The organism is Mycolicibacterium sp. XJ879 (assembly GCF_053483935.1).
Map to the genome: position 1 here is coordinate 167,457 of NZ_JBEFTH010000007.1, position 55,914 is coordinate 223,370.

Genomic DNA, 55,914 nt, shown 5'->3' on the forward strand with positions numbered 1-55,914 from the left:
GTGTTGGGCGGTCCGACCGCCAGGATGACGTACGGGCTGACGATCGGCTGATTGTCCACCAGGATGCCGCCCCCGGCCTGCCGGACAGTGACGTTGGGCCCGACCCGCACGCCGCCCACCGACACCGCCTCCGCGCCGCTGGCCCACAGCGAGTTGACCAGCAGCTGCAGATCGCGGTCCAGGATCACCTGCTGGCTTCCGGGCAGCCGTTGTTTGGAAACGTCGGTGAGGTTCTGCGAGACGCCCGGATCGGTGACCGTGATCGTCAGGCCAGGGCCGATCACCCCGGTGGCGGCCGCGGCGAAGTCCGCGTCGTCGAGCTCGTCCAACAGCTGTTGGCCGTGGGCGTCGCCTTCGAGGCGGCTGCGGCGTTCGGCGCCGACCTGCGCGGCCAACGCGTCGCGGCGCGCGGCCAGATCGGAAGTCGCGGACTCCGCCGAGCGCACGCTGCCCGCCAGCGCGTGTTGAGTTTCGCGGACGCCGGTGGCGGTGCTGCGGGCCTGGGCCATCGCGGTGGCGAACACGACGGCGATCAGCAGCGCCCCGCACAGCTGCCAGGCCCAGTTCTGCCAGCGCGGTCGGCGCTTACCCGTCGCCTTGGCCTGCGCGGCGGCGGCGTAACCGGGGTCGAGATGTTCGGTCAGCAACGACCGCAGCAGCGACGGCACCGGGATCAACGTCGGCTTGTCGGCCGCGTGCGCGCTGCGGCCGGCGTTCGGGTCGTATCCGCCCAGCGAGTTGCGGAAGCTCTGGGTCATCGCGACACCTTGGGCATGCGGCGGATCACCAGGCCCACCTGCAACAGATACAGCACACCCGACCACACATACATGGCCAGCCCCCAGATCAGAAACCCCCATCCGCAGGCCAGGATCACGCGGCTCCACAACGCATCCCACTGCCCCAACAGGATCAGCGGCAGCCCCGACATCAACGCGAACGTGGCTGCCTTGCCGATGTAGGTCACCGGCAGGGCCGTGAGCCCGCGGGCGCGCAGCGACGGCAGCGTCGCGGACAGCGCGGCGTCTCGGACGAGCAAGGTCGCCACGATCCACCACGCCAGCGAGCCGTGAAACGCCATCGCCACCGGGACCACCAGCATGTAGATGCGGTCGACCGTCGGATCGAGCAACTCCCCCAGCCGCGACGACTGGTTGTCGACGAGCCGGGCGATCTTGCCGTCGGCCCAGTCGGAGAACCCGCTGAACATCAGCACGCCCACCGCCCAGGCGGTGGCGTCGGCGGCCAGCAACAGCCAGAGAAACACCGGCACCAGCGCCAAGCGCACCGCGCTCAGCACGTTGGGAACGGTCAGCACCCGGTCGCGGGCGGTACCTGTGGCATCCGGCGGCGAAGGCGCCTGGCCATGCGCCTCGGTCATGGGCTAAACCTAGCGGAACACCCCGGGCAGGCTAAGCGCAGAGAGCGAGTCGTCGGCGAGCGGATTGTCGTGGACCATGTAGGTCCACGTCGAGGTGGGCCGCGCCAGTTTGGACAAGTCCACGCCGGGTTCGTCTTCGATGGACTGCGCGGTCTCGAATGTCTGCTGGGCGGCCTCGATCGCGTCGGCGGCCAGCGAGGCGAACGCGTCGACGGCCATCCGGTGAAACTCGTCGATCGGCGTCTGGTTACCCAGGGCGCGCAGGTGGATGCTCTCGCGGATATCGGACAGGTACGCCAGGTGGTCGGCCCAGCCCCGGTCCAGGTGATACAGCATGATCAACCGGCAGATCTTCTCCAGTTTCTCCGCACCGAGGTTCTCGACCAGTTCGGCGTAGCGCTTCGGTGACCGTTCCTCGAGCTCCTCACGAGCAACCGCGGTGCGCAGCAACGTGTTTCGACGTTCGACGATAATGCCGCGCTGCTGCGCGATCAGCTGGTTGTAGCGCCAGTTGTTCGCGTGGATGTCGAGCATCCGACCCTCGGCGATGCGCTGCGCGTTGTCCAGCAGGGTGGCGGCCTTGGGGCTGACGACGCGCCCGGTGTCGTCGGTGTCCATCGGGAGCTTGTTGGGCTCGAGATGGGCGACGACGACGTCGTCTTCCCAGCTGGAGAAGAACACCGACGATCCGGGGTCGCCCTGGCGGCCCGCGCGGCCGCGCAGCTGGTTGTCCAGCCGCTCGGTGTGGTGGCGGCCGGTGCCGACGACGTGCAGCCCGCCGAGTTCGGCGACCTCTTTCTTCTTGTCCGATTGGTCGTCGGCGTCGGATCCGCCGAGCCGGATGTCGGTGCCGCGGCCGGCCATTTGGGTGGACACCGTGACGCTGCCGAGCTTGCCGGCCTCGGCGATCACTGCGGCCTCCTCGGCGTCGTTCTTGGCGTTGAGGACCACGGCGGCGACGCCGGCCTTGACCAGCTGCCGGTGCAGATCCTCGGATTCGGCGACGTCGTGGGTGCCAACCAGCACGGGTTGGCGGGTTTTGTGCACTTCTGAGATGTGCTCGACGATGGCGTCGTTCTTGGCGGCCTGGGTGGCGTACACCCGGTCGGGCTCGTCCTGGCGAATGTTGGGGGTGTTAGGCGCAATTGGGGAGACGGCCAGCTTGTAGAACTGGCGCAGCTGCTCACCGGCCGCGAGCGCGGTGCCGGTCATTCCGCACACCCTCGGGTACCGGTTGATCAGCGCCTGCACGGTGATGGTGTCGAGCACCTCACCGGTCTCGGTGGTTTCGATGCCCTCCTTGGCCTCGACGGCGGCCTGCAGACCGTCGGGCCAGCGTTGCAGCTGGGCGATGCGGCCGCGGGAGGCGTTGATCAGGCGCACGGCGCCGTCGCGGACGATGTAGTGCACGTCGCGCTGCAGCAGCACGTGCGCGTGCAGCGCCACGTTGATCTCGGTGAGCGTGCTGCCGACGTGCTCCTCCGAGTACAGGTCGATGCCGCCGAGCTTGGCCTCCAGCTTTCTGGCGCCGACGTCGGTGAGGTGCACGTTGCGGTTGTCGTCGTCGGTGTCGAAGTCCAGGCCGGCGGTGAGGTCGCCCACCATCTGGATGATTTCGACCTTCGGCGTCTCCCGGTGGGTGGTTCCGGCCAGCACCAGCGGCACCAGCGCCTCGTCGACCAGCACCGAGTCGGCCTCGTCGATCAGCGCCACATCGGGGTTCGGCGACACCAGGTCGGCGACATCGGTGGCCAGCTGGTCGCGCAGCACGTCGAAGCCGACCTCGTTCACCGAGGCGTAGGTGACGTCGCAGCGGTAGGCCGCGCGGCGCTCCTCGGCGGTGGACTTCTCCGTGATCCAGCCGACCGTCAGCCCGAGCGCCTCCAGCAGCGGGCCCATCCACTCGGCGTCGCGGCGGGCGAGGTAGTCGTTGATCGTGATGACGTGCACGCGCCTGCCGCCGAGCGCATAGCCGGCCGCGGCGATCGCACCGGAGAGCGTCTTGCCTTCGCCGGTGGCCATCTCGACCACGTCGCCTGCCAGCATCCGCAGCGCACCGAGCAGCTGGACGTCGAAGGGGCGAAGCGCGGTCGTGCGCTCGGCGGCTTCGCGGGTGATCGCCAGAAACTGCGGGATGTCGGTCGAGTCGGCCAGGTCCTCGAGGTTCAGCAACTTGGCGGCCTTGCGCAGTTGTTCGGCGTCGAGGTCGGCTGCTCGCTCATCGAATTCGGTCGATTTGCGCACCTGCGCCAACGACTGCGCCTGGTCCCGGTCGGTGCTCGCGCCGAGCAGTTTCCAGAACCGGTTGCTGACACGACCTGTCGTGCGGGTCTTGGTCTTAGCCACACAGATACGGTACGCGTCCCTGCTCACCGGCCGGTGAGCCTGCGGCCTCAGGCCAGGTTCGAGCGGCGCGGGTAGGCCACTGCCGGATCGGTCAGCGCATTGACCACCGCGGGAACCCCCACCGAGAACGCGCGCTGCAGGGCCGGGCGCAGCTCGGCCGGCGTCGACACCAACTCACCGTGCCCGCCCAGCGCCGCGACTACCTCGTCATAGCGGGTGCCCGGCCGCAGATCGGCCACCACCGAGTACCCGTACAGCATCTCCATCGGATGCTTCTCCAGCGCCCAGATGCCGTTGTTGCCGATGACCGACACCACCTGGACACCGTGGCGGATCAGCGTGTCCCACTCCATACCGGAGAACCCGAACGCGCCGTCGCCCTGCAGCAGCACCACCTGCCTGTCGGGCCGGGCCAGCTTGGCGGCCAGCGCGTACCCGGGGCCGGAGCCCAGACAGCCGAACGGCCCGCTGTCCAGCCAGGCGCCCGGCACGTAGCTGTCGATCACCCGACCCGCATACGAGCCAAAATCGCCTGCGTCGATGACGACGATGGCGTCGCGATCCAGCAGCGCCTTCAATTCGGCGTAGATCCGCATCGGGTGAAGTGGTGCGCGGTCGTCGGCGAGGTCGGCGGTCTCGGCCTGCCGCGCGGCGCTCTCCACCGTGCGCAACTGTTCGATCCAGTCCGCATGTCCGGCCGGGGTGGCCGCCGCCAACGCGGCCAGGATCTGGCCCAGATCGCCGTACAGGCCGGCCGCCACCTCGCGCGGATGCGGGCGCTGCGGTGCGACGCGGTCGGCGACCACAAGTTTGGTCTCGGCGCCGAACACGCCGCCGAAGCCCAGTCGAAAGTCCAGCGGTACGCCGATCACCAACGCAACATCGGCCTCCCCCAACGCTTTTGAGCGGGCCCTGGAGAACGCGAGCTCGTGGTCGGCGGGCACGCTCCCGCGGGCCATACCGTTCATCAGGACCGGGACCCGCAGCGTCTCGGCGAGGTCGCGCAGTGCGGTCTCGGCGTGCCCCCACCAGACGTTGGTGCCTGCCATGATGACGGGCCGTTGCGCCTGCGACAGCAGACGCACGGCGGTGTCGACGGCATCGCCGTCGGGCGCGGCGCCCGCAGGCGCACCGGTCAGCGCGCCGGGTGCGCCGTGGTCGCGGGCCTCGCTGAACACGTGATCCATCGGGAAGTCGACGAACGCCACGCCCGAGGGGGCGCCGACGGCGGCGCGCAGCGCCTTATCGATCAGCGGCGCGACGGCGTCGGGGCAATCCGCGGTCGCGGCGAACCGGGCCAGCGGCGCCACGAACGGGACGTGGTCGATCTCCTGCAGCGAACCCTGGCCCCACCGCAACGCCGGAGCCCGTCCGCCCAGCACCACCAGCGGCGACTGATTCTGCTGGGCGGCGGCCATCGCGCTCATGCCGTTGGTGACGCCCGGCCCGGCGGTCAGCGCCGCGACACCGGGCACGCGGGTGACCTTGGACCAGCCTTCCGCGGCGAACGCCGCGGTCTGCTCGTGGCGAGTGTCGATCAGCCGGATGTTCTCGGCGCGGCAGCCGTCGTAGATCGAGAACAGATGGCCACCGGAGAGCGTGAAGATCGTGTCGATACCGCTGGCCCGCAGCCGCCGGGCGATCAGGTGGCCCGCGTTCACCGTGGCGGGCTCCGCAGCGTCGGTGCTCATACCGGGAGCATAATCACCGGGTGCCGAGGCCCAGGAAAACCCAAGTGCTCATCGCCGGAGCGGGGCCTGTCGGTCTCACCGCCGCGATCGAGTTGACCCGCCGCGGTGTGGACTGTCGCATCGTCGATCCACTGTCCGAACCACCGCAATACGCGAAAGCCGTTGGGGTGCAACCACATACACTCGAAGTATTCGAGAGTATGGGTGTGCTTGACCGCATCCTGGACGCGGCGATCCCGATGCACGGCCAGATCGTCTACGTCAACGGCGAGAAAGCCGCGCAGCTCGACCTGACATTGCCCCTCGACGTGCCGTTCGGTTTCATCGCGATTCCGCAGTACGCCACCGAGCGGGTGCTGGCCGCCGAACTCACCGCCTGCGGTGGGCGGATTGAGCGCGGGGTCCGGCTGACCGGGTTCGACCAAGACGCCGACGGCGTGTCCGCGACGCTGGCTGGTGACAGCGGCGAAGAGACGTTGCGTGCGGGCTTTCTCGTCGGCGCCGACGGCGCCCACAGCACGGTGCGCAAGGGCCTGGGCCTGACGTTTGAGGGTGCGGCATTCGACGAGCAGTACATGCTCGGCGACGTCGAGGTGGACTGGTCGATGCCGCGCGGCTACGGCGTGCGGTCGATGCGCCAGACCGACGGAAACACCGACGACCTGCTGGTGTGCATCCCACTGCCGGGCCGCAACCGCTACCGGATGTCCATGCTGGTGCCCGCTGAGCTCAGCGCCGCTGCTCCCGACGGCGTGGCGCACGGCTTCGAAGGTGGCCGCAAGCCCGAACTGCACCACATCCAGGCCGTGCTCGATCGGCTGTCTCCCGAGCCAACGACTGCGCGAAACCTGCGCTGGTCCTCGGTGTTTCGCATCAGTCACCGCATCGTGGACTCCTATGGCCGCGATCGAGTGTTCGTCGCGGGCGACGCGGCCCACATCCACCCGCCCACCGGTGCGCAGGGCATGAACACCGGCATCCAGGACGCGCACAACCTGGCGTGGAAGTTGGCGCTCGCCGCCGCCGGGCAGGCCTCGCCGGAGTTGCTCGGCAGCTACGACGCGGAGCGACGGCCCGTCGGCGAGGAGGTGGTGGGGCGAACCGTGCGAAGCGCACGCGACGGTATCGGCGCCGATTCCACCGATGTCGGGTTCGTCATCCGCCGCGAGGCGCAACTGCTCATCGACTACGCCGACAGCCCGATCGTGTCGCCCGGAGCCGCCGGGCCCGCGACATCTGGGCCCCGCGCGGGCACCCGGGCACCGGATGTCGCCGGGTTGACCCGCGCCGCGGTTACCGCCCCTGTGCGGCTGTACACCCTGTTCGGACGTGGCCACACCGTGCTGCTCTACGCCGGCGAGCAGCACGGGGCCGGCGACCTCGAGCGTTTCGAGCGCGTCGTCGACCAGGCGGTCCGGGCCGCCCATGGTCAGGCCAGGGGGTATCTGATCGCCGCGCCCGGAGCCGCCGTCGCCGCCACCACGTTGCCGCTGATCCGCGACACCGGCGGAGACTTCGCCCGCGCCTACGCAACCGGCGCAGAAGCGGCGTTCGTCGTGCGGCCCGATGGCTACCTCGGTCTTGCCGCGCCGCGCGTCGACGCCGACGGTGTGGTCAACCACTTGCAGGCGACATTCGCCGCGCTGCGGTAGCTTCGCCGGCGAACGCCGCAGCGAGCAGTTGAGCTCTCTGCAGCGCTGACGGCGTTTCGGAAAGGTACTTTGCCCGAATGGAAAGTTTTGTCCCGACGCTGGACTGGGGACACGAGCTGTGGACTTCGCTGGTCTGGGTCGCGCGCGCCTGGGTGATGGCGGCGATCGCCACGCTGATCGTCGTGGTGCTCATCGCGAAATTCACCACGTGGGGGCGCCAGTTCTGGCGCATCACCGGCGGCTACTTCAAGGGCCCCGAAAGCGTCAAGGTCTGGCTCTGGCTGGCCGCCCTGCTGCTGTCGGTGATCGTGGGTGTTCGGCTCTCGGTGCTGTTCACCTATCAGGGCAACGACATGATGACCAGCTTCCAGGTGGTGGCGTCCGGCCTGGGCACCGGCGACGCCGCCGTCCGGGACTCCGGCGAGGCCGGCTTCTGGATGTCGATGCTGGTCTTCGCGCTCCTGGCGGTGCTGCACGTCGCGCGGATCATGCTCGACCTGTTCATGACCCAGCGGTTCATGCTGGCCTGGCGGGTGTGGCTCACCGACCGCCTCACCACCGACTGGCTCGACGACAAGGCCTACTACCGCACCCGGTTCATCGACGACACGATCGACAACCCGGATCAGCGCATCCAGCAGGACATCGACATCTTCACCGCCGGCGTGGGCGGACTGCCGAACACCCCCAACAACACCTCGACGGCCACCCTGCTGTTCGGTGCGGTCAACGCCGTCGCCTCGATGATCTCGTTCACCGCCATTCTGTGGAACCTGTCCGGCACGCTCACGCTGCCGGTGGTCGGGATCGCCGTGCCCAAGGCCATGTTCTGGATCCTGCTGGCCTACGTGCTGTTGGCGTCGGTCTTCGCGTTCTGGATCGGCAGGCCCATCATCTGGTTGTCGTTTCGCAACGAGAAGTACAACGCCGCGTTCCGGTACGCGCTGGTGCGGTTGCGCGACGCAGCTGAGGCTGTCGCGTTCTACCGCGGCGAACTCGCCGAACGCGCGGGCCTGCGGCGGCTCTTCGCGCCCGTGGTGTCGAACTACAAGCGCTACATCAACCGCATGATGGGCTTCTACGGGTGGAACCTCTCGATGGACCAGATCATCGTGGTGCCGCCCTACCTGCTGCAGTTTCCGCGGTTTCTGTCCGGCGAGATCACCCTCGGCGCGATGACACAGACCGCCGCGGCGTTCGGCAATATCGAGCAGGGCCTGTCGTTCTTCCGCAACGCCTACGACCAGTTCGCCGGATACCGGGCGGCGATCATCCGGCTGCACGGCCTGGTGCTGGCCAACGACGAGGGCCGGGCGCTGCCGGAGCTGATCACCAACCCGTGCGTCGACGGCACCGTGGAACTCGCCGACGTGGAGGTCCGCACGCCCGACGGCAAGCAACTGGTCAAACCGCTCGACATGCGGCTGGAAGTCGGCGACACGTTGGTAATCACCGGGCCGTCCGGCAGCGGCAAGACCACCCTGCTGCGCAGCCTGGCCCAGTTGTGGCCGTTCACCTCAGGGGCGCTGACGCGCCCGTGCGGACCCAACGAGACGATGTTCCTCTCGCAGTTGCCCTACGTGCCGCTCGGTGACCTGCGCACGGTGGTGAGCTACCCGAGCGAAGTGGGCAGCATCGACGACGAGATGTTGCGGCACACGCTGACCAAGGTCGCGCTGTCGCATCTCGGGGACCGCCTCGACGAGGTCGACGACTGGGCCAAGGTGCTCTCCCCCGGCGAACAGCAGCGGATCGCGTTCGCCCGCATCCTGTTGACCAAACCCAAGGCAGTCTTCCTCGATGAGTCCACGTCCGCGCTCGACGAGGGCCTGGAGTTCCTGCTCTATGACCTCGTGCGCACCGAACTGCCCGACACCATCCTGGTTTCCGTCAGCCACCGCAGCAGCGTGGAACAGCACCACACCCACGAGCTCAAGCTGCTCGGCGACGGTGAGTGGCGGCTCGGCCGCATCCAGGACGAGCCGGTACCCGTCTAGCCGCGGGCGGCGTGCCCACCCGCGCGCCGGGCTGCGTGTCCACCCGCCCGCCGCCCGAAGAACGACCCCTCGCCCAACTGCGTGCCGCTGGCGTAGCCCTTGCCGTCTTGGGCGATGTTGGACGCGCACGCGCCTGCCGCGTACAACCCCGGCACGACGCTGCCGTCCTCGCGCAGCACCTCGCCGTCGATCGACACCGCCAGACCGCCCATCGTGAAGCCCGAGTACATCGCCACGCCCAGCGACAGGTCGAACGCGGCCCACGGCCCCGTGTCTTGGGCCGCAAGGTATTCGGGCTGTTTGTGGAAGTCGGGGTCCTCACCGCGGGCGGCGTCGGCGTTGTAGCGCTCGAGGGTGGCCGCCAGGTTGCCTTCCGGAATGCCAAGCGCGGCTTCCATTTCGGCGATCGTCTCCCAGCCGTCGATAAACTTGATCAGCGGCATCTCGGGCATCTGCATGTGCGCTTCGTCGACGACCAGGTAGGCCTTCTGCTCGGGCTGCTCCAGCACGAATGCCGATGTCCGTGAGTGGTAGGAGTCCTCGGCGACGAACCGCTTACCGTCCTTGTTGACGATGACGCCGGTCAGCAGGATCTCCGGCGGATAGGCCGCTGCGGTGATGAACAGCTGGTCCAGGTTCTTGGCGACGCCGCCCGCCGAGACGCCCATCCGGATGCCCAGGCCATCGTCGTGCGGGTTGCCCAGGATGTAGGGCTCCACCACACCGTGGTGTTTGGTTTTTCGCTGCTGGCCCAACGCCGGGGTGTGGCGCGCGACCATCTCGGGGTTCATCGCGAACCCGCCCGCGGCGATGATCACCGACTTGGCCCTGACCGCGCCGGTGTCGCGGAAGTGCTTCCAGGCCACCCCGACCACCGACCCGTCGTCGACGACGAGGTTGGTCACCCCGGTCTCGTAGCGGATGTGCACGCCCAGGTCGGTGGCGCGCTTGAGCAGCAGGTCGATGACCATGGCGGCGCCGCCCAGCTCACCCGGTACGGGCACGGAGTGGCCACGCGGCGCCGGTTTGGCTTGTTCGCAGAACGGCCACACCTTCTCGTTGCCGGTGTAGGACAGGCCTTCGGTGCCCGGCGGGACGACGACCTTGCCAGGGTAGTAGCTGCGCTCGAACTGAAACCCCAAGTCCTCCAACCAGTTGAAGTGTTCGACGGAGCCTTCGCAGTACGCGCGGATCTTGTCGTGCTCGGGCTCGCGCGACATCGCGACGAGGTACTTGTACATCTCCTCGGCGCTGTCGCCGTGCCCGGTGGCCTGCTGCACGGCGGTGCCGCCGCCGAGATAGAAGTGCCCGCCGGCCATCGAGGTCGTCCCGCCCGCTGCGGCCGCACGTTCCAGCACCAGCACCGACGCGCCCGCGGCCGCCGCGCTGACCGCCGCGCAGCCGCCGGCGATACCGAAACCGATGACGACGACGTCGACCTCGTCGGACCACGCCGCCACCTCGGCCGCGTCGACGGTGTCGGGAATGTCCAGTTCGCTCACTGTTGCTCCTGTTTGATGTAGTCGAAGTAGGCGCGAATCTCGTCGGGCACGTAGGCGATCTCGAGGTAGGGCACGCCGGGGGCTTCGATGTAGGCGAAGTCCATACCGCCCGGCATCACGCCGCGCTGCACCGCCTCGGCGCCCCGTTCGGTCAGTGCCGCGTCCACGTCGTCGACCTCCACGCAGATGTGATGCAAGCCCGGCCCGACGCGGTCGAGGAACTCCGTATAGATGCTGTCCCCGCGAACCGGCGCGATGATCTCCAGCTGGGTGTCCCCGGCGTAGCTCAGCGAGATGGCGGCGACGAAATCCGCGGGACGGCCGCGGTAGGTGCAGGCATCGGGGGCGAAGTGCACGCTGGGCATGCGGATCCACTTCTTGGCGCCGAGCAGCGTGGTCAGCGCCGCTTCGGTGGCGTCGAGATCCCGGGTCACCCACGCGACTTGGACAGGTGTCTGGGCAAGCATCGCGTCGAGGATATCGCCGCCCCGCACCGTTGGCTAGAACGTGTTCTAGTTCAGCCTTCGCCGAGGTAGGCCGCGAGACAGCGATCGGCCATCTCCCGCGCGGCGACGGGGTCTTCGCCCTGAGCTACGTTCGCGTCGTACCACCGCTCGCTGGACAGCGTCAGAAAGCGCCGGCCGTCGTCGGTGCCCAGCCACTGCTGTCCAGCGGCCGGGTCGACGGATTCGCCCGTGCGCAGATGGATCGCCAGCCCCAGCACCATGGAATCCCACCCCATGCCGACGGCGCCCGGCCCGTACATACGGGAGATGTCGTCGTCCACGTGGGCGATGTGCTCGATCACCAACCGCGCCCGGTGCGGTCCCTCGCTGCTGACCGTGACGTCGATCCAGCTGGTGCCGCCGCCGTACTCCCAGGTGGCGGTGAAGTTGCGCGGCGGGTCACACGTCAGGATGGTGCCTCCGGCCTGCCCCTCCAGCTGGTAGGACCCGCCGAGCCGCAGGTCACCCGAGATCGGCATCAGCCACCGCGGTATGCGTTCGATGTCGGTGACCGCATTCCAGAGGTCGTCGGCCTCGGTGTCGTAGGTCTGGCTGATGGTGGCGACGTGGGCCTGCCCGGATTCGATGGTCCGGGCGCCGAAAGTCCGCTGCACCGCGTTGATCTGGTACTCGACGTTGACGTCGATCATGTCGTCTTCTTTCGCCGTTGCCGTTTGCCGCGCGCGATCTCGGTGGCCAACGCATCCAGTCGCGGTGTCCAGAACCGGCGGAACCCCTCCAGCCACTCGTGGACTTCGCGCAGCCCCGCACCGTCGACGGCATAGAGTCGCCGTTGACCGTCCGGCCGCACCGACGTAAACCCGTTATCGCGCAGCACTTTCAGATGTTGCGACACCGCTGGCTGGGTGATCGCGAACTCACTTTGGATCGCCGATCCGATGGCCCCCGCCGACATTTCACCGTCGGCGAGCAGTTCGAGGATGCGGCGGCGCACCGGATCGCCCAAGACGTCGAACGCGTGCACCCACCCAAACTAAAGCTACGACTTATATAAATCAATACTTAATGAAGTTACGGCATCGGTCCGGCGTTGCTCGACGCCGCGGAGATGACCCCCTCGCGGGCCTGCGCGCTGGTCACCTGCCACGACACCGCCGCGGGGAACTGCCCCCACGTGCTGTTGAACATTCCGATGATCGCCGCCCGACCATCCGGGGTCACCACATAGACGGGTCCGCCGGAGTCGCCCTTACCGCTGACGACGCCGTTGCCCATCGTGAACCAGCCGTTGTTGACCGATTCGATGGTTCCGCAGCTCTCCCCGGTGACGACGCCGAAGTGGCAGACGGGCAGACCCGGGGTGGGCACGACGGCGGGATCCGACACCAGCAGCCGTCCGCCGGGAAGGACGTTGTTGACCGCCACGTCGGGGCCCAGGCCGATGATCTGCCAGTCGGTGATCTGATGGTTGGTGTCGACGGTGGCGCCGTTGGGGGTGTTGTCGCGGAACTGCACCTGGGTGCCGACGAAGTTGCCGTTGCGGTCGCGGACATGACCGCTGCCCCGGCAGTGCCCGGCGGTGAACGCGACACGCGCGTGCAAATCCACGAATCCCAGCGTGCACACGGTATTGTCTTGGCGGATCTCCATCCCGGGATGCACGACGATGCCGGGTGAGGCGCTTACCGGCGCCAAGGGGGTTGTGAGCGCGATGATCGGGGCGGCCAACGCTGCCATCGCGCGAAATCGTCGTCGGAGCATCTTCCGCACCGATCCTCTCGAGTAACAGGGTGACAACGGTACCGCTGTGATGCAGTTTCCTGTACCCGAGCCAGAGAACTCATAATCCGCCCGACCAGCAGCAACCGCGTACGGTGGCACCTATCCTTGGCCATCGCTCAAGATCACGGGAACGTTACGGCCGCGCGAAAGAAAGTTTAGGCGGAGAGTTCGGCCGCCGGATCCGCGATGCGGGGCGCATCGGACACGCGGCGTTCGGCCGGTTGCCAGCCGGGCGGGCCGAACGCGTAGCCGAGCTTGTCGCGCCACCGGGTGGCCTCGCGCATATCGCGCAGGATCGCTACGTACTCGTAGGTCTGCAGCTTCCAGATGTTGTAGGTGTCGACTTGCTTGGTCAGCCCGTAGTGCGGCCGCACGGTTTCGGGCGCGAAGGTGCCGAACAGGCGGTCCCACACGATGAGGATGCCGCCGTAGTTCTTGTCCAGGTACTGGTTGTCCATCCCGTGGTGCACCCGGTGGTGCGAGGGGGTGTTGAAGATGAACTCGACTGGCGCCCAGAGCTTTCCGATGCGTTCGGTGTGGATCCAGAACTGGTAGATCAGGTTGATCGAGAAGCTGGCGAACACCAGCCAGGGCGGCACGCCCAGCAGCGGCAGCACCGCACGCAGCAACACGTCGCCGCTGATGTTCCACTTCTGCCGCAGCGCGGTGGCGAAGTTGAAGTATTGGCTGGAGTGATGGGCCTGATGCGTGGCCCAGATCAGCCGCACCCGGTGCGCGATCCGGTGGTAGAGGTAATACATCAGGTCGACGCCGACGATCGCGATGACCCAGGTGTACCAGGCGTTGGCGGGCAGGTGCCACGGTGCGACGTAAGCGTAGAGGGCTGCGTAGGCCAGCAGTGCGACGAAGTTGAGCACCCCGCTGGTGCCGATCGACACCACACCCATCGAGATGCTGGCCCAGGCGTCGGGTTTGGAGTAGGCGCCTGCCGGGGCACGTCGTTCGTCGTGGGCCAACTTGCGGGCCGCGGCCCATTCGATGACCAGCAGCAGCAAGAAGAACGGCACCGCGTACATCACCGGGTCGTGCATCAACGGCGGCAGCACGTCCGCAAAAATCCAGTCCAACGCCATCCCTCCAGCCCGCAAGTCTACGGTCTAGCGGAAGCTGAGAACCTGATCACCCCAGGCGGTGCGCACGTCGGCGTCGAGGTCGTCGACCACCCGGTCCTGGGCGTCGATGGTCAGGGTGGCTCGGTCGTCGTTGCGGTACGGACGCCACAGCGGATCGCCCTGCGGGCCTGACGGGGTGGCGTCGACGGCGAAGTTCAGCCAGCGGGTCCGCATGCGCGCCGAAACGGCTCTGCCGGCCTTCAGCCCGCCGAGCTTGAACGTCGGGTCCCTGGGGCCGGCGACCAGGTTGCCCCACACGAACGGCAGTTCGGTGGCGTGAGCGGCGTCGAGCCGCAGCAGCCGCAGCATCGGGGTGGCGAAGTCGAAGCGGTAGAGGTACACGGGTGCAACCTGGCAGTGGCCTTCGGCGAACCAGATCGAGGGCATACGGAAGCCGATGTCGCGGGCCACGCCCATGCCGATGATCTTGGGTCTGCCGCGGTAGGCCGCCCGGATCTGCGCCTCGCTCGGCAGCTGCAGTCCCGGCTGTTCGGCGGCGATCGTGGCGAACATCTCCCGGATCGCCTTCGGCGTGATCGGCATCAGCGGCGACTTCATCCAGCGGAACAGCGCGGCCTCGTGCTTGTTGGTGCCGATGGTCAGCGGGACGGGGTGGGTGCGGCCTTCGCGGGCCAGTTCCACCGGGTGCGCGGGCACGATGTCGCCGTCGATGATCGGGGCGAACGCCAGCGTGCCCGGCGTGGTCGACGGGACGGCGTCGAAGACCCGTTGGGCTGCGGCGTTGACGGCCGAGATGGGAACCGAGGCCAGCCGGTGGGCTTCGTCGGCGCGCACATCCAGTGCGGCGAGGAACTGTTCGGCGATGCGTCGTCCACGCGTTTGGTCATAGATCGACGTCGCCGGTGAACTCTGCGCGATTGCCGCGGAGAACAGTCCTTCGGCCGCCGGGCTGGCCAGCAGCGTGGTGATGATGCCGGCGCCCGCCGACTCGCCGAAGATCGTCACCCGGTCGGGGTCTCCCCCGAACGCGGCGATGTTGTCGCGCACCCATTGCAGCGCGAACAGCACGTCACGCATACCGATGTTGGTGGCGAACTGGTCGCCGAACGACGACAGGTCCAGGAACCCCAGCGCGCCCAGCCGGTAGTTGATGGTGACGATGATGGCGTCGCCGGAGCTGGCCAGCGCACGACCGTGATACAGCGGCTGTGCCGAGGAGCCCAGGATGTAGGCGCCGCCGTGGACCCAGACCATCACCGGTTTGCCCGCACCGGCCTCGATGTCGGAGGCCGCCCACACGTTGAGCGTCAGGCAGTCGTCACCCTGCGGGGCGCCGAGGTCGATCGGGATTTTCGCGTCGGTGGGCTGCGGGCACACCGGGCCCACCCGGGTGGCGTCGCGCGGCTCGATCCACCGCTGCGGCGGTTCGGGTGCGCGCCAGCGCCGTTCGCCCACCGGCGCGGCGGCATAGGGAATCCCCTTCCAGAACTTGACCGTTCCGTCGTCGATTCCGCGCACCGGCCCGTTGGCGGTGTCGACGACGAGCGCGTGATCGGTTGCGCGTCGTGCGTCGGCCGTCATGCGAACTCCTTGCGTCGGCTCATCTCGAGCAGTTCCAACCACTTCAGGTTACGCCGCGCCCGGAGGCCGATATCGCCGTTGTGGTGGGTGCTACCAGGCACTTTGTCGGCTAAAGGTGAGTTTCGGCACAGGTCGACTAATTTGTTCGCGTGAGGAACTGGGTGCTGCTTGGCGCGGCGGTCATCGCCGAGATCGCCGCCACACTGTCATTACGCGCTTCCCATGACCACTCGGCGTGGTTGGCGGTGGTCATCGCCGGATACGTCACGGCGTTCACGCTGTTGACCTTGGTGCTGCGTGCCGGCATGCCGGTCGGGGTGGCGTACGGCATCTGGGGTGCGCTGGGCACCGCGGGCACCGCGGCGCTGGCGGCCGTGCTCTTCGGCGACCCGTTCACCTGGCCGATCGTCGCGGGCATCGGGTTGATCATCGCCGGGGTGCTGCTGGTCGAATTCGGATCCGAACGCGCGGCGGCGGTGGACGCGCCGTGATGTGGGCGACGCTGGCAGGCGCGATCGTGTTCGAGGTGTTCGCGACGATGTCGTTGCGGGCATCCGAGGGATTCCGCAAGCGGGTTTGGATCGCGCCGGTGGTCCTCGGCTACCTGGCGTCGTTCTATCTGCTGTGGACGACGCTGGCCCTGGGCATGCCGGTGGGGGCGGCCTACGGGATCTGGACCGCCTGTGGGGTGGCGTTGGTGGCGCTGATCGCCCGCGGGGTGTTTCGCGAACCGCTGACCCTGATGATGCTGGTCGGTATTGCGTTCATCGTCGCCGGCGTGCTCACGATCGAGATGGCCGGCGTCGCCCACTGAGCACACCGGCCAGCAGCATCACCGCCGCGCCGGCGATCGGGACGGAAAGCAACCCGCCCCGCAGGCTGGTGGCGTCGGCGACCAACCCGACCACCAGCGGCGCACCGAAGAAACCGATCCGCATCAGCCAGGTCACCACCGTCAGGCCGGTGCCGGGACGCAGCCCAGGCAGCTGATCGGCGCCGTGCATCGCCGACGGGATCAGCGCGGCCACACCGAAGCCCGCCGCGGCGAACCCTGCGATCGTGCCGGGCACGGACGGAAAGGCCAGGGCCGCACCCATTCCCGCGGTGGCGATGAACCCGCCGGTGCGCACCACCGCACGTTCGCCGAACCGGTCGACTAGCCGGTCGCCGATCAGCCGCCCGACGAACATGAAGCCCACCAGCGCGACGTATCCGAACGCCGCCACCGGCCCCGGCGCACCGAGGCCGTCGCGCAGATACAGGGTGGCCCAAGAGCTTCCGGCGTCCTCGATGACCGCGCCCGCCACCGCGATGGCCACCAGCGCGAGCAGCGTCGCATACACCGTCGTGCCCGCTGCTCCGCTACCGCCGGTGCGTGCCGACCTGTCGTGATCGTCGTGGTCGGGGCCCGCCAACAGGTACGGGTAGGCCATGAGAACGACCACGCTGAGCACGACCCCCACCACGCCCAGGTGCACGGCCCGCGAGACGTTCAACGCGATAGCCGCCGCACCCGTCAGCCCGCCGAGGATCGCGCCCAGCGCCCACACCGCGTGAAACGAGTTGATGATCGAACGCCTGTAGCGGCGCTGTACCCGCAGCCCGTGCGCGTTCTGCGCGACATCGGTGACCGCATCGCACGCACCGGCCAGAAACAGTGCGCCTGCCAGCGCCACCGCCGACGGCGCCACCCCCGCCAACAGGACGAACACCGCGACCCCGATCGCGCCGATCGCCGCCACCCGGGCCGAGCGGAACCGCCGGATCAGCGCCGCGGCGGTCAACCCGGCCGCCAGCGCGCCCGCCGAGAACGCGGCGATCGCCGCGCCGTAGACCGCGTTGGACAGTCCCAGGTCGGTCTTGATCTCCGGATACCGCGGCAGCAGGGTGGCGAAGGCGGCGCCGTTGGTCAAAAACAGCACCGCGACGGCGATGCGGGCTCGCCGGTTCTGCGCCGTGGCCGCTTCCACAGCGTCAGACGCCATGAACCGCACCCTACCGACCCGACGCATGCGCGCTGGTTCCCGTGGGTACACCCCGGTGGTGACGGTCAGCGAGGTGCATTCCCAACAGGCAAGATTGACGGTATGACGGACCTGCCGCAGTCGCTGGTCGAGTTGGCGCGGCGCTACGGCGTGGCCACCGAGTACGAAGACTGGGCCGGCCGACGCATCACCGTCGCCGAGTCCACGCTCACCGCCGTACTCGACGCGCTGGGTGTGCAGGCCGACACCGAACAGCAGCGCGCCGCCGCGCTGGCCGCGCACGACCGCGCCTACTGGACCCGGCCGCTGCCCCCGACGATCGTGGCGCGCGCCGGGACCGCGGCGTCGTTCTGGGTGCACGTCCTCCACGGCGACCCGGCGCAGGTATGGGTGCGGCTCGAGGACGGCAGCACCCGCACCGGCCTGCGTCAACTGGAAAACCACAGCGCGCCATACGAACTCGATGGACAACTGATCGGCGAAGCCAGCTTCGAGGTGCCGCCCGACCTGCCGCTGGGCTATCACGAACTGCACCTGCAACTCGGCGACGACGACGTCAGCACCGCCGTGATCGTCACCCCCGCCTCGCTGGCGCCGCCGCGACTGGGCACCGGCCGCAGCTGGGGGCTGGCCGTGCAGCTCTATAGCGTGCGCTCGCAAAGATCTTGGGGCATCGGCGATTTGACCGACATGACCGATCTGGCCGTGTGGTCGGCAGCCGAACATGCGGCCGGGTTCCTGCTGGTGAACCCGCTGCACGCCGCAGCGCCGACCGCCCCGATGGAGCCGTCACCGTACCTGCCGACCTCGCGGCGTTACGTCAACCCGATTTACCTGCGGGTGGAGGCCATCGCCGAGTACGCCTATCTGCGCCGGCGCGGCCGCAGCCGTAAGGCGCGCGAACAAATCCAGGCTGCCGCCGATCGCGCCGAGTTGATCGACCGCGACGCGGCCTGGCAGGCCAAGCGCGCCGCCCTGCAGGCCGTCCACCGGGTGCCGCGTTCGGCCGGCCGCGACCTGGCCTACGCCGCCTACCGCAACCGCGAGGGCGCCAGCCTCGACGACTTCGCGACGTGGTGCGCACTGGCCGAGAAGTACGGCAACGACTGGCACGGCTGGCCGCAGGAACTTCAGCATCCGGCCCGCCCCGCGGTCGCCGAATTCGCCGCAAAGCAAGCCGCCACCGTCGACTTTCACCGCTGGCTGCAGTGGCAACTCGACGATCAGCTGACCGCCGCGCAGGCCACGGCGCTGCAGGCCGGCATGGACCTCGGCCTCATGCACGACCTCGCCGTCGGGGTCGACCCCAACGGGGCCGACGCGTGGGCGCTGCAGGATGTGCTGGCGCTGGGCGTCACCGCCGGCGCGCCGCCCGACGAGTTCAACCAGCTCGGCCAGGACTGGTCGCAGCCCCCGTGGCGGCCCGACCAACTCGAACAGCGGGCTTACCAACCGTTTCGGGGGCTGGTCAACGCCGTCCTGCGGCACGCAGGCGGGGTCCGCATCGACCACATCATCGGGTTGTTTCGGCTGTGGTGGATCCCCAACGGCGCGGCGCCCACCGAAGGCACCTACGTGCGATACAACCACGAGGCGATGATCGGCATCGTCGCACTCGAGGCACACCGCACCGGAGCCGTCGTCGTGGGCGAGGACCTGGGCACCGTCGAACCGTGGGTGCGCGAGTATCTGCACCAGCGCGGCCTGTTCGGCACGTCGATTCTGTGGTTCGAGGCCGACCGCGACGGCGCAGGCGGGCCCCTGCCCGCCGAACGGTGGCGGGAGTACTGCCTGTCCGCCGTCACCACCCACGACCTGCCGCCGACCGCCGGCTACCTGGCCGGCGAACACGTCCGGCTCCGTGAACAGCTCGGGCTGCTGACCCGTCCGGCCGAGGAGGAACTGGCCGCCGACCGTGCCCAGCAGGCCGCCTGGCTGGCCGAACTGCGCCGCGTCGGGCTGCTGGGCGATTCCGAAGACGCGAGTGTCGATGAGATCGTCGCCGCGCTGCACCGGTATCTGGGCCGCACCCCGTCGCGGCTGCTCGCGTTGTCGCTGACCGACGCGGTCGGTGACCGCCGCACCCAGAACCAGCCCGGTACCACCGACGAATACCCCAATTGGCGGATACCGCTGACCGGTCCCGACGGGAAGAAACTCCTGGTCGAAGACGTCTTCACCGATGCCCGCGCGGCCGGGATGGCCGCGATCATGCGGGCCGCGGTCCAACCACCGGTGTAACGCGCGAGGTCAGTTCTCCGGTTTCCCATATGTCACGACTGCGATATGTTCGCACCGCCACCGACTTAGGAGAGATCACGTGAACAAGCTCGTTGTGCTCAGCGGTGGGCTGGTGGCCGCCGGCGGGGCCGCGCTGGTCGGCGCGGGTATCGCCATGTCGCAGCCGGCCGGGTCGTCCTCCCTCAACGTGGTCGGCGAGCCGTACAACAAGGCGCTGCGCATCCTGCAGGCCCAGGGCTACAAGGGATATTTCGGCGGTTCGTTCGGCAGCGAACTGCGCCAGTCCGACTGCCTGGTCGACACGCAGAAGGTGACTTCGCGGGGCCGCATCCTGCTGATGCTGGACTGCAGCCAGGCCGCCGCCGACCGACTCGAGCAGATGGGTCCGTCGGGTGGACCGCGGGTGGGATCCAACGGCGTCACCACGGTCACCCCGACCCCGGTGGTGCCGATCCAGGGCGCCCCAGGACCCGGCATGGCGCCACCGCCTCCGCCGCCTCCGCCCGGCTGAGGCCGCTAGCCCTCGACCATCCGTTTGAGGTTCTTCAGCGTCTGCCCCATGTTGCGGCTGACCTGCCTGGCCGCGACGCGGTCGGCGATCAGCCCGAGCAGGTTGCCCGCCGACTCGTAGGACAGCCGGAAGTTCACCTTCGTCTTGCCGTCGGAGGTTTGGCGCAGCCGGAATCGGCCGCGCTGTGACACCCCGGTGATGCCGATCCACGACAGCTCGCGCGGCTGGTCGAACTCGACGACCTCCACCGACCCGCCGATCGGCACCGAGCCGATCTTCCAGTGCACGGTGTAGCGCGCGCCCACCCCCGGCGCGACGTCGGTCACGGTCTCCCAGCGCTGCAGGCTAGCCATGAATTGCGGGTAACAGCCCGGGTCGCTGACCACCCGCCACACCTCGTCGCGGCCGGCGTCGATGATGCAGTGCCGTTGTACGCGCATCGATCAGCCGATCACCGGGAAGCGGCGCTCTGCGGCCAACGCGTCGACCCCGGCCTGCAGGCTGCCGATGACCTTGTCGTGGACCGCGTCGTCGTCGCCGCCGCGCACCTCCTCGGCCGTAATCGGCTCCTGAACCTCCACCGTGATCTTCGCGGGCAGCGGGATATGGCCTGCGAGGTCACTGATCACCAGGCCCCACGGCGGGGCGATCGCGATCGGCACGCTCTTGAGCCGAAACATCTTGTCCACCCGCAGAAGTCTGGCCAACCATTGCCCGCGGCTGAGGAACAGCACGCTCTCCTGACCGCCCACGCTGGCCACCGGCACGATCGGCACACCGGCCTCGCGGGCCAGCCGGACATAGCCCTTGCGGCCACCGAAATCGACCCGGTTGCGTTCCCACGACGGCCGGAACACCTCGTAGTCGCCGCCCGGATACACCAGCAGCGCCGCGCCGGATTTCAGTGCCAGTTGCGCGTTTTCGTGGTTGGCGGCGACGGTGCCGAACTTGCGCAGCGACGCCAGCGGCGGCGCGGACACCACCAGGTTGTGCGCGAGTTGATAGAACGGGCGCTCGACACCGAAGTAGGAGCAGAACGCCAACGTGAACACGAACGTGTCCGGCGGAACATTGCCACCGCTGTGGTTTCCGACGAGCAGCACCGGACCCTCGGTCGGGATGCGATCCAGGCCGCGCACGTCGGCCCGAAAGTACAGCGACGCGACCAGCCACAGCCCCGGCAGCTGTTCGCGGATGTAGTCGGGGTCGCGCTGGTCCAGATCGGCCTTTGGAACCCGGCTGGTCACTTGGTGCTTGGCCCATTCGAGCACGTCATTGACGCCCGCCATGGGGAAGTTATTGACAAGGCGGACGTACCTGAAACCTGCGTTCCCACATACTGGCTTTAGACTCGATGGCGACGCTGGCTCGAAGGGAGGCCGCATGGCGAGAATTCCGACGCTGCGACCGCGCCGGTTCGACCGGGAGTTCGATCCGGGGCCGGTGCAGATCCAGGCCCGCAAGGTGCACTTCGACGTCAACGACATTCCGCTGCACTGGATACCGGGCCATCCGGTGGCCGCCAATGTGGTCAGCCTGCTCAACGTGGTGCTGCCCGCTGCCGAGCGGTGGTTCGTCGATACCTTCAACGAGGCGCTTCCGCTGGTGACCGATCCGCATCTGGCCGAGGATATGCGCGGGTTCATCGGCCAGGAGGCCACCCACGCCGACGTGCATGAGCAGGTTCTGCACGAGTACATGGTGGTCAACGGCATCGACCCGAAACCGATCCTCGACCAGATCGAGTACGTCTTCGAAAAGATGCTCGCGCCAAGCACTTCCGCCGATCCCAAGCGCCGGCTCAACCACCTGTGCGACCGCCTGTGGCTGATCGCGGCGATCGAGCACTACACCGCGGTGATGGGTGACTTCGCGCTGAACTGCGCGTGGGAGGACCACGACGCCGACCCGACGATGGTCGACCTGTTCCGCTGGCACGGCAGCGAAGAGGTCGAGCACCGCAACGTCGCCCACGATGTGGCCGTGCACTTCCACGACAGCTACCTCGACCGGATCCGGGCCATGACGATGGCGGTGGTGATGATCTTCGTGTTCTTCCAACGCGCGGCCTATTACCTGGTGCGTACCGACCCCAACACCGACATCGGCTGGTGGAAGTTCAACCGGCTGCGGATGCGCGACTCCAAGCTGGGGCTGCTGCCCCGCTACCGCAAGCTGTTCGGGTCCAACACGCTGATGTATTTCCGGCCGGGGTTCTCCCCCGAACAGATGGGCTCGACGGCGCAGGCGGTGGCCTATCTCGCCAGCTCCCCCGCGGCCCGCGCCGCGCACATTTGATGGGGTTTCTGCAACGCATCCGGCAGGCGCCGCCCAGTGCCTTCGGCCGGATGCGCCACGACCTGTCACTGCGCATGGCCGACGCGGCGTTCACCGGGATGATGGCCGTCTCGGCCCGGGTACGCAACATGATCCCGCCGGCCCCCGCCGACCGCACCATCACGCTGAAGGCGGCCGAGCGCCGCGTCGTCGCCCGCGACCAGGACGTGGTCGCGGTGACGCTCGTCGGCGCCGACGGCGGTCCGCTGCCGCGCTGGTATCCGGGGTCCCACATCGACCTGCACCTGCCCAGCGGGCGGATCCGTCAGTACTCCCTGTGTGGGGATCCCGCCGTACGCGACGCCTACCGCATCGCGGTGCGGCGCATCCCCGAGGGCGGCGGCGGATCCCTCGAAGTGCACGACGCGCTGCAACCCGGCGTCACCGTCACCACGCAGGGGCCGCGTAATGCGTTCCCGCTGACCGTGCCCGGCTACGGTTCGCCCACCCGGCGCTTGCGGTTCATCGCCGGCGGTATCGGGATCACCCCGATCCTGCCGATGCTCGACCTCGCGGCGCGGCACGACGTGGACTGGTCGATGCTGTACGTCGGGCGCACCCGCGACAGCCTGCCGTTCCTCGACGAGCTCGCCCGGTTCGGCGAGCGCGTCACGATCCGCACCGACGACGAGTCCGGTCTGCCAAGCGCTGCCGAACTGCTCGGCGACTGCCCGGGCGGCACGGCGGTCTACGCGTGCGGACCCGCCGCGATGCTGACCGCCGTCCGCGCCGAACTGGTCGGCCGCGACGACGTCGAACTGCATTTCGAGCGGTTCGCGGCGCCGCCCGTCGTCGACGGCAGGCAGTTCTCGGTGACGGCCGCCTCGACCGGTGACACGGTGCGCGTCGGCGCCGACGAGACGCTGCTGGGCGCGCTGAACCGGGCCGGGGTACCCGCCCGGTACTCCTGTCAGCAGGGGTTTTGCGGAACCTGCCGTACCCGTGTGCTGGCGGTGGCCGACGGCGACGTCGACCACCGTGACACGCTGCTCACCGACCCCGAACGGGACGGCGGCATGATGCTGGTCTGCATCTCCCGCGGCACCGAGGGCGCACATCTGACGCTCGACCTCTAGCCCGTCCCCTACTATTTCGCCCATGGCTTTGCCCGATGGTGCGACGTTCGCCGGATACACCATCGTGCGGTTGCTCGGGTCCGGGGGCATGGGTGAGGTGTACCTCGCGCACCATCCGCGGCTGCCGCGCCGCGATGCGCTCAAGGTGCTGCCCGCCTCGGTGTCGAAGGACAACGAGTACCGCGAGCGGTTCCACCGCGAGGCCGATATCGCCGCCACCCTGTGGCATCCGCACATCGTCGGGGTGCACGACCGCGGTGAGGCCGACGGGCAGATCTGGATCTCGATGGACTACGTCGAGGGCACCGACGCCGCCCAGTTGCTGCGGGAGCGCTATCCGCATGGCATGCCCAGCTCCGAGGTCGTGGCCATCGTCACCGCCGTCGCCGACGCGCTGGACTACGCGCACCAGCGCGGCCTGTTGCACCGCGACGTCAAGCCCGCCAACATCCTGCTCGCCTATCCGGAGGCAGGTGATCAGCGGATCCTGCTGGCCGACTTCGGGATCGCGAAGTGGGTGAACGACGTCAGCGGGCTGACCGCCACGAACATGACGGTGGGCACGGTGTCCTACGCCGCGCCAGAGCAACTGATGGGTGAGCGCCTCGACGGCCGCTCCGACCAGTACGCGCTGGCGGCCACCGCGTATCACCTGCTGACCGGGTCGCCGCCGTTTTCCAACTCGAACGCGGCGGTGGTGATCAGCCAGCACCTGTCGGCCTCGCCGCCCGCCATCGGCGTGCGCCGCCCCGAACTCGCCGGCCTGGACCCCGTCTTCGCCAAGGCGCTGGCCAAGAACCCCAACGACCGGTTCGACCGGTGCGCCGACTTCGCCCGCGCGCTCAGCCACCGGCTCTCGGACGCCGCGGGAGACGACGACGCCACCCGCATGGCGCCCGTCGCGCAGGCACCGAAACGCTCGTGGCTGCGGGCCGGGATTCTCGTGCCCGCGGTGCTGGCCGTGCTGCTGGTCGTCGCGGTCGGATTCGCGCTCGCCGAGTTCCGCGAGGCCCGTAACGCGGAACGGCTCGCCGCCGCGGCGCCGACGACGACGTCGACCACCTCCGCGGCGCCGCCTCCGGCGCCGGCACCGACGACCACTACCACGACGACCGAGATCGCCGAAACCACCGAGACCGCCACGACCGCCGCCGCCGCAACGCCGACCGCGGTGATCGGCGCGCACTGCTCACCGGTCGGGTCCACCGGAACCACCGAGGATGGCTCGACCGCGTACTGCGCCACCCTGCAGAGCACTGGCGCGACGATCTGGTCGCTCACCGAAGGTGAGGTGCCCAGCCCGACCGTCACCGTCGAGCCCACCGACGAACCGCTGCCCGTCGCCGAAGATTCGCCGGTGCGCGTGTGCATGGAGCAAACCGGACAAACCCGCCGCGAGTGCCGAAGGGATATCCGCGAGAGCAACGGATTGCCTGTGCTGCCATGAAGTTTGCCGTCGTCGCGCCCGTCGCCGCGGGGGTCACCGCGGATCCGGCGTACATGGCCGCGTTCGCCGCACACCTGGAGGCGTGCGGTTTCGAATCCGTCGTCGTGGTCGAACACACGGTGTTGATGACGCAGTACAGCAGTGTCTACCCGTATGACCCGTCCGGCCGTGTCGAACTACCCGCCGACTGTGTGGTGCCCGATCCGCTTGAGCTGCTGACGTTTCTGAGCGCCCACACGCAGCGGTTGGGCCTGGCCACGGGTGTGCTCGTGTTGCCCAACCATCATCCGGTGGTGCTGGCCAAGCGGGTGGCCACGCTCGACGCGCTGTCGGGCGGACGGGTGCGGCTGTGCGTCGGCGTGGGCTGGCTCAAGGAGGAGATCGAAGCCTGCGGAACCGATTTCGCCAGCCGGGGCCGGCGCGCGGACGAACAGCTCGAGGTGATGCGCCTGTTGTGGGAAGACCGCGCTGACGGCGTCAGCTTCCACGGCGAGTTCTTCGACTTCGACCATGCGATGTGCTATCCGAAACCCGTTGCGGCCATTCCGATCACCATCGGCGGGCACAGCGCGGCCGCGGCGCGACGGGCGGGCCGCCTCGGCGACGGATTTCAGCCCCTTGGTGTCAGCGGAGCCGACCTCGACAAGCTGGTCGCCATCATGCGCGCCAGCGCCCAGCAGCACGGGCGCGACCCCGGCGCGTTCGAACTGTCGCTGGGGCACAGCGTGACCAGGATCGACCGCGACCGGGCGGACAAGCTGGCTGCGCTGGGCGCCGACCGCGTCGTGTTGGCGATGCCGGCGATCACCGACATCGACGAGGCCCGCGACGTGTTGTCGGCCTGCGCGCAGCGGCTCGGGCTGACGTCGTGACGCTGGCGCTCGCAGACCGGTTGGCGCTGACCGACCTGGTGCACCTGTACGCATCGGCCGTCGACGACCGCCGGTTCGACGATGTGGTCGAACTGTTCACCGAGACAGCCGAACTGCGGCTGCCCGACCCGCCGCGCTCGTTGGAGCCGGTACGCCGCAACCACGGCCGCGACGGGGTGCGGGCGGCCATGGCCGCCCTGGCCGCCGTGGCCCGCACCGAGCACGCGATCGTCGGCGAGGTCTACGCCGCCCGCGATGAGCCCGACTACGCGCTGGGCCGCATCACCTGCATCGCCCACCACTGGACGGTGGCCGATGGACAGATCACCGACCTCATCTGGCATCTGCGTTACGACGACGAGTACCTGCGGACCCGGGTCGGCTGGCGCATCCACGGCCGTGCGCTGACCATCAACGCGATCGAGACCCGTCCGGTTCGGCGTCTTCGAGCGCCGCAACCAGCCGGTCGAGCAGCGGACGCTGACCCTTCAGCAGCTTGGACTCAGCCTGTGCCACGGAAAACCAACCGACCCGGTCGATCTCGGGGAACTCCCTGACTTTTCCGGAGCCCTTCGGCCACTCCAACTCGAAAGTGTTGGACACGGTACCCGTCAGGTCGAGATCCCCGCGCACCGCGAACGCGGTGATCACCTTGCCGCTGGGCTGTTTGAGCGGGGCGAAGTCGATGCGCGGACCGGCCGGTGCGGGTTTGCCCAGTTCCTCTTCGAACTCACGTTGGGCAACGGTCCACGGGTCTTCCCCTTCGGTGTACTCCCCCTTGGGAATCGACCACGCACCGTCGTCCTTGCGGGCCCAGAACGGTCCGCCGGGATGCCCGATGAGCACCTCCACGACATCGTCGGCTATGCGGTACAACAGCAGACCGGCGCTGAGGCGACTTCGGCGCGCTTTCGCCCCGTCAGGGTGCGTGCCCGCGCCGAAATCACTCATCAGTACTTTCGGTCGCCTTCGCTGCTGTCGAAGAACGCCCAGTGGCCGTCGTCGGCCTTGACCTCCATGCGCCAGCCCAGTTCCGGATCGGCCTTCTGGTCGACGAACCAGGCGTGCGCGTCGTCAGCGCTTTCAATGTTCTTGGTGTCGACGACGTCACCTTGCGGGTTCAACACGCGATAAGTAGCCATGCCGGTAGCGTTCCCGCTTCGGCGCGGCTTGAATCAGTGCGCCTTCGGCAGCGGGATGCCCTCGCTGCTGGAGAACTGCGCATCCTCCTGCGTGGACAGCCCGAACGACACCACCGAGCGGTCGAAGAACACATCGGTCAGATATGCCAGCGCCACCGCCCACCGGTTGACGAACCGTGGAATGGCGTAGAGGTGATAGGTCCGCGTCACGGCTTTGGCGGGGAACCCCGACAGCTGCACGTTGAGCGGGTTGGCAACGGCGTATCTGGGCCCAAGGTCGACGACCAGGCCCATGTTGCGGTGCTTGTACTTCTTGGGCTTGCCGTAGCCCAGGCTGGCGGCCACGTTGCGGGCCAACAGCTTTCCCTGCCGGGTGGCATGCTGCGCGGTCGGCGGGGTGATCTTGCCGGGTTGGGTGACATCGGGTACCGCGGCGGCGTCCCCGGCAGAGAACACGTCGGGATGCCCCGGCACCTGCAACTCCGTGGTGACCTTCAACCGACCCTTTTCGGTCGGCAACCCCAGGTTATCGATCAGCGGTGCACCGGTCACCCCGGTCACCCACGCCACCGTGTGGGTGCGCACCAGCGAATCATCGCTGAGCACAACGTGTTCGGCGTGCACCTCTTTGAGCGTGACGCCCAGCCGGACATCGATGCCCTTCTCCTCGAGCACCTTCATGGCCGAGGCGCCCAGCTTCTCCCCGACCTCGGGCATCACCTGCTCGGCCAGATCCAGCAGCACGAACTTCACCGCGGCGGGATCAAAGCCCATCTGTTTGGCCGCCGAGTCGGCGAGTGCGCGCAGTTGCGCGGCCAGTTCGGTGCCCGAGTACGACGCGCCGACGACCACGATGGTGCGCCGGGCCTCGGCCCGGCCCGGATCGTCGTCGACGTCGGCGAGCTCGAGCTGCTGCAGCACGTGATCGCGCAGGTAGAGCGCCTCCGCCGTGGATTTGAGCCCGCGGGCGTGCTCGGCGAGCCCCGGCACGTCGAACAGCCGGGTCACCGATCCGGGCGTCAGCACCAGTCGATCCCACGACAGGCTGCGCGCGCGCTCTTCCGGATCGATGAACGTCACGGTGCGTTCATCGAAGTCGACGCGCTCCACCCGGCCCCGGATGGCCTGCACCCCGCGCAGGGTGTTGGCCAGCGGGATGGCGACGAAGCGGGCATCCACCAGACCACCGGCCACGTCAGGCAGCAGCGGGGTGTACAGCATGTAGTCGACCGGCGAGATGATCGAGATATCGACCGGCTCGGCGCCGTCTGCTTCCTGCTTGCGCAACCTTCGGGCCAGACTGCGTGCGCACTCGAAACCGGTGAAACCACTGCCGACGATCACCACGGAGGTCATTGCATCCCACTCTACGGACGCCCGTCGGGCCCGGCTACCGCTTCACATCCGTGACGCGGACGCCGATGCTTAGGAGTATGACCCGCCCCCGGCCGCTTCGCCGGTTCGATCCGTTCCGGCCGATCGACATGCTGACCTCGCTGTGGTCGGCGGCGGCTCTGGCACCGGTCAGCGGCGCGACGGTGGCCTACCGGACGTTGTTCACCACGCTACGTCGACTCGTCGTGGGACGTCGGCTGACGGTCCGGCTCGAGGAAGGCGACGTGACGCTGACGGTCACCGAGTTCGACTCCCGCCTCGACGCGCGCACGCTGTCGGTCGGCCAGCTCGACGACGTGCGCCTGGCAGCGCGCGACGTCCAGTACGCAACCGGCGGGTTCGAGCACGCCGCCGCGGTGCTGCACAACGTGCACGTGCGGCCGACGGCCACACCGGTGCTGGTGGCCGCGCCGGTGGAGCTGACCGTCGAGGTGCCCGCGGCTGCGATCGACGGCGTGTTGCAGAAGGTGGCGCCGCGCTGGTGCGCGACCGTCGGCGCCGACAGCGTCGCGCGGCTGCAGCTGACCCGACGGCCGTCGTTGGGGCATCTCGAGGTCGACGCCAGCCTGGACGGTTCGACGCTGTGGCTGCGGCCACGCGGCCTGGTCGTCGGCCGGTACCGCTCGCCGCTGCCCTCGCGCACCCCGAGCTATCCGGTGCACCTGCCAGTGTTACCGCGGGGCCTGCGGCTGACCGGGATCGAGTTCAGTCCCGACGTCGTGCGGCTGTCCGGCACGCTTCCGGAGTGGCGGATCGAAATCCCGCCCAAACGGCTCGAGGACCTCATCGGCGCGCTGAACGTCGTGGGGCGGCCGTTGAACCTCACCGGGTTCGGCCGGCTGCGTTAACAATTCATTCTTTTTCGCTGCCGACGTTCGTTTCCATGCATAAATTCCTGCCAGTTTCAACCATTTCCTGCCAGTGGAATCAAACCTCTCACCTGCTTGTTATCCGAGATGAGCCGGCGCGAATGCTTCGAAAGCAACAAGGTTCGTGACGCGACATTCGCCCGACGGCTCGACAACTGCAAAGGAAGGTATCGGTAATGAAGAACTTCGGAATAGCAACAGCGGGCAGTGCCGTTGTCGCCGGGCTGGCTGCCGCAGTCATCGGGCTCGCCGCGCCGGTCACCGCCGCGCCCACTGGTGACACCAACGCCCAGGACACCATCGCGCGTCTGCAGTCAGAGGGCTACACGGTGATCGTGAACCGTTTCGGTAACGGACCGCTGGACGAGGCCGAGGTGCTCTCGATCCGGCCCGGATCGACCTTCGAGCGCATTGACGCCGGCACTCCGATCGTGGGAAGCAGTAAGAACTTCACCAAGATCCAGGACAGGACCATATACGTCGACGTCAGCTGACGTCCGGCAGGGCTCACGTCGTTCCTGACCACGCCAAGGGGCACCCGATCGGGTGCCCCTTGGCGCATTTGGGCACAATCCACATGCTGTGAAAGAACTGGCGTCGTATCTGGAGGGGCACGCGCGCGTCGTGGTCTGCCACGACGGCGGCGACCTCGTGTTCGCGACGCAATGCGCCGAGGGTGGGTTGGCCGCCGCGGCACGCTCGCGTGTGCCGGTCGCCGACTTCATCGCCAAGGGCGCGGGTCCGTGGCCCTGGTTCGACCTGCACGAAAAGCGTGACGGGCTGATCCGGGTGCTCGACGCGCTGGGTGTCGGCCATCCGGCATGGACCGAGCCGTTACCCGCCGACATCCTCGACCTGTTCGAGCGCGCACACCGCGGTGATTCGTCGGTGATCGAGTTGCTCGCAATGGGTTTTGACCCCGACCCGCTCGACCCCTGCGGCGCGTCCCCGCTCTGGTACGGGGTGCGGTCCCTATCCGCGGGAATCGTGGTGGCCCTGATCGACGCCGGGGCGGACGCCGGGCGCCGTATCGAACTCTCCGCGCGCGGTGAGCGCTACACCACGATCCTGCACGAGATCGTGCGGGTGGGCCGCACGGTGGCGCTGAGCCACGCGCTGGCTCAGGGCGTGGACCCGTCGCTGGTCGACTCCGACGGCGCCACCCCGATGCACGTTATCGACGAAGCCGGGGACCAGGTCAACGCGCAGATCGTGCGTGCGCTGGCCCGGGCGGGAGCGTCGGTCAACAGGCCCACCCCGACCGGCATCCAACCCATCGAGCGGGCCGCGCAGCGGATACTGCCCGCCACGGTGGCAGCGCTGGTCGAATTGGGCGCCGAACCCGGTCGTGGTCTGGACGCCCTGCTGTCCTCGTGCGGTGCACCCGTCACGGGCTGCCGCGCCGCCGACGTGATCGACGTCGTCGACACGCTGCGGGATGCAGGAGCCGCGGTCACCGAGCGCCACCGTGAGCTGGCCTCGGCCGCGGGGGCACAGGTGGTCGAAGCCGCGCTGCGCCGTTAGATCCCGAGGAACGGCAGCGGTATCAGCGACGTCCCCGTCCCCAGCGAAGACACCATCGCCGGGCAGAACATCGAGATCGCGATGCCGGTGAACATGGTGGCCGGGCCCAGCGACATGCCGGCGGCATCGGCGACCTGGGCGGCGACGTTCGCGGCGTTCTGTCCGGGTTCGGCCAGCATGGGGCAGACCTGGTGACCGACGGCGACGGCGCGGCCCGGATCGCCCACGAACACGCCGGCCTCGCCGACGGCGTGCAAGAACGCGTCCTCGACGGGGTCGGCCTGGGCAGGTGACGGCACGACGGCCGCCGCGGCGAGAAGTCCAGCGGTCAACACGGCGGCCGTGGCGGGTTTGCGAAGCACGCGGGAAGCCTACGCTTCGCCGGGCACCGCTCAGACGCCGGTCCAGCCGGCGTCGATGCTTTCGGACACATCGATGATCTTGGCCTTCTGCGACGCCGGGCTGTCGATCTCCCCGGCGACGTGGGCAGCGATGAACCGTCTGATCTCGGCGTCGATGCCTGCTAGCACCCGCAATACCTCGCCGCGCAGCGACTTGGACGTCACGTGTATCGCGATGTCGGAGGGCCGTGGCTTGCCGACGTCCAAGATCAGCAGCAGCGGCGCGGCGGCCCGCGCGGTCGCGTGCAGCGTGATCTCGCCGAACACCATGAACTTGGGCTTGTCGATCCGCAGGTCGATCACCATGTCGATCTCCAGCGGGATACGGATGTCGAAGGTGATCATGTCGCCGATCTGGCGGGTCAACCGCGGGTCCTGGATGCGGACCTTGGCGAAGACCTTTGCGATTTTGCCGGGCCCCTGGGCGATCGGGCCCATCTCGAATTCGTCACCGGCGATCGCGGCAATCGCACTGCCCACGCGATCTTCGGTCACCGCGATCTCGAAGAACTTGCGCCCGAACTCTTCGTAGGTCATTTCATCGTCGACGTGCATGGTGCGTTCACCGTCTCACGGCGGGGTTGCTCATCGCGTATCCGCGACCGAATCGCAACAACCGCAGTCAGCGGTTGTCGTCTTCGCTGCGCGCCTCGGCGCCCGTTTCCCCTACGTCAAGCGCATCATCGGCCGCGGTCTGCCCGACGTACGTGCCGTCGTCGCCGCCGGATTTGCCCGCACGTGAACCCACCACGTGCTCGTCGTCGTCGACGTCGTCTTCCGTCTTTTCCTCATCACGCCTGACCATAGGGGCTTTTCTACCCGTCTCGCGCATGTTCAAACGGTCCGCCGGACCGCTCAGTCGGCATCGGAGAAGTAGCGGATCCGGTCGATCGCGAACGGCCTGCTCGACACCTCGGTCATCAGCACATCGCGGTGCCCGTCGCGGTCGATGCCGACGACCTGGCTGTGGCCCGCCGCGATCAGCTTGCGACGCCGGGACCCGGCCAGACGCGACAGCAACTCAGCGCCGCTCATCGCCACGTCGTCGCCGTGGGTGATGTGCGCACCCTTGCCGAGCCAGCGCCGCAGCGCGACCTCGTTGCCCGCCTGCGCATCGGAGAGGAATTCTCCGAACCGGCGCTTACCGAGCGGCCCCGGGCCCCGGAAGCCGCTGAGAAAACCGAGTGTGCCGATCAGACCCTGGTTGAGCAGCAGCCCCTTCGACAGCTGCAGACCCGGTGTGACAGAACGGATACCGCTGCGGAGAAACTGTCCGACCATCGCGGGAAGTTCCCAGAATGCATATAGTGCAGCGATTTTCAATTCGCCTTGGTCGTGGGCCACGTCGTAGCGCAGATAGGCGGGTATCCGCATCGTCACCCCGGAGGCCATGCCCACCTCAAGATCCAGATCCCGGATCACCGTCGAGCCGACCACGATGTCGACGTCGCGGTCGAACGCGACGTCGCGCGGGCCGATGAAGGTGTCGTAGAAGCGCGCGATGGCGGCGTGCCCGCGGTGCGGATGGGAACCGACCGGATCCTCGACGCGTCCGTCGAAAGTGAAGGCGTCGACCCACCGGTCGCGGTCATGCGCACCGGACGCCGCAGGGGATCGCTCGACGGCTACCAGCGCGTCCGCCCGTGAGATGGCCATAAGGTTGCCTACCACCCTCGTCGGCCGCAGTCGACTAGTTCGCCACCGACGGGCACACTGGTTTTACCGCCGTGCATCGAGCGTACGGCGCGGAGGAGGAACCGCCATGAGCAGCAATGGACCGTTCGGGATCGACCCCGAAGAGTTCGACCGGGTCGTCCGCGAAGCCGGTGAAGGGCTGCGCGACGCCCTCGACGGGGTCGGCAGGTTCTTCGCCACCTCCGGGGAACGCGCCGGCTGGGCGAACCTCATCGACGAGTTCACCAGGTCGTCGCGTCCGAAGCGTGAACCGGAGACCACCGGGGAGACCGGCGACGGCGTGTGGGCCATCTACACCGTCGCCGACGACGGCAGCGCCCACATCGAGCAGGTCTACCCGACCGAACTCGATGCGCTTCGGGCCAACAAGAACAACACCGACGCCAGCCGCAAGGTGCGGTTCCTGCCGTACGGCATCGCGGTGAGCGTGCTCGACGCGGCGGCCGAATCGTCGGAGGACGACGCTTAGCCGTCCCGAACGGACCGGCCTAACCCGACAGCTGCAGCGTGACCTCGGCGGGGCAGCACACCTCGTCGCGTTGGTTGCACACCGTGACCTCGAGGTCGACCAGCAGCCGCGGCGCCCCGCCCGACGCGTCCTGGCGTTTGGTGACCACCCGGCCGCGCCCCACCATCGTGTCGCCGGCATAGATCGAGCCGAGCAACCTGATGCTGCGGCGCACCACCCTGCTGTGCGGGCCGGCCCAGCCGGTGACCACCCGGTCGACGAACCCGGCGATGTGCATGGTGTTGACGAAGATCGTCGGATGTCCTTGGCGCCGAGCGTATTTCGGATCGTAGTGGGCGGGAAAGTAGTCCCAGGTCGCACCGGGGTTCATCACCACCCGCTGGTAGTCGATGTGGTCGACCACCTCCGGGAGTTCGGTCGGCACCACGAGGTTCTCCCACGACACCTCGGGGTGGGCGGTCACGGCCGCTCCGCCGGGGTGAACCGAAACAACGTGTTGTGGTTGACGGCGACCAACGCGTTGTCGTCCCGGTAGAACTCATCGCGGGTCTCGACGAAATGTCCTGTGCCCAGGCGGGTGGTCTTCTCCGGGGACACCGACACCACCTCTTCCACCACGTGCAGGCGGTCTCCCTCGACGATCGGGCTGAGGAACTCGACGTCGTTGAACGCGTTGATGAACGTCGTACCCGGAAGCGGTACCAGGATCGCGATCGACGGTGTCGGCGGCTGCTCGGTCGGCAGCCACGGCGGCGGGATCAACCAGCCCATCAACATCGCAGGCGGGGCGAGCAGCCCGCCCCACACCTGGCGGGCGAACTCCTCATCCCAGTACGCCGGGTTGGCGTCGTGCACCATGGCGGCGAAGTGCTGAATCCGCGCACCGCTGACCGCGGTGCCCGCATACCGCGGCGGTGTCTTCGTCCCGACCATGCGCAGCGCGTCGGCGTAGATGCCGAACGCGAACGCGTACCGGATGCCTTGGCTCACAACGGGGCTCACAACGGGGCTCACAACGGGGCTCACAACGGGTCTCACAACAGAAGTGCGTTTTCACGTGGCGCCCGATCCCATTCGAGCTCCCGCGACGTGAAGTACCAGCCGCCCCGCTCGTAGCTGAGCCGGTCGGTGTAGGTGCCGGTCGCCAAAACGGTGTCAGCGCCGAACAACACCGCGACACAACGCTGGGTCGCGTCCACGCCGTCCACCGCGATCTCATGGTCGAGCGTCACCAGCCGCCGCCCGCCGCCGCCGTCGAACGCGGCCCGCAGATCGCTGAATGACTCTCCCCCGCGCGTGTACGTCGCGCCCGCGTGCCGAAACGTGGCGATCCACCCGTTTCGGTCACCGGCGGAGTACAACCGGTTGTGTCGGGCATCCAGATCGAGGATCGCCGCCCGTCCCGCGAGACCATCGAGCACGTACTGCTGCTGGTAGGTCATGGTCATAGGCGTCTCCTTCTCGCGACTACCCAGGTAGCCAGGCGAGTCCCGGTTGAAAAACCACTCGGGGTGCGGCCGCACATGAAGCTGCCGGACACCGACGACACATACCCCTCGCTCATCGGATGTGTTGCCGGCGCCCGGCAGGTGCCCTCCGACGTACCCGCGACACCGTCATCTGAAACGGATCTGAGGGCGACGGGGAGCGGTTCGGTCACGCTTGCGCTGCCGCCGGATCGGGTTGGCCGTCGGCGGTGTACCCGTAATCGGTCGCCGACGGCTCGGGCCCTGGATAGAACCGGTGTGCCCAGCGCCGCAGGGCCGCGTAGTCACCGGCCTCCTCCGGGGCGAGGTTGGGCTTCTCCAGGTACTTCATGTTCTCCCAGGTGAAGAAGTCCTGCTTGATGACTTCCTGTTGCAGCTGCAGGAATTTCGCGGCCCGGCCCGTCGGTTTGTCGCCGGCGTCGCCCGGTGCGCGGGCCGAAGCCTGGGTGTAGAAGTAGTCGGTGTAGTCCTCGTCCACCGGGGTCTGGCCGGTCACCTGAACGGTGGCCACCAGCTCGGAGGGGAACCGGACGACCCCCAGACCCAGCGAGTAGTTGTCGTAGATGATCTTGGCGTCGACGGGGCCGTTGGGAGTCAGCCACGTCTTGGCCCGTCCCCCACCGAAATTCGCGTTGACCGTCGCATGCAGGTGGTAGCCGGACAGCTCGAAGGACGCGGTGGTGGCCGGGTTGGCGGCCTTGTGCACGTACTGGACGTGATACGGGTCGGCGGCGTTCTCGATGATCATCTGGGCATGCACCTTGACCCGGTTCAGCATCCGGGTGTGCGGGTGCAGCGGGTAGTACTCACCGGTTTCGAGTTCGGGCAGCACCGGCGGCTGCCAGTAGGGTGCGCGGCCGTGGCGTTCGTGCCACACCAGGATGAAGCCGTACCACTCCATGCTGTGGTAGCTGCGGATGCGCACGTTCTGTTTGCAGCCGATCTTGCTGTACGGGATCAGCGCGTTGGTGCCGTCGCCGTTCCAGTGCCAGCCGTGCCACGGGCAGACGATGCGCTCACCTTCGACGGTGCCGCCGACACCCATGTTCGCGCCGAGATGCTGGCAGTAGGCGTCCAACACGTTGACCTGACCGGATTCGGTCCGGAAGATCACCAGCTCCTCGCCGAAATAGTGGGCACGTTTGACCTGGCCCGCGGACAGCTCCGAGGCGAACCCGACGATGAACCAGCCGGTCGGGAAGCGATACGACGACAGGCTGATCCCGGTTGACCCGAACTCGCGCTCCGACGGATCCAGGATGTCCGTCTCCGTCACTGCTGTCTCCGTCCGCGAAGCAACGCCGCAGGTCGCGAGGACCCGCCGTTGCCTATTTTTACTATTTTAGCCCTGCTAAAGCAAGGATGACGCAGGAGTGCCGGCGTGACGACGACCGAACCGGTCTACCTGTCTGATTTGTCGTTGCGGCAGAACGGTTTTCCCGACGAGCTGTGCACGGCGCTGCGCCGCGACCGGCCGCTCATCCAGGGAATCGGTCCGGTGGGCGCGTTTGGCCTCAGAAGCCCTTGGGGCGGGTGCCGATCACGCCGTCGGCGCTGAGCCGCGCCAGGTCGGCGTCGTCGAGCCCGCACAGTTGCGACAGCACCTCGGCGTTGTGCTCACCTAGCGTCGGCGGTGTGCGGTACAGCCACGCGTCGACGCCGTCGGGGCGGGCGAACGGTGGACACGGATACCACCCGGGCCCGGTGCTCGGGTGGACGAGCTTCTCGAAGAACCCACGATGCACCAGCTGCGGGTTGTCGACCACCAGAGACGGCGAGATCACCACGGCTGCCGGAACACCCCTTTCCACAAGCGTTTCCACTACAGTCTCGGCGTCCTGAGCGGCCAGCCACCGGTCCAACCGGGCGTCCAGCCCGCCGGCGAGCTCACTGAGCACAGCGCGTTGGGCATCGGTGTGCGCGCACACCGCCACCCAATTGTCCTGCCCCGCACACCGATAGATGTCCTGGGTGGCCGCGGTGTGGCCCCGGTTGCCGCGGCGCTCCAGCACCTCGCCGAAGACCTCGTACTCCATCGTCTGCGCCGCGGTCACATTCAACACCGTCTCGATCATCGGTACCTCGACGAGTTGGCCGCGACCCGTGCGCTCGGCGAAATCCAACGCCGCGAGCAGAGCGAACGCGGCATGCGCACCCGCGAGCGGATCGCACGCCCCGCGGGGGGCGATCGGCGGTCCGTCGGGTAGGCCGGTCACCCACGCCAGGCCGGCGATCTGCTCCATCGTCGGCGCGAACCCCACCCGGTCGCGCCACGGACCGCTCAGGCCGAACGCGGGCATCCGCAACACGACCAGCCGCGGGTTGATGCCCAGCAGGACGTCGGCGCCGAGGCCGAACTGATCCATCACCCGTGGTGAGAAGTTCTCCACCACCGCGTCGGCCTTGCTCACCAGTTGCTTGAGCAGCCGCAGCCCCTCGGGCGACTGTAAATCGAGTGTCACCGACCGCTTGTTGGTGTTCATGGCGTGAAAGACCCAGCCGTACTCCCACCAGTCGTCGACATCCTTGCGCATACCGCCCGAGTACCGGATGCCGTCGGGGCGCTGCACCGACTCGATCTTGATCACGTCGGCGCCGAACGCGGCCAGCGCGTGGGCGGCCGCCGGACCCGCCCAGAACGCGGTGAAGTCCACGACTCGGACGCCAGCAAGCGGGCGGTCACCCGACGACTGTATCGTCGCCAGTATTTCCCTTGGCGCCCACGGGCTCTCACCGTCGCTGGCGCCGACAGCCGGTGCGCCGCGCAGCGGCGCCGGTCGGGCCTCGCTCATCAGCCACGGTGGACGGGGTTGCCGGAAACCCGCGGGGTTCTTCACATACACGCCGCGCTGCACCATGTGGTCCAGTTGCGGGATCGTCGCGCCGTTGCCCAGCGGCGCCAGCGGCAGCCGAAACAACTGCCCGAGCTCGACGACCTCCTCGACGGTGCGCGCGCGCATCCACGGATCGATACGCTCGCGGATCCAGTCGCGGTAGTCCCACCGGCCGATCTGGAACTGCAGCGCGGGAATTTCGGTGAACTCCGGGCAGTCCAGCATCGCGGCGAAGTCCAGCCACTGCTGACCGGTCACCATGCTGATCCCGACATAGCCGTCCTTGGCCCGCTCGATCGAGGGCACCTCGACCGAGCGCTGCACGGGCGGCACCTGCAGTAGCTGGCTGTGCAGCCACTCGCCGCTCTGCATCAGCGTGACCGCTTCGAGCATCGACATGTCGAGATGGCCGCCCGGACCGCCGTTGCGTACCCGCCGGTGCAGGGCCAGCGCGCCGTAGGCCGCCCACACCCCGCCCATGAACTCCCCCAGCTCGCCGCCGATCGAAATCGGCGGGCCCGCCGGGTCACCGCGGAACCCGGTCAGACCTGAGGCGGCCTGCAGTGTGAACTCCGTCGCCGGGCGTTGCGACCACGGACCGCTCCAACCGAAGTCCGAGACGGTGACCATCACGCAATGGGGTGCGATTTCGACAAGCCGCTGCGGGTCGACACCCCACCGTCGCGCGCCGTCGCGGTCGGCCGTCAGCACCACGATATCCGCTCCGGACACTAGATCATCAGAACACGTTGTGACGCTGCGCTTTCCGGCGTTCAGATAGCTGAACAGCGGCGCATCGACAGCCGCTGGAGGCGCGGCGCCGGTGAGCGTATAGCGGCGGAACGGATCGCCTTGTGGCGGTTCGACCTTGACCACGTCGGCGCCGGCGTCCACCAGCAGCTTGCCGCAGTACGCGCCGGCGATGCGGTCGCTGACCTCCACCACGCGCAGGTCACCGAGCGGGGTGGGTGCTATGTCGCCCACATGCACGACCTCCCTCATTTCTGGCCATCTTAATAACTATTGGCGGATAGCCCGCGCAGTTAGCGGCGCTGTCACTGTTAACATTGCGATGTCATGACAACGCTGGGTATCGGTCCCGAAGCGCGACGGCGGCTGGGCGCACGCAGAACCGCCGAAATCGTCGCCGACGAACTGCGTCGCCAGATCATCGAGGGTGAACTGTCCGACGGTGACCTGCTGCCCCGACAGGAAGTGCTCGTCGAGCAGTTCAACGTCAGCCTGGTGTCGCTGCGAGAAGCGTTGCGAATCCTGGAAACCGAGGGCCTGGTATCGGTGCGTCGCGGCAACCGCGGCGGTGCGGTCGTGCACGCACCGGCCAAAGCGAGCGCGGCCTACATGCTCGGACTGCTGCTGCAGAGCGACTACGTTCCCCTCGCCGATCTCGGTACTGCACTACAGGAACTCGACCCGATGTGCGCGGCCCTTGCCGCACGCCGGCCCGATCGCGGTAAGACGTTGATACCCAAGCTCAAAGAACTCAACGACGCCATGGCCGAACATATCGACGACGGTGCGCGGTTCACCGAGATCGGCGGGCAGTTCCACGACGAAATCGTGCGCGGCTGCGGCAACCACACGATGAACGCGGTGGTCGGCAGCCTCGAGACGCTGTGGACCGGCCACCTGAACTGGTGGGCGCAGGAAACAGCGGCGCGGGGCGAGTACCCGTCATTGAGCAAGCGCCGCATCGCATTGCGGGTGCACACCAAGATCGCCGACGCCATCGAAGCCGGTGACGCCGAACGTGCCAGGAAGCTGGCCGCGCGTCACGTTGCCGATACCCAGACCTATCTGCTCGGTGGCGATCCCGAGCAGCGGATCGTGGCGCTGTCGCCGCAGGCGCTTGCGCAACGCGAGCGCTGACAGGGTCGGGTATGCGCACGGCGCTGATCACCGGCGGCAGCGGTGGCATCGGAAAGGCTTGTGGCCGACGGCTCGTCGCGGCCGGATACGATGTGCTCCTTATCGCGCGGCGCGAGGAACCGTTACGCGCGGCAGCCAACGAAGTCGGTGCCCGCTACGTCGTCGCCGACGCGAGCGAACCCGCCACCTTCCAGACCGCGGTCGACGCGGCCGGCCGAATCGACTTGGTGGTGCACGCGTCGGGCGTCCTCGGAGGCACCTACGTGCGCAAGCAGACCTTCGCGCAATGGCGGGCCACCATGGCGGCCAACCTGGATTCGTGCTTTGTGGTGAGCTCGGCCGCGTTGCCGCACATGACGGCGGGTTCGCGCTTCGTGTTCGTCTCGTCCTCGGCGGCCCACGAACCGATGCGGGCCCGCACCGCCTATTCGGCGTCGAAGGCGGGGATGAACGCGTTCGCTGGGGCGCTGGCGCAGGAAGTTGACCGCGACGGCATCAACGTGCACGTCGTCACCCCCGGCCCGGTCGAAACCGAGATGCTGCAGGACGTTCCGTTTGAGATGTACGCGATTCGGGCCGAGGACGTCGCGGAAGCGGTCGTGTGGCTGGACTCCCTCGATCCGTCGGTGGACCTGCCCGAGATCAGGCTGCACGCCGTCACCCGCGGCCCGTCCGCACGGCCACCGGTGGTTCCGTTGGAGGTACAGCGCCGCGCGGGCAGCTGATTTCAGCGCGCCTTGACCGTGGCCGGCAGACCGCAGGCGCTGCATCACGTCCCGTCGGTCGCCTTGACCTAGATTACCTAAATTAGTAAAGATAGTTACTTAGGGCGCAAAGATGTGCTGTCCGGGAGGCCAGGTGACGATCAGTATCGATTCCGACGATTCGATAGCCCCCGACTTGGCACGTGACCCCTATGCCTTCTTCGCGTACAAGCGCAGCACCGAACCGGTGTGGCGGGGTTCGATCAGCGACACCTCGATGGCGCCTCCAGAGCTGGTCTCCGATGAGGAGTGGACGCTGTTCGATTTCGACAGCGTGTTTTCCGCGTTCCGCGACGGCGACACGTTCGCCTCGGAGTTCTATGACAACACCATCGGGTTGGTGCTCGGCCCGACCATCCTGAGCATGCACGGTAAGCAGCACCACGACCATCGCAGCCTGGTCGCCAAGGCCTTTCGGCAGAGCGCACTTGAGTACTGGGAGCCTGCGCTGATCGACCCGATCTGTCACCGTCTGGTCGACGAGATCAGGGACAACGGTGAAGCCGACCTGGTCCGGGCGCTGACATTCGAATTCCCCACCCGCATCACCGCGGCGCTGTTGGGGCTGCCGCAGCAGGACCTGGAGCTGTTCCGGCGGCTGTCACTGGAGCTCATCTCGATCAGCGAGGACATCGAGGCCGGGCTCAACGCATCTGTCGAATTGGGCGCCTACTTCCAGGATCAGGTGGATCAGCGGCGCAAGGCGAATACCGACGACATCATCGGTGACCTCGTCGCCGCGGAGATCGACGGCGAACGGCTCACCGACGAAGCGATCATCTCGTTTCTCCGGCTGCTGCTGCCCGCCGGGCTCGAGACCACCTATCGGTCGTCGAGCAACCTGCTCTATCTACTGCTGACCCATCCCGAGCAGCTGGATGAGGTGCAGAAGGACCGCGACCTTATCGGGATCGCGATCGAGGAGGGCCTGCGCTACGAGACCCCGTTGGTTTCGGTGCCGCGCAACACGACTCGCGACGTCGAGGTCCACGGCGTGCGCATTCCGCAAGGTGCACAGGTCAACCTGTGCATGGGTTCCGCCAACCGCGATGAGAAGCGATGGCCCGACGCCGAGGTTTTCGACATCCACCGGGCGCGAAAACCCCACATCTCGTTTGCGGGCGGCATTCACAGCTGCCTTGGCCTACATCTGGCCAGGGTCGAGACACGGGCAATGCTGAACAGCCTCTTCGACCGGGTCACCGATCTCGAACTGGTCGCCGGCGACGACACCAGAATCGTGGGTATGCCGTTTCGCTCCCCCACGCGTCTTCCGGTGACGTTTCGCGCCACGGATCGCGTTTGAGCGCGAAAGCGCGAGTAGACCTCGCCAATTCGTCGGTCCCGACGCGCGGCCTAGTACTGCCCGAGGGGACGACAGACGTTCTTGACCGGGTTCCAGTACTCCCCCGGTGCGCATGCCAGCGGCGCGGTCGCCACCGGCGGCCGGCACACGTTGTCGACCGGGTCCCACCACTCCCCGTTCTGGCAGTTGAGCGGCTGGGCAGCGCCGACGGCCGACGCCATCACCGACAGCGCGGCCACCGGCGCGAACGCGGCAGCGACGATAGAGGAACGACGGATGACGTTTCGCATGCGCTCATCTTGCCCCATCCGCGCTCAGTTCAAACCCCGAGATCGACGAAATGACGTGATCTACTCGCGCTTTCCCGCCCGTTTGCCCCTTTCGGCACCGAGGGCATTCACACCACGATGCGGAGGTGTTGCCAACCGCGCACGGTCGACGTCGGCGCCAGTTGTGCAGTCTCGTAATCGATGTCCCACTCCGGCCAGCGGTTCAGCAGTTCATCGAGCGCGACACGGCCCTCCAGTCGCGCGAGGTTCGCCCCCAGGCAATAGTGCAGTCCCTTGCCGAACGTCAGGTGGGCGATGTTGGGCCGGTGGATGTCGAACGTGTCCGGATCGGCGTAGCGACGCGGGTCCCGGTTGGCGGCACCGAACAGCAACAACATCGCCGCCCCAGCGGGCACCGTCGTGCCGTAGCACTCGAAATCGCGCGCCATGTAGCGCGCGACGTGCGGGCCGGTCGGCTCGAAGCGCAGCGTCTCATCGACGGTGCGGGTGAGCAGCGACCGGTCTTCGACGACCTCGCGGCGCTGATCCGGGTGCTCGGCAAGCACTTTGGCCAGCCAGCCGATGAGCCGCCCGGTCGTCTCGTTGCCCGCACCGGCCACCACCTGGGTGTAGTGCAGCACCTCTTTGCGAGTCAGCTTGCGCGTCACACCGTCCTCGTCGGTGAACTCGACGTTGAGCAGGGCGGTCATCAGATCGTCGGACGGGTTCTTGGACCGCCACTCGACATAGTCGGCATAGATGCTGCCGTCGGCGATCTTGTCGGCGTTGACGACCTTCATCGGCGCGCCCGGCTTGGTGCGAAGGTTGGCATCGTTGGCATCGCGCACCGAAACCTGTTCGGACTCAGGGATACCCAGCAGCATACCGATCACCCGCATCGGCATCATCGACGCCAGCTCGGCGATGATGTCGAAACCGCCGGAGCCCACCAACGGATCAAGGCAGCCGACACAGTAGCGGCGGATCTGGTCCTCGATCTCGGCCATCCGGCGCGGCGTGAACACCCGCGACATCAGCCCGCGCAACATCGTGTGGATGGGCGGATCCTCGAACATCATTACACCCTTGGGCATGTCGAAGTCCGACTTGATGAGCTCCAGGATGTCGCTGCGCTGGTTGGAGAACGTCTCCCAGTTCGCCAGGGCCTTGTCGACGTCGGAATGACGTGAGAGCGCCCAGAAGTCGTAGCGCTCGTTGTAGTAGATCGGCGCCTCTTCGCGCAGCCGCGCGTACGTCGCATACGGGTTGGCGGTGATATCGACGTCGTATGGGTCGTAGTAGACGTCGGTGGCTGAGCCGGTATCGGGGACGCTCATTGCTTCCTCTACTTCAGCATGCTGCCGGCGTCGACGGGCAACGTGACACCGGTGATGTAGCGGGCTTCATCGGAGGCCAGAAACAGCACCGCGTTGCTGATGTCTTCGGTCTCCACCCACGGGGTCGGCAGGAAATGAAAGGACTGACAGACCGGTGCCAGGTCGTCGGGTCCGGGGTCGGGCAAGTCAGGGCGAAACATCCGGTAGGTCGGTTCGTTCATCAACAGCGGGCTGTTGACGTGGGTCGGATGCACGGTGTTGACGCGGATCGAATGTTGTCCCAGTTCGACGGCGAAGGTCCGCATCAAGCCGACGACGCCGTGTTTCGCGGTGACGTAATGGCCGACGTGTGGATAGGCCTTGAGCCCGCCGACCGAGCTGGTGATGATCACCGAGCCGCCGCGTCCGCCGGCCAGCAGGTGCGGCACACCTGCCTTGACGGTTTTCCAGACGCCCCCGAGATTGACGTCCAACGTCTCCTGCCACGACTCTTCGCCCATCTTGTGCAGCTTGACGCCGACGGTGCCGATGCCGGCGTTGGCCACGATGATGTCGAGGCGGCCGAGTTGCTCGACCCCGTTGTCGACCGCGGCCTTGAGCGCTCCGAAATCGCGGACGTCGACCTCGGCGGTGACGATACGGCGATCGAGGCCCTTGACGAGGTCCGCCGTCTCGGCCAGATCCTCGGGGGTGGCCGCCGGCGCCGGCGAGCCCCCGAAACCACGGCAGACGTCGATCGCGATGATGTCGGCGCCCTCCTGGGCAAGCCGCACCGCGTGGCTGCGTCCCTGACCTCGTGCGGCACCGGTGATGAACGCAACCTTGCCAGCTACCCGACCGGCCATCCACGCTCCCTCAATTGTTGGGCGATCGCCCAACATTTATGCTGAGGCTATGTCTAGCAGCCCCGCTGAGCAGGGGTCAAGGGTCCGCCGCGAGTCGGCAACGCGACAGGCGTTGATCGAGGCGACCGCCCAGGTGATGTTGGAAGACGGTTACGCCGCAGCCACTTCGCGCCGCGTAGCGGCCAAGGCCGGGGTCAAGCCCGCGCTCGTGCACTACTACTTCCCGACGATGGACGACCTCTACCTCGCAGTGCTGCGGTCGGGTGCCGAGGCCAACCTCGCCAAACAGCGCCAGGCCACGGCCGGGGATCAACCCCTGCACGCGCTGTGGCGGCTCAACAGCACCCACGGCGCCCAGCTGTGGATGGAATTCATGGCGTTGGCCAACCACCGCAAAGAGATCCGCAGCGAAATCGCGGCGTATGCCGATCGGTTCGGCGACGCGGAGCAAAACGCCATGGCACTTGCGTTGCGTGCCCACGATGTCGACGTCGAGGCGTTTCCGCCGGTGGTCATGTCGATGATCCTGACCAGCCTGGCACGGGTGCTGCTGCTGGAGCGCGGACTGGGCATCACCCGAGGTCACGCCGAGGCCCAGGCGTTCATCGACCGCCACCTGCAACGGTTCGAACTTCCCGGTGAGTGATCTAAACCGCAAGGTCACGGTGGGAGTGACCAGCGACACACTGACTTGAGCTAACCTAGGCCGAAATGAGAAGTTATACCGGCTAAGTACGCACGCCGGAATTGAGACGATACGAAAATCAAGGGGCGCGATATATGGACGGCAGCGGTCGAAGGCGAATGACGTGATCCGCCTCGCCAAGCGGGTGTGGATCCCACTCGTGATCATCGTCGTGGTCGCCATCGCCGGGTTCACCGTGCAGCGCATCCGTACGTTCTTCGGCGCCGAGGGCATTATCACCACGCCGACGGTGTTCGCCGACGACCCCGAACCGTTCGACCCCAAAGTCGTGACCTACGAGATCTTCGGCACCGGTTCCTACGCCGACATCAACTACCTCGATCTCGACGCCAAACCGATCCGCGTCGACGGCGCGTCGCTGCCGTGGACCCTGACGTTGCAAACGACCGCCCCGTCTGCGGCGCCCAACATCGTCGCTCAGGGTGACGGACAATCGATCACCTGTCGGATCACCGTCGACGACGAGGTCAAGGACGAGAGAACCTCCACCGGCGTCAGCGCCCAGACCTTCTGCTACGTGAAATCCGCATGAGCGTGCCGTCCAGCGAGGCGCCGACAGACGCCTTCCCGCCGGCGAGGCACACCCAACGTCCGTTCATCCCGAGGATGATCCGCAAGTTCGCGGTGCCGATCATCCTGGCCTGGATCCTGCTCATCGCGGTGCTGAATATCGCTGTGCCGCAACTGGAGACGGTCGGTCAGATGCGCGCGGTGTCGATGAGCCCCGACGAGGCGCCGTCGATGATCTCGATGAAACGCATCGGCGAGGTCTTCGAGGAGTTCGACTCCGACAGCTCGGCGATGATCGTCCTGGAGGGTGAAGAACCCCTCGGCGACGATGCGCGCGCGTTCTACGACAAGATCGTCGACGAGCTGGAAGCCGACACCAAGCACGTCCAGAGCGTCCAGGACTTCTGGAGCGACCCGCTGACCGCGGCTGGCGCGCAGAGCAACGACGGCAAGGCGGTCTACGTCCAGGCCTATCTCGCCGGTAACCAGGGCGAGAGCCTGGCCAACGAATCGGTGCAGGCGGTCCAGGACATCGTGGCCGGCATCCCGCCGCCGCCGGGTGTCAAGGCGTACGTGACGGGCCCGGCCGCCCTGTCGGCCGACCAGCACATCGCCAGCGACCGCAGTATGCGGCTGATCGAGGCGGTCACCTTCACGGTAATCATCACGATGCTGCTGCTGGTCTACCGCTCGATCGTCACCGTGGTGATCACGCTGGTGATGGTCGTGCTGCAGTTGCTCGCGACCCGAGGCGTGGTCTCTTTCCTCGGCTACCACGAAATCATCGGGCTCTCACCGTTTGCCACCAACCTGCTCGTCACGTTGGCCATCGCCGCAGGCACCGACTACGCGATCTTCCTCAACGGGCGATACCAAGAAGCGCGTGGCGCTGGTGAAGACCGAGAATCGGCTTTCTACACCATGTTTGGCGGCACCGCCCACGTCGTGCTTGGCTCGGGCCTGACGATCGCCGGCGCCACGTTCTGCCTGAGCTTCACCAGGCTGCCCTACTTCCAGTCGCTGGGTGTCCCGCTGGCCATCGGCATGGTGACCTGTGTGTTCGCCGCGCTCACGCTCGGGTCGTCGATCATCACCGTGGCGACTCGGTTCGGCAACTTGCTCGAACCCAAGCGGGCGATGCGGGTGCGCGGTTGGCGCAAGATCGGCGCCGCCGTCGTGCGGTGGCCGGGCCCGATCCTGGTCGCCACAATCGCGCTGTCGCTGGTCGGTCTGCTGGCCCTGCCCGGCTACCACACCAACTACAACGACCGGACTTACCTGCCGGCGGACCTGCCCGCCAACGAGGGCTACGCGGCCGCTGACCGCCACTTCTCACAGGCACGGATGAATCCGGAACTGTTGATGGTCGAAAGCGACCACGACCTACGCAACTCGGCGGACTTCCTGGTCATCGACAAGATCGCCAAGGCGGTGTTCCGGGTTCCCGGGATCTCCCGGGTGCAGGCCATCACCAGGCCCGACGGCAAGCCGATCGAACACACCTCGATTCCGTTCCTGATCAGCATGCAGGGCACCACCCAGCAGATGAACCAGAAGTATCTGCAGGACCGCATGGCCGACATGCTGGTTCAGGCCGATGAGATGTCGAAGACCATCGCGAGCATGGAACGGATGTCGGCACTGACCGCGGAGATGGCCGACGTCACCCACGCAATGGTCACCAAGATGAAGGACATGACGGTCAGCGTCGCCGAAATGCGGGACAGCATCGCCAATTTCGACGACTTCTTCCGGCCGATACGCAACTACTTTTACTGGGAACCGCATTGCTACAACATCCCGATCTGTTGGGCGTTCCGGTCGGTGTTCGACACCCTCGACGGCATCGACACGATGACCCACAACATCCAGGACATGCTCCCGGATATGGAGCGCCTCGATGAGCTGATGCCGCAGATGGTCGTCCTGATGCCGTCGATGATCGAGACGATGAAGACCATGCGGACGATGATGCTGACCATGCACGCCTCCCAGAAGGGGCTGCAGGATCAGATGGCGGCCATGCAGGAGAACTCCAGCGCCATGGGCGAGGCGTTCGACGCGTCGATGAACGACGACTCCTTCTACCTCCCGCCGGAAGTGTTCGACAACGAAGACTTCAAGAAGGGTATGGAGAACTTCATCTCGCCTGACGGAAATTCGGTGCGGTTCATCATCTCTCATGAGGGCGATCCGATGACCCCGGAGGGCATCGCCAAGATCGAGCAGATTCAACAGGCGGCCAAGGAGGCCATCAAGGGCACCCCCCTGGAGGGCTCCAAGATCTACCTGGCCGGCACGGCCGCGGTGTTCAAGGATATGGCCGACGGCAACGTCTACGACCTGACGATCGCGGCGATCGCGTCATTGGCGCTGATCTTCATCATCATGTTGCTGATCACCCGCGCCGTGGTCGCGGCCGCGGTGATCGTCGGCACGGTGGTGCTGTCGTTGGGTGCGTCGTTCGGCTTGTCGATCCTGATCTGGCAGCACATCCTCGGGATCGATCTGCACTGGATGGTGATGGCGATGTCGGTCATCATCCTGTTGGCGGTCGGCGCCGACTACAACCTGTTGTTGGTGGCCCGGCTCAAGGAGGAACTGCATGCCGGCATCAACACCGGCATCATCCGCGCGATGGGCGGCAGCGGCTCGGTGGTGACGTCAGCGGGCCTGGTCTTCGCATTCACGATGATGTCGATGGCGGTCAGCGAATTGACCGTAATCGGCCAGGTGGGCACGACCATCGGGTTAGGCTTGCTGTTCGACACTCTGGTGGTCCGCGCCTTCATGACGCCGTCGATCGCGGCGTTGTTGGGCAAATGGTTCTGGTGGCCTCAACGGGTCCGTCAGCGACCCGTACCATCGGCGTGGCCGAAACCCAAAGAGTTCACACAGGCGGGTCAACAAGGAGGGCAGCTTTGAAGCGCTCGATGGTCGCAATAGCCGTGGCCGCAGCCGGGCTGACGTTCGCAGCGCCGGCATCCGCTGATGTCGACACTGCCTTCGCCTCGGAGCTGCACAGCTACGGGATCTACGGTCAGCGCGACTTCAACGCCTGGATCGCGAAGATCAGCTGCAAGCGGTTGCGCAACGACGTCGACCGCAACGCCAACGATTCCGCGGAGTTCATCTTCGACCAGCTGCAGCGCGGTAGCACCACCGAACAGGCGTGGCAGTTCCTCGGCGCGGCGCTGCGCACCTACTGCCCCGACAAACTGCCGATTCTCGACGACGCGGCGCGCTAGAAGGAGTCGAAAAGTGTTACGCAAAGTCAGCATCGCCCTGGCCGCGGCCGTCAGCGCGGCCGTGCTCTTTCCGGCAACGGCGTCCGCGGACGCCACCGAGGACTACCCGATCCCCAACCGGATGCTCAAGACGACGTGCACGGTCGACCAGTACATGGCCGCGGTGCGGGACACCGACCCGGTGTACTACGAGCGCTACATGATCGACTACAAGAACAAGTCGCCTCAGGTCCAACAGGGCGCACGGGACCGGATCCACTGGTACTTCTCGATGGACTACCCCGGTCGCCGCGCCTACTCGGAGAACATCGCCACCAATATCTACTACGAGCAGATGGCGTTCGCGTGGCCCAACTGGGCGAAGCTGTTCTTCAACAACAAGGGTGTGGTGGCGCACGGCACCGAGGTGTGCGCGGACTACCCGCCCCATGACCCGTCCGTCTGGACCTGGTGATTACGGTAGGGCGCTGACCACCGAGCTCAGTACTTCTGTCATCGGGTCCCCTACGGGCGCAATCGGATTGGGAGCGGCGGCGACGACGGCCTCGGGCGCGCTGGAGTAGGTGGGCGCGGGCCGGGTCGCCGGCGCCACGTCAGGGATGGTGTAGGTCTTCAGCGACGACGCCGGCGCGTCCAGCGGCGCGACGGTCACCGCCACCACCGTGGTGGTGGATGCCGCATCGCTGCCCGACGACGAGGCTTCCGGCTGTCCGCCGAGTTCGGGCGCCACGGCGAACAGCGCGATCACACCGCCCACCACGATGGCGGCCGCGCGCAGGTGCGAACCGAACCGGCGCCGCCGACGTGCCGGCTTCGCGACAGGCGGGGTATCGACATTGTCGAAACCTGTGTCCCGCAACCACTCCCGAAGCAGTGACGCGTTCGCTTCGACGTCGTCGGTGTATCGCAGCGAGACTGATTTCACCACATAACCGCTGGCGTCGGCGATGGCCAGCGCGCCGCGCACCGCGCCCTGATGAGCGGTGATGTCGCCGTCGTCGGAGGCGGTGTCGACGTGGTCGTGATCAAGGACGGCCTCGTTCACGCCGGTCGCGTCAACCAATGCCCAGGAGATACCGGTCGAGGTCATCGAAAGCTCGAGCGCTGTCTGCACCGCTGCCCCATCTCTGTCGATCCGCCGTGCCTCAACGTGAATATCGGCCCAGGGGTCGTCGTGTTACTGCGGCGGTGAAGTTGCCCTCAGCCAAGGCCCCTACAATGTTGCGCACTGCCGCGTCGTACACCGGCGTGGCTGGTCAGCAGAGGTAGTTCGCCGTAGGCCAGCCTAATCTGGTAAAAACTAAGACGGTCTAACACTCCAAGGGAGGAGCTCAGCCGAGGTGTTGGCTAGGTGAGCACCCCTGCCGTCGATTCGGCACCGACAGCACATAAGCCGTTGCGGTCCAACGTGGCCACCTGGATCCGGCGCCTGGCGGTGCCGATCATCATCGGCTGGATCCTTCTGATCGCGGTCCTCAACGTCTCGGTGCCGCAGCTCGAGGTCGTCGGCCAGATGCGTTCGGTTTCGATGAGCCCCGACGAAGCGCCGTCGGTGATCGCGATGAAACGCATCGGCACGGTCTTCGAGGAGTACGACTCCGACAGCTCGGCGATGATCGTCATCGAGGGCCAGGAACCTCTCGGGGACGAGGAGCGGGCCTACTACAACGAGCTGATCGGCAAGCTCGAAGCCGACACCAAACACGTTGAGCACGTACAGGACTTCTGGGGCGACCCGCTGACCGAGGCCGCCGCGCTCAGCGCCGACCGCAAGGCCGTCTACGTGCAGGTGTACCTGGCCGGCAACATGGGCGAGGCGTTGTCCAACGAGTCGGTGGAGACGGTGCAGAACATCGTCGACGGGTTGCCACCTCCGCCGAGCGTCGACGTGTTCGTCACCGGTGGATCGGCGTTGATAGCCGATCAGCAGATCGCCAGCGACCGCAGCGTACGCATCATCGAGATGGTGACGTTCGCCGTCATCATCACGATGTTGCTGCTGGTCTACCGGTCCATCACGACCGTGCTGTTGACGCTGGCGATGGTGGTCCTTGCGCTGGCGGCTACCCGCGGCGTGGTGGCCTTCCTCGGCTACCACGACCTCATCGGGCTCTCGACGTTCGCCACCAACCTGCTCGTCACCTTGGCCATCGCGGCGTCGACGGACTACGCGATCTTTCTCACCGGTCGCTACCAGGAAGCGCGCACGATAGGACAGGACCGGGTCACCGCCTTCCACACGATGTATCGCGGCACCGCCCACGTCGTGCTCGGGTCGGGTATGACGATCGCCGGGGCGACGTTCTGCCTGTCCTTCACCCGGCTGCCGTATTTCCAGTCGCTCGGCGTGCCGCTGGCGGTCGGGATGACGACGGCGGTGTTCGTCGCGCTGACCCTGGGCGCCGCGATCATCATCGTGGCCAGTCGGTTCGGCCTGCTCGAACCCAAGCGCGCGATGCGGATTCGGGGTTGGCGCAAGATCGGCGCCGCCATCGTGCGCTGGCCGGCACCGATCCTGTTCGTGACGGTCGCGATCTCCCTCGTCGGCCTGCTGGCCCTGCCCGGCTACCAGCCCAACTACAACGACCGCCAGTATCTGCCGCCCGACCTGCCCGCCAACGAAGGTTTCGCGGCGGCTGAACGGCATTTCTCCCCCGCCACGATGAACCCCGAAGTGCTGCTCGTGGAAAGCGACCACGACCTGCGCAACTCGGCGGACTTCCTGGTGATCGACAAGATCGCCAAAGCCGTGTTCGACGTGCCCGGCATCGGCAGAGTTCAGTCGATCACCCGCCCGGACGGCAAGCCGATCGAGTTCAGCACGATTCCGGCCCAGATCAGCCTCGGCGGCGTCACCCAGGACCTGAACCGCAAGTACATGCAGGACCGCATGGACGACATGCTGGTGCAGGCCGAGGAGATGCAGACGACCATCGACACGATGACCCGAATGATGTCGTTGATGGCCGAGATGAACGCGACCACCCACAGCATGGTCGAAAAGACCCGGACGATGACCGTCGACATTGTCGAACTGCGCGACCACATCGCCAACTTCGACGACTTCTTCCGGCCGATCCGCAACTACTTCTACTGGGAACCGCACTGCTACAACATCCCGGTCTGTTGGACCCTGAGGTCGATCTTCGACACCATCGACGGCGTCAATGTCATGACCGACAATGTCCAGGCGCTGCTGCCCGAATTGGAACGCCTCGATGCGCTGATGCCGCAACTGCTTGCGCTGATGCCCGAGCAGATCCAGACGATGAAGAACATGAAGAAGATGATGCTGACCATGCACGCCACCCAGGCGGGCATGCAGGATCAACAGGCCGCGATGTCGGAGAACCAGTCCGCCATGGGCGATGCGTTCAACAACTCGTGGAACGACGACACGTTCTACCTGCCGCCGGAGATCTTCGACAACGAAGACTTCAAGAAGGGCATGGAGAACTTCATCTCGCCCAATGGGCACGCGGTGCGGTTCATCATCAACCACGAAGGTGACCCGCTCAGCGCGGCCGGCATCGACCGCATCGACGCGATCAAGCTGGCCGCCAAGGAAGCCGTCAAGGGCACACCGCTGGAGGGCTCGACGATCTACCTCGGCGGTACCGCGTCGTCGTTCAAGGACATGCGCGACGGCAACAGCTACGACCTGATGATCGCGGGCATCCTCGCGTTGGCGCTGATCTTCACGATCATGCTGCTGATCACGCGCAGCATCGTCGCGGCGGGTGTCATCGTCGGCACCGTGGTGTTGTCGCTGGGCGCGTCCTTCGGGCTCTCGGTGCTGCTGTGGCAACACGTCCTGGGCATCGAATTGCAGTTCATGGTGATGGCCATGGCGGTGATCATCCTGTTGGCCGTCGGCGCCGACTACAACCTGCTGCTGGTGGCACGCCTGAAAGAAGAACTGCCGGCCGGGGTCAACACGGCCATCATCCGGGCGATGGGCGGCAGCGGATCGGTGGTGACCGCCGCGGGTCTGGTGTTCGCCTTCACGATGTTCTCGATGGTGGTCAGCGAGTTGACCGTGGTCGCTCAGGTCGGCACGACGATCGGGCTGGGCCTGTTGTTCGACACGTTGGTGATCCGCGCCTTCATGACACCGTCGATCGCAGCGCTGCTGGGCAAGTGGTTCTGGTGGCCCCAGGTGGTGCGTGCGCGGCCGAGGCCCGCGCCGTGGCCCGAGCCCCTAGCTCGACGCTGAATTCTGCGATGACTGTGGGCGTCTGCGCATTGCGCCCCACAGCCCGACGCCGATGCCGACGACCGCGCCGCCGAGGCCGATGGTGCGCTGGGACGGCTTCATCTCGTTGTGCACCCCGATCCCGCCGAGCAGGTCGGCGGCGTCGGCGCCGCCGGAGGCGAGGAACCAGCCCCGGGTGTTGCGCCCACGCAGCGCCGCCGCGGTCAGCAGACCACCGATGAGTGCGTCGCGGTAGCCCATCGAACGCAACAGCAGTTGGGTCGTCGGCGTCGTGTCGTCAGGGGCGCCCCACAACCGGTTGGCTGCCAGCGGGTCGACGAGAAATGAGATGCCTGACGCGAGGCGGATGCTGCCCGCGACCAGCGCGGCACGGTCGATCGACATGGCTGGAGCCTAAGCGGTCGGACCGTGTCGCCGGGGCAGAAACCCGGATACCGCCGCAGACATCTAGCCGTGCATAACGCAAGACTTGCCTAATGCAATACTGGGTCCGTCGCATCCGAGCGGGAGATGGCGCAACGGATGTTCGGATTCACCGCTGCGCGACGTCACCGCCACATTCGAGGAGACCAAGCAGTTGCGCGGACGACTGGCGGCCCAGCCCTCGCGGTAACGCCGAGACTGGAGTAGCGTTTCTACAAATGATGACTGTATAAACACGGGCCTCCGTCGCAGAAGAAAAGAGAACTCATGGCTATCGCTGATCGCACCACGCGCACCGTCTGGGCAGGCCCGGGAAACGATGTCACCTGGGCCGCACGCACCGAACAGCCCGGCGGTAAGACCAGCCCCGAAGAACTGGCCGCCGCAGCGCATTCGTCATGCTTCTCGATGGCGCTTGCGCTCAAACTCGGTGAGCACCACGTTGAGCCGCAACGGCTGGACGTGCAGGCGACGGTGACGCTCGACGAGGTCGACGGGTTACCGACGATCGTCACCTCGGCACTGGACATCACTGCCGAAGTCGAGGGAATCGCAGCCGCAGATTTTCGGAAGGTTGGGGATGAGGCCGCCGCGCTGTGCCCGGTGTCGCGGCTGTTCGCCGGCGCGAAAATCAGCGTCAACGCACAACTGCTGGCCCGGGAGACGGCATGAGCGCCACGTTGAGCGCCGCGCTCGAACGCGAGCACCAGACCATCGACCGCGGTATCGAACTCTTCGCCGACAGGGCCCACGCGGAGGTCACCGATGAGCACCGCGACGCACTGCGCCAAGCGGTGGCCGTGCTGCGGCGACACATCTATCTCGAAGAGGAGTACCTGTTCCCGCCGCTGCGGGCGGCGGGCATGGTGGGCCCGGTCATGGTGATGGTGCATGAGCACGCTCACATCTGGCCGCTGCTGGAACAACTCGACGATTGTCTCACCCGCGACAGCACCGACACCGCAGCGCAGCTGTGCCGAGAATTGTTGACGCTGTTGGGATCGCACAACTGGAAGGAAGAGCGGATTCTCTACCCGCAGGCCGACGACACGCTGTCTGCCTCGGACCGCGATGAGCTGACGGAACTCGTCGCGACCGCGCAGGTCCCTGACGGCTGGGTCTGCCACGGTGCCGTGACGGGTGACCAAACGGTCTCCTGAGCAAGGGCCTTTCCCGTCCGCCGGGCGCGCCCACAGTGCACACTGTTGGGCACCGGCTTTTCGGCGAGCACGGAGGAGGCTGAGGTGGCGGCTCTGATCGAGAATCCCGGCATCGTCGCCGGCGTCGACGGATCATCGACGTCCACGGTGGCGATCGGCTGGGCGGCGCGGGAGGCGGCACTGCGTGGCGTCGCGCTCACGTTGGTGAACGTGGTCAACCCAATCATCACCACGTCCCCACACGTCCCGCTGCCCGTCGACCTGCACCAGTGGCAACAGGAGATGGTCGGGCACTACATGGAGGCCGCGGTCAAGCTCGTCGACTCCTACGCCGCCGAGCACCGGCCCGCCAAAGTCAACACCGAGGTGTTCTTCGGATCCACCGTGCCCACGTTTGTCGACATCTCGGAGACGGCCGACATGGTCGTGGTCGGCAACCGGGGCCGCGGCGCGGTCAGCAGGCTTCTGCTCGGCTCCGTGACGTCGGGGCTGGTACATCGCGCGCATTGCCCGGTGGCCGTCATCGGCGACGACAAATCAGCGACGCCGGACACAGCGACCGCGCCGGTTCTAGTCGGCGTGGACGGCTCCGCGGGCGCCGACTACGCCACCGACATCGCATTCGAGGCGGCGGCGCTGCGGGGCGTGGAGGTCGTGGCGTTGGAGGCGTGGAGCGACACCGTGCTCGATCTGCCCGAGTTGGACTGGGAAACGGTCAAGACCCACGAGGAACAACGGCTGACCGATCATCTGACCCCGTGGCAGAAGCGGTACCCCAACGTGGCAGTGCGGCCGGTGGTGGTGCGCGACGAGCCGGCACGCCAACTCGTCGAGCACGCCGAGTCCGCGCAGCTGGTGGTCGTCGGCAGCCGTGGCCGCGGCGGGTTCACCGGAATGCTGCTGGGATCGGTCAGCTCGGCCGTGGTGCAGGCCGTTCGCAAGCCGGTGATCGTCGCGCGCCCGCGCTGAAGGACGAATTGCCCTTGTTGTGCCGTGGTGGCCCATCGCTATGCGTCGGCGGAGAAGGTAGGACCGTTCATCTACTCCATGATCGTGTTCTCCGCGCTGATCGACTGGATCGTCTGGCAGCATCCGCCGACGGCCTACATGTACGCGGGGATGGCGTTGGTCATCGGCGCCGGCTTGATCGCGGTACGGGCCAAAGCCGCAGTGCCACAACCCGATACGGTTGCCACTAGGGCCGCGTCAGCGCCCAGGTCATCAGCTGGGCGACGTGTTCGACCACCACATCGGGCGGCGTCTGATCGGCCAGCAGGTGCATCGTCACCGCACCGCGAATGGTGTTGAGCGTCAAGTCGATATCGACGTTCATTCGCGTGTCACCGCGGCCGATCCCGGCGTCGACGAGCGCCGTCAGTGACGCACGCAGCGGAACCAGCAGGCCCTCGACCAGACCCGGCAACGGAGTATGGGGGTCCGCGTCGGCCATCAGCCCCGCGATGCC

General features: G+C 67.2%; 58 protein-coding genes and 1 pseudogene (2 of these 59 running past the window's edge). 27 read left to right on the plus strand and 32 right to left on the minus strand.

All coding sequences use genetic code 11. The annotated features are described in order from the left end of the window. The 4 genes in view from ABQF13_RS17295 to ABQF13_RS17310 are tightly spaced (at most 47 nt apart) and all read right to left on the minus strand, a layout consistent with a single transcriptional unit that may run on beyond the window. Positions 1-758 carry the 5' portion of a DUF881 domain-containing protein gene (locus ABQF13_RS17295; protein WP_448393995.1) on the minus strand. 157 nt of this gene lie to the left of the window's left edge, so the window shows 758 of its 915 coding nt (coding positions 1-758); it begins with the start codon at positions 756-758; its stop codon lies off the left edge, out of view. Continuing rightward, complete coding sequence (locus ABQF13_RS17300) at positions 755-1,381, minus strand: CDP-alcohol phosphatidyltransferase family protein (protein WP_448393996.1); 627 nt, start codon at positions 1,379-1,381, stop codon at positions 755-757. Before ABQF13_RS17300 ends, ABQF13_RS17295 begins: the two co-directional genes overlap by 4 nt. Positions 1,382-1,390: 9 nt before the next feature. After that, the gene (gene secA2 / locus ABQF13_RS17305) at positions 1,391-3,727 is read right to left on the minus strand and encodes an accessory Sec system translocase SecA2 (RefSeq protein ID WP_448393997.1); all 2,337 of its coding nucleotides are present in this window, start codon (positions 3,725-3,727) and stop codon (positions 1,391-1,393) included. A gap of 47 nt (positions 3,728-3,774) precedes the next feature. After that, positions 3,775-5,418 (minus strand): acetolactate synthase, encoded by a 1,644-nt coding sequence (locus tag ABQF13_RS17310; RefSeq protein ID WP_448393998.1) that lies wholly within the window; start codon positions 5,416-5,418, stop codon positions 3,775-3,777. 20 nt (positions 5,419-5,438) lie between these two features. Here ABQF13_RS17310 and ABQF13_RS17315 point away from each other — a divergent pair, with 20 nt between their 5' ends. Continuing rightward, the gene (locus tag ABQF13_RS17315) at positions 5,439-7,070 is read left to right on the plus strand and encodes an FAD-dependent monooxygenase (RefSeq protein WP_448393999.1); all 1,632 of its coding nucleotides are present in this window, start codon (positions 5,439-5,441) and stop codon (positions 7,068-7,070) included. Positions 7,071-7,147: 77 nt separating this feature from the next. Beyond that, positions 7,148-9,067, plus strand: coding sequence for an ABC transporter ATP-binding protein/permease (locus ABQF13_RS17320; RefSeq protein WP_448394000.1), 1,920 nt, complete (start codon positions 7,148-7,150; stop codon positions 9,065-9,067). Here ABQF13_RS17320 and ABQF13_RS17325 read toward each other — a convergent pair. The 7 genes from ABQF13_RS17325 to ABQF13_RS17355 form a co-directional block, all read right to left on the minus strand. Beyond that, positions 9,064-10,569 carry an FAD-binding protein gene (locus ABQF13_RS17325; RefSeq protein ID WP_448394001.1) on the minus strand — a complete coding sequence of 502 codons (1,506 nt, stop codon included), beginning with the start codon at positions 10,567-10,569 and terminating at the stop codon, positions 9,064-9,066. The genes ABQF13_RS17320 and ABQF13_RS17325 overlap by 4 nt on opposite strands. Further along, on the minus strand, positions 10,566-11,036 hold the full coding sequence (locus tag ABQF13_RS17330) for a VOC family protein (RefSeq protein ID WP_448394002.1): 471 nt from the start codon (positions 11,034-11,036) through the stop codon (positions 10,566-10,568). The genes ABQF13_RS17325 and ABQF13_RS17330 overlap by 4 nt, the downstream gene beginning before the upstream one ends. Positions 11,037-11,086: 50 nt before the next feature. Next, on the minus strand, positions 11,087-11,725 hold the full coding sequence (locus tag ABQF13_RS17335; RefSeq protein WP_448394003.1) for an SRPBCC family protein: 639 nt from the start codon (positions 11,723-11,725) through the stop codon (positions 11,087-11,089). Continuing rightward, on the minus strand, positions 11,722-12,060 hold the full coding sequence (locus tag ABQF13_RS17340; protein WP_448394004.1) for an ArsR/SmtB family transcription factor: 339 nt from the start codon (positions 12,058-12,060) through the stop codon (positions 11,722-11,724). Before ABQF13_RS17340 ends, ABQF13_RS17335 begins: the two co-directional genes overlap by 4 nt. 47 nt (positions 12,061-12,107) lie before the next feature. Beyond that, on the minus strand, positions 12,108-12,797 hold the full coding sequence (locus tag ABQF13_RS17345; protein WP_448394005.1) for an Rv1815 family serine proteinase: 690 nt from the start codon (positions 12,795-12,797) through the stop codon (positions 12,108-12,110). Between the two features lie 176 nt (positions 12,798-12,973). Next, on the minus strand, positions 12,974-13,912 hold the full coding sequence (locus tag ABQF13_RS17350) for a sterol desaturase family protein (protein WP_448394006.1): 939 nt from the start codon (positions 13,910-13,912) through the stop codon (positions 12,974-12,976). 24 nt (positions 13,913-13,936) lie between these two features. After that, entirely contained in the window at positions 13,937-15,493 is a 1,557-nt protein-coding gene (locus tag ABQF13_RS17355) for a carboxylesterase/lipase family protein (RefSeq protein WP_448394007.1), read from the minus strand. Positions 15,494-15,642: 149 nt separating this feature from the next. On the opposite strand from ABQF13_RS17355, the gene ABQF13_RS17360 reads away from it, so the two are divergent. Beyond that, on the plus strand, positions 15,643-15,984 hold the full coding sequence (locus tag ABQF13_RS17360; protein WP_448394008.1) for a DMT family transporter: 342 nt from the start codon (positions 15,643-15,645) through the stop codon (positions 15,982-15,984). Next, positions 15,984-16,307 carry a DMT family transporter gene (locus ABQF13_RS17365; RefSeq protein ID WP_448394087.1) on the plus strand — a complete coding sequence of 108 codons (324 nt, stop codon included), beginning with the start codon at positions 15,984-15,986 and terminating at the stop codon, positions 16,305-16,307. Before ABQF13_RS17360 ends, ABQF13_RS17365 begins: the two co-directional genes overlap by 1 nt. Here ABQF13_RS17365 and ABQF13_RS17370 read toward each other — a convergent pair. Next, positions 16,276-17,478 carry an MFS transporter gene (locus tag ABQF13_RS17370; protein ID WP_448394009.1) on the minus strand — a complete coding sequence of 401 codons (1,203 nt, stop codon included), beginning with the start codon at positions 17,476-17,478 and terminating at the stop codon, positions 16,276-16,278. The two genes, ABQF13_RS17365 and ABQF13_RS17370, sit on opposite strands and share 32 nt — an antisense overlap. A gap of 102 nt (positions 17,479-17,580) precedes the next feature. On the opposite strand from ABQF13_RS17370, the gene malQ reads away from it, so the two are divergent. Next, positions 17,581-19,719, plus strand: coding sequence for a 4-alpha-glucanotransferase (malQ, locus tag ABQF13_RS17375; protein ID WP_448394010.1), 2,139 nt, complete (start codon positions 17,581-17,583; stop codon positions 19,717-19,719). A 79-nt stretch (positions 19,720-19,798) separates the two neighbouring features. Then, on the plus strand, positions 19,799-20,230 hold the full coding sequence (locus ABQF13_RS17380; RefSeq protein ID WP_448394011.1) for a hypothetical protein: 432 nt from the start codon (positions 19,799-19,801) through the stop codon (positions 20,228-20,230). A gap of 5 nt (positions 20,231-20,235) precedes the next feature. Here ABQF13_RS17380 and ABQF13_RS17385 read toward each other — a convergent pair whose 3' ends face one another. After that, positions 20,236-20,670 (minus strand): SRPBCC family protein, encoded by a 435-nt coding sequence (locus tag ABQF13_RS17385; protein WP_448394012.1) that lies wholly within the window; start codon positions 20,668-20,670, stop codon positions 20,236-20,238. Positions 20,671-20,673: 3 nt separating this feature from the next. Next, a complete protein-coding gene (locus ABQF13_RS17390; RefSeq protein ID WP_448394013.1) occupies positions 20,674-21,519 on the minus strand; it encodes a lysophospholipid acyltransferase family protein in 846 nt (281 codons plus the stop codon). A 94-nt stretch (positions 21,520-21,613) separates the two neighbouring features. Between ABQF13_RS17390 and ABQF13_RS17395 the strand changes: the two genes are divergently transcribed. From ABQF13_RS17395 to ABQF13_RS17415, 5 genes and pseudogenes are all read left to right on the plus strand, one after another. After that, positions 21,614-22,528 carry a metal-dependent hydrolase gene (locus ABQF13_RS17395; RefSeq protein ID WP_448394014.1) on the plus strand — a complete coding sequence of 305 codons (915 nt, stop codon included), beginning with the start codon at positions 21,614-21,616 and terminating at the stop codon, positions 22,526-22,528. Beyond that, positions 22,528-23,643: a PDR/VanB family oxidoreductase gene (locus ABQF13_RS17400; protein ID WP_448394015.1), complete on the plus strand. Its 1,116-nt coding sequence runs from the start codon at positions 22,528-22,530 to the stop codon at positions 23,641-23,643. Before ABQF13_RS17395 ends, ABQF13_RS17400 begins: the two co-directional genes overlap by 1 nt. A 22-nt stretch (positions 23,644-23,665) precedes the next feature. Continuing rightward, positions 23,666-25,090, plus strand: coding sequence for a serine/threonine-protein kinase (locus tag ABQF13_RS17405; RefSeq protein ID WP_448394016.1), 1,425 nt, complete (start codon positions 23,666-23,668; stop codon positions 25,088-25,090). Continuing rightward, a complete protein-coding gene (locus tag ABQF13_RS17410) occupies positions 25,087-25,962 on the plus strand; it encodes an LLM class F420-dependent oxidoreductase (RefSeq protein WP_448394017.1) in 876 nt (291 codons plus the stop codon). The genes ABQF13_RS17405 and ABQF13_RS17410 overlap by 4 nt, the downstream gene beginning before the upstream one ends. Continuing rightward, a pseudogene (locus tag ABQF13_RS17415) lies at positions 25,959-26,351 on the plus strand (nuclear transport factor 2 family protein); the annotation flags it as partial. The gene ABQF13_RS17410 and the pseudogene ABQF13_RS17415, both read left to right, overlap by 4 nt. Positions 26,352-26,373: 22 nt before the next feature. On the opposite strand, the gene ABQF13_RS17420 reads toward ABQF13_RS17415, so the two are convergent. Genes ABQF13_RS17420 through ABQF13_RS17430 form a run of 3 tightly spaced genes read right to left on the minus strand, consistent with a single transcriptional unit; the run spans position 26,374 to position 28,460 of the window. Further along, complete coding sequence (locus tag ABQF13_RS17420; RefSeq protein WP_448394018.1) at positions 26,374-26,913, minus strand: NUDIX hydrolase; 540 nt, start codon at positions 26,911-26,913, stop codon at positions 26,374-26,376. Continuing rightward, complete coding sequence (locus tag ABQF13_RS17425) at positions 26,913-27,104, minus strand: hypothetical protein (protein ID WP_448394019.1); 192 nt, start codon at positions 27,102-27,104, stop codon at positions 26,913-26,915. The genes ABQF13_RS17420 and ABQF13_RS17425 overlap by 1 nt, the downstream gene beginning before the upstream one ends. Before the next feature lie 33 nt (positions 27,105-27,137). Continuing rightward, on the minus strand, positions 27,138-28,460 hold the full coding sequence (locus tag ABQF13_RS17430; RefSeq protein ID WP_448394020.1) for an NAD(P)/FAD-dependent oxidoreductase: 1,323 nt from the start codon (positions 28,458-28,460) through the stop codon (positions 27,138-27,140). A gap of 77 nt (positions 28,461-28,537) precedes the next feature. On the opposite strand from ABQF13_RS17430, the gene ABQF13_RS17435 reads away from it, so the two are divergent. The 3 genes from ABQF13_RS17435 to ABQF13_RS17445 all read left to right on the plus strand — a co-directional run bounded on the left by ABQF13_RS17435 (position 28,538) and on the right by ABQF13_RS17445 (position 30,892). Beyond that, complete coding sequence (locus tag ABQF13_RS17435; protein ID WP_448394021.1) at positions 28,538-29,347, plus strand: LmeA family phospholipid-binding protein; 810 nt, start codon at positions 28,538-28,540, stop codon at positions 29,345-29,347. A gap of 197 nt (positions 29,348-29,544) precedes the next feature. Beyond that, a complete protein-coding gene (locus tag ABQF13_RS17440; RefSeq protein ID WP_448394022.1) occupies positions 29,545-29,862 on the plus strand; it encodes a hypothetical protein in 318 nt (105 codons plus the stop codon). An 88-nt stretch (positions 29,863-29,950) separates the two neighbouring features. After that, the gene (locus tag ABQF13_RS17445) at positions 29,951-30,892 is read left to right on the plus strand and encodes an ankyrin repeat domain-containing protein (protein WP_448394023.1); all 942 of its coding nucleotides are present in this window, start codon (positions 29,951-29,953) and stop codon (positions 30,890-30,892) included. On the opposite strand, the gene ABQF13_RS17450 is transcribed toward ABQF13_RS17445, so the two are convergent. From ABQF13_RS17450 to ABQF13_RS17465, 4 genes are all read right to left on the minus strand, one after another. After that, positions 30,889-31,254: a DUF732 domain-containing protein gene (locus tag ABQF13_RS17450; RefSeq protein ID WP_448394024.1), complete on the minus strand. Its 366-nt coding sequence runs from the start codon at positions 31,252-31,254 to the stop codon at positions 30,889-30,891. The two genes, ABQF13_RS17445 and ABQF13_RS17450, sit on opposite strands and share 4 nt — an antisense overlap. Positions 31,255-31,284: 30 nt before the next feature. Next, positions 31,285-31,848: a hypothetical protein gene (locus ABQF13_RS17455; protein WP_448394025.1), complete on the minus strand. Its 564-nt coding sequence runs from the start codon at positions 31,846-31,848 to the stop codon at positions 31,285-31,287. Between the two features lie 67 nt (positions 31,849-31,915). After that, positions 31,916-32,098 (minus strand): hypothetical protein, encoded by a 183-nt coding sequence (locus ABQF13_RS17460; protein WP_448394026.1) that lies wholly within the window; start codon positions 32,096-32,098, stop codon positions 31,916-31,918. Positions 32,099-32,148: 50 nt separating this feature from the next. Then, a complete protein-coding gene (locus ABQF13_RS17465) occupies positions 32,149-32,949 on the minus strand; it encodes a nuclear transport factor 2 family protein (RefSeq protein WP_448394027.1) in 801 nt (266 codons plus the stop codon). Between the two features lie 106 nt (positions 32,950-33,055). Here ABQF13_RS17465 and ABQF13_RS17470 point away from each other — a divergent pair, with 106 nt between their 5' ends. Further along, on the plus strand, positions 33,056-33,457 hold the full coding sequence (locus tag ABQF13_RS17470; RefSeq protein WP_448394028.1) for an Rv0313 family protein: 402 nt from the start codon (positions 33,056-33,058) through the stop codon (positions 33,455-33,457). 19 nt (positions 33,458-33,476) lie between these two features. Here ABQF13_RS17470 and ABQF13_RS17475 read toward each other — a convergent pair whose 3' ends face one another. The 5 genes from ABQF13_RS17475 to ABQF13_RS17495 all read right to left on the minus strand — a co-directional run bounded on the left by ABQF13_RS17475 (position 33,477) and on the right by ABQF13_RS17495 (position 38,780). Beyond that, positions 33,477-33,920 (minus strand): MaoC/PaaZ C-terminal domain-containing protein, encoded by a 444-nt coding sequence (locus ABQF13_RS17475; protein ID WP_448394029.1) that lies wholly within the window; start codon positions 33,918-33,920, stop codon positions 33,477-33,479. Next, a complete protein-coding gene (locus tag ABQF13_RS17480; protein ID WP_448394088.1) occupies positions 33,917-34,390 on the minus strand; it encodes a MaoC family dehydratase in 474 nt (157 codons plus the stop codon). Before ABQF13_RS17480 ends, ABQF13_RS17475 begins: the two co-directional genes overlap by 4 nt. Positions 34,391-34,491: 101 nt before the next feature. Beyond that, entirely contained in the window at positions 34,492-34,905 is a 414-nt protein-coding gene (locus tag ABQF13_RS17485; RefSeq protein ID WP_448394030.1) for a nuclear transport factor 2 family protein, read from the minus strand. 208 nt (positions 34,906-35,113) lie between these two features. Further along, positions 35,114-36,220 carry an aromatic ring-hydroxylating oxygenase subunit alpha gene (locus ABQF13_RS17490; RefSeq protein WP_448394031.1) on the minus strand — a complete coding sequence of 369 codons (1,107 nt, stop codon included), beginning with the start codon at positions 36,218-36,220 and terminating at the stop codon, positions 35,114-35,116. A gap of 238 nt (positions 36,221-36,458) precedes the next feature. Continuing rightward, a complete protein-coding gene (locus tag ABQF13_RS17495; protein WP_448394032.1) occupies positions 36,459-38,780 on the minus strand; it encodes a CaiB/BaiF CoA-transferase family protein in 2,322 nt (773 codons plus the stop codon). Positions 38,781-38,855: 75 nt separating this feature from the next. On the opposite strand from ABQF13_RS17495, the gene ABQF13_RS17500 reads away from it, so the two are divergent. From ABQF13_RS17500 to ABQF13_RS17510, 3 genes are all read left to right on the plus strand, one after another. After that, a complete protein-coding gene (locus ABQF13_RS17500; RefSeq protein ID WP_448394033.1) occupies positions 38,856-39,665 on the plus strand; it encodes a FadR/GntR family transcriptional regulator in 810 nt (269 codons plus the stop codon). 11 nt (positions 39,666-39,676) lie between these two features. Beyond that, on the plus strand, positions 39,677-40,390 hold the full coding sequence (locus tag ABQF13_RS17505; RefSeq protein WP_448394034.1) for an SDR family oxidoreductase: 714 nt from the start codon (positions 39,677-39,679) through the stop codon (positions 40,388-40,390). A 133-nt stretch (positions 40,391-40,523) separates the two neighbouring features. After that, the gene (locus ABQF13_RS17510; protein WP_448394035.1) at positions 40,524-41,735 is read left to right on the plus strand and encodes a cytochrome P450; all 1,212 of its coding nucleotides are present in this window, start codon (positions 40,524-40,526) and stop codon (positions 41,733-41,735) included. 50 nt (positions 41,736-41,785) lie between these two features. On the opposite strand, the gene ABQF13_RS17515 is transcribed toward ABQF13_RS17510, so the two are convergent. From ABQF13_RS17515 to ABQF13_RS17525, 3 genes are all read right to left on the minus strand, one after another. After that, a complete protein-coding gene (locus tag ABQF13_RS17515) occupies positions 41,786-42,025 on the minus strand; it encodes a hypothetical protein (RefSeq protein ID WP_448394036.1) in 240 nt (79 codons plus the stop codon). Positions 42,026-42,132: 107 nt separating this feature from the next. Then, positions 42,133-43,341, minus strand: a complete 1,209-nt coding sequence (locus tag ABQF13_RS17520) for a cytochrome P450 (RefSeq protein WP_448394037.1) — start codon at positions 43,339-43,341, stop codon at positions 42,133-42,135. An 8-nt stretch (positions 43,342-43,349) separates the two neighbouring features. Beyond that, on the minus strand, positions 43,350-44,186 hold the full coding sequence (locus tag ABQF13_RS17525) for a mycofactocin-coupled SDR family oxidoreductase (RefSeq protein ID WP_448394038.1): 837 nt from the start codon (positions 44,184-44,186) through the stop codon (positions 43,350-43,352). 49 nt (positions 44,187-44,235) lie between these two features. On the opposite strand from ABQF13_RS17525, the gene ABQF13_RS17530 reads away from it, so the two are divergent. From ABQF13_RS17530 to ABQF13_RS17550, 5 genes are all read left to right on the plus strand, one after another. Beyond that, positions 44,236-44,832 carry a TetR/AcrR family transcriptional regulator gene (locus ABQF13_RS17530; RefSeq protein ID WP_448394039.1) on the plus strand — a complete coding sequence of 199 codons (597 nt, stop codon included), beginning with the start codon at positions 44,236-44,238 and terminating at the stop codon, positions 44,830-44,832. A gap of 163 nt (positions 44,833-44,995) precedes the next feature. Next, complete coding sequence (locus tag ABQF13_RS17535) at positions 44,996-45,424, plus strand: MmpS family transport accessory protein (protein WP_448394040.1); 429 nt, start codon at positions 44,996-44,998, stop codon at positions 45,422-45,424. Further along, positions 45,421-48,327 (plus strand): MMPL/RND family transporter, encoded by a 2,907-nt coding sequence (locus ABQF13_RS17540; protein ID WP_448394041.1) that lies wholly within the window; start codon positions 45,421-45,423, stop codon positions 48,325-48,327. The genes ABQF13_RS17535 and ABQF13_RS17540 overlap by 4 nt, the downstream gene beginning before the upstream one ends. A gap of 8 nt (positions 48,328-48,335) precedes the next feature. Beyond that, the gene (locus tag ABQF13_RS17545) at positions 48,336-48,650 is read left to right on the plus strand and encodes a DUF732 domain-containing protein (RefSeq protein ID WP_448394042.1); all 315 of its coding nucleotides are present in this window, start codon (positions 48,336-48,338) and stop codon (positions 48,648-48,650) included. Positions 48,651-48,663: 13 nt separating this feature from the next. Further along, positions 48,664-49,104 (plus strand): DUF5078 domain-containing protein, encoded by a 441-nt coding sequence (locus tag ABQF13_RS17550; RefSeq protein ID WP_448394043.1) that lies wholly within the window; start codon positions 48,664-48,666, stop codon positions 49,102-49,104. Here ABQF13_RS17550 and ABQF13_RS17555 read toward each other — a convergent pair whose 3' ends face one another. Then, positions 49,105-49,764 (minus strand): DUF7159 family protein, encoded by a 660-nt coding sequence (locus ABQF13_RS17555; protein ID WP_448394044.1) that lies wholly within the window; start codon positions 49,762-49,764, stop codon positions 49,105-49,107. Positions 49,765-50,001: 237 nt separating this feature from the next. On the opposite strand from ABQF13_RS17555, the gene ABQF13_RS17560 reads away from it, so the two are divergent. Beyond that, a complete protein-coding gene (locus ABQF13_RS17560; protein WP_448394045.1) occupies positions 50,002-52,866 on the plus strand; it encodes an MMPL/RND family transporter in 2,865 nt (954 codons plus the stop codon). Here ABQF13_RS17560 and ABQF13_RS17565 read toward each other — a convergent pair. Continuing rightward, the gene (locus ABQF13_RS17565) at positions 52,852-53,250 is read right to left on the minus strand and encodes a DUF4267 domain-containing protein (RefSeq protein WP_448394046.1); all 399 of its coding nucleotides are present in this window, start codon (positions 53,248-53,250) and stop codon (positions 52,852-52,854) included. The two genes, ABQF13_RS17560 and ABQF13_RS17565, sit on opposite strands and share 15 nt — an antisense overlap. 306 nt (positions 53,251-53,556) lie before the next feature. Here ABQF13_RS17565 and ABQF13_RS17570 point away from each other — a divergent pair, with 306 nt between their 5' ends. From ABQF13_RS17570 to ABQF13_RS17580, 3 genes are all read left to right on the plus strand, one after another. Next, positions 53,557-53,961 (plus strand): OsmC family peroxiredoxin, encoded by a 405-nt coding sequence (locus ABQF13_RS17570; protein ID WP_448394047.1) that lies wholly within the window; start codon positions 53,557-53,559, stop codon positions 53,959-53,961. Then, positions 53,958-54,449 carry a hemerythrin domain-containing protein gene (locus ABQF13_RS17575; RefSeq protein WP_448394048.1) on the plus strand — a complete coding sequence of 164 codons (492 nt, stop codon included), beginning with the start codon at positions 53,958-53,960 and terminating at the stop codon, positions 54,447-54,449. Before ABQF13_RS17570 ends, ABQF13_RS17575 begins: the two co-directional genes overlap by 4 nt. 84 nt (positions 54,450-54,533) lie before the next feature. Then, entirely contained in the window at positions 54,534-55,418 is an 885-nt protein-coding gene (locus ABQF13_RS17580) for a universal stress protein (RefSeq protein ID WP_448394049.1), read from the plus strand. A 226-nt stretch (positions 55,419-55,644) separates the two neighbouring features. On the opposite strand, the gene ABQF13_RS17585 is transcribed toward ABQF13_RS17580, so the two are convergent. Continuing rightward, positions 55,645-55,914, minus strand: the end of a protein-coding gene (locus ABQF13_RS17585) for a TetR/AcrR family transcriptional regulator (protein ID WP_448394089.1). The gene runs 318 nt beyond the window's last position; 270 of the gene's 588 nt are visible here — the last part of the coding sequence; its start codon lies off the right edge, out of view; the stop codon is at positions 55,645-55,647.

Bases quoted from the DNA above. Each gene is read 5' to 3' on its own strand.
- ABQF13_RS17300 (WP_448393996.1), bottom strand. From the start codon at position 1,381: ATGACCGAGGCGCATGGCCAGGCGCCTTCGCCGCCGGATGCCACAGGT.
- ABQF13_RS17310 (WP_448393998.1), bottom strand. From the start codon at position 5,418: ATGAGCACCGACGCTGCGGAGCCCGCCACGGTGAACGCGGGCCACCTG.
- ABQF13_RS17320 (WP_448394000.1), top strand. From the start codon at position 7,148: ATGGAAAGTTTTGTCCCGACGCTGGACTGGGGACACGAGCTGTGGACT.
- ABQF13_RS17330 (WP_448394002.1), bottom strand. From the start codon at position 11,036: ATGCTTGCCCAGACACCTGTCCAAGTCGCGTGGGTGACCCGGGATCTC.
- ABQF13_RS17335 (WP_448394003.1), bottom strand. From the start codon at position 11,725: ATGATCGACGTCAACGTCGAGTACCAGATCAACGCGGTGCAGCGGACT.
- ABQF13_RS17345 (WP_448394005.1), bottom strand. From the start codon at position 12,797: ATGCTCCGACGACGATTTCGCGCGATGGCAGCGTTGGCCGCCCCGATC.
- ABQF13_RS17350 (WP_448394006.1), bottom strand. From the start codon at position 13,912: ATGGCGTTGGACTGGATTTTTGCGGACGTGCTGCCGCCGTTGATGCAC.
- ABQF13_RS17355 (WP_448394007.1), bottom strand. From the start codon at position 15,493: ATGACGGCCGACGCACGACGCGCAACCGATCACGCGCTCGTCGTCGAC.
- ABQF13_RS17365 (WP_448394087.1), top strand. From the start codon at position 15,984: ATGTGGGCGACGCTGGCAGGCGCGATCGTGTTCGAGGTGTTCGCGACG.
- ABQF13_RS17370 (WP_448394009.1), bottom strand. From the start codon at position 17,478: ATGGCGTCTGACGCTGTGGAAGCGGCCACGGCGCAGAACCGGCGAGCC.
- malQ (WP_448394010.1), top strand. From the start codon at position 17,581: ATGACGGACCTGCCGCAGTCGCTGGTCGAGTTGGCGCGGCGCTACGGC.
- ABQF13_RS17385 (WP_448394012.1), bottom strand. From the start codon at position 20,670: ATGCGCGTACAACGGCACTGCATCATCGACGCCGGCCGCGACGAGGTG.
- ABQF13_RS17390 (WP_448394013.1), bottom strand. From the start codon at position 21,519: ATGGCGGGCGTCAATGACGTGCTCGAATGGGCCAAGCACCAAGTGACC.
- ABQF13_RS17395 (WP_448394014.1), top strand. From the start codon at position 21,614: ATGGCGAGAATTCCGACGCTGCGACCGCGCCGGTTCGACCGGGAGTTC.
- ABQF13_RS17400 (WP_448394015.1), top strand. From the start codon at position 22,528: ATGGGGTTTCTGCAACGCATCCGGCAGGCGCCGCCCAGTGCCTTCGGC.
- ABQF13_RS17405 (WP_448394016.1), top strand. From the start codon at position 23,666: ATGGCTTTGCCCGATGGTGCGACGTTCGCCGGATACACCATCGTGCGG.
- ABQF13_RS17410 (WP_448394017.1), top strand. From the start codon at position 25,087: ATGAAGTTTGCCGTCGTCGCGCCCGTCGCCGCGGGGGTCACCGCGGAT.
- ABQF13_RS17420 (WP_448394018.1), bottom strand. From the start codon at position 26,913: ATGAGTGATTTCGGCGCGGGCACGCACCCTGACGGGGCGAAAGCGCGC.
- ABQF13_RS17425 (WP_448394019.1), bottom strand. From the start codon at position 27,104: ATGGCTACTTATCGCGTGTTGAACCCGCAAGGTGACGTCGTCGACACC.
- ABQF13_RS17430 (WP_448394020.1), bottom strand. From the start codon at position 28,460: ATGACCTCCGTGGTGATCGTCGGCAGTGGTTTCACCGGTTTCGAGTGC.
- ABQF13_RS17435 (WP_448394021.1), top strand. From the start codon at position 28,538: ATGACCCGCCCCCGGCCGCTTCGCCGGTTCGATCCGTTCCGGCCGATC.
- ABQF13_RS17440 (WP_448394022.1), top strand. From the start codon at position 29,545: ATGAAGAACTTCGGAATAGCAACAGCGGGCAGTGCCGTTGTCGCCGGG.
- ABQF13_RS17455 (WP_448394025.1), bottom strand. From the start codon at position 31,848: ATGCACGTCGACGATGAAATGACCTACGAAGAGTTCGGGCGCAAGTTC.
- ABQF13_RS17460 (WP_448394026.1), bottom strand. From the start codon at position 32,098: ATGGTCAGGCGTGATGAGGAAAAGACGGAAGACGACGTCGACGACGAC.
- ABQF13_RS17465 (WP_448394027.1), bottom strand. From the start codon at position 32,949: ATGGCCATCTCACGGGCGGACGCGCTGGTAGCCGTCGAGCGATCCCCT.
- ABQF13_RS17470 (WP_448394028.1), top strand. From the start codon at position 33,056: ATGAGCAGCAATGGACCGTTCGGGATCGACCCCGAAGAGTTCGACCGG.
- ABQF13_RS17480 (WP_448394088.1), bottom strand. From the start codon at position 34,390: ATGGTCGGGACGAAGACACCGCCGCGGTATGCGGGCACCGCGGTCAGC.
- ABQF13_RS17485 (WP_448394030.1), bottom strand. From the start codon at position 34,905: ATGACCATGACCTACCAGCAGCAGTACGTGCTCGATGGTCTCGCGGGA.
- ABQF13_RS17495 (WP_448394032.1), bottom strand. From the start codon at position 38,780: ATGAGGGAGGTCGTGCATGTGGGCGACATAGCACCCACCCCGCTCGGT.
- ABQF13_RS17500 (WP_448394033.1), top strand. From the start codon at position 38,856: ATGACAACGCTGGGTATCGGTCCCGAAGCGCGACGGCGGCTGGGCGCA.
- ABQF13_RS17505 (WP_448394034.1), top strand. From the start codon at position 39,677: ATGCGCACGGCGCTGATCACCGGCGGCAGCGGTGGCATCGGAAAGGCT.
- ABQF13_RS17515 (WP_448394036.1), bottom strand. From the start codon at position 42,025: ATGCGAAACGTCATCCGTCGTTCCTCTATCGTCGCTGCCGCGTTCGCG.
- ABQF13_RS17520 (WP_448394037.1), bottom strand. From the start codon at position 43,341: ATGAGCGTCCCCGATACCGGCTCAGCCACCGACGTCTACTACGACCCA.
- ABQF13_RS17525 (WP_448394038.1), bottom strand. From the start codon at position 44,186: ATGGCCGGTCGGGTAGCTGGCAAGGTTGCGTTCATCACCGGTGCCGCA.
- ABQF13_RS17530 (WP_448394039.1), top strand. From the start codon at position 44,236: ATGTCTAGCAGCCCCGCTGAGCAGGGGTCAAGGGTCCGCCGCGAGTCG.
- ABQF13_RS17540 (WP_448394041.1), top strand. From the start codon at position 45,421: ATGAGCGTGCCGTCCAGCGAGGCGCCGACAGACGCCTTCCCGCCGGCG.
- ABQF13_RS17545 (WP_448394042.1), top strand. From the start codon at position 48,336: ATGGTCGCAATAGCCGTGGCCGCAGCCGGGCTGACGTTCGCAGCGCCG.
- ABQF13_RS17565 (WP_448394046.1), bottom strand. From the start codon at position 53,250: ATGTCGATCGACCGTGCCGCGCTGGTCGCGGGCAGCATCCGCCTCGCG.
- ABQF13_RS17570 (WP_448394047.1), top strand. From the start codon at position 53,557: ATGGCTATCGCTGATCGCACCACGCGCACCGTCTGGGCAGGCCCGGGA.
- ABQF13_RS17575 (WP_448394048.1), top strand. From the start codon at position 53,958: ATGAGCGCCACGTTGAGCGCCGCGCTCGAACGCGAGCACCAGACCATC.